The organism is Ureibacillus sp. FSL K6-2830 (assembly GCF_038004145.1).
GTDB lineage: Bacteria > Bacillota > Bacilli > Bacillales_A > Planococcaceae > Ureibacillus > Ureibacillus thermosphaericus.
The window spans coordinates 2,402,844-2,460,514 of the sequence record NZ_JBBOQR010000001.1 but is presented as its reverse complement, the minus strand read 5'-3'; the positions used below and the strand labels follow the sequence as shown (position 1 = coordinate 2,460,514).

Annotated in this window: 67 protein-coding genes, 1 tRNA gene and 1 other annotated feature (2 of these 69 cut by a window edge); of the genes, 18 read left to right on the top strand and 50 right to left on the bottom strand. The window is 35.3% G+C overall.

Features of this window, described 5'->3' with window-relative positions:
* Both NSU17_RS12175 and NSU17_RS12170 read right to left on the bottom strand, forming a co-directional pair.
* Window positions 1–300: the 5' end (the start) of an ATP-grasp domain-containing protein gene (locus tag NSU17_RS12175; protein ID WP_340705123.1), read on the bottom strand. 852 nt of this gene lie to the left of the window's left edge; the window shows 300 of its 1,152 coding nt (coding positions 1–300); it begins with the start codon at window positions 298–300; its stop codon lies beyond the left edge, outside the window.
* A gap of 595 nt (window positions 301–895) precedes the next feature.
* A tRNA-Arg gene (locus NSU17_RS12170) sits at window positions 896–967 on the bottom strand.
* 341 nt (window positions 968–1,308) lie between these two features.
* On the opposite strand from NSU17_RS12170, the gene clpP reads away from it, so the two are divergent.
* The gene (clpP, locus tag NSU17_RS12165) at window positions 1,309–1,899 is read left to right on the top strand and encodes an ATP-dependent Clp endopeptidase proteolytic subunit ClpP (RefSeq protein ID WP_016838692.1); all 591 of its coding nucleotides are present in this window, start codon (window positions 1,309–1,311) and stop codon (window positions 1,897–1,899) included.
* 353 nt (window positions 1,900–2,252) lie between these two features.
* On the opposite strand, the gene NSU17_RS12160 is transcribed toward clpP, so the two are convergent.
* From NSU17_RS12160 to NSU17_RS12030, 27 genes are all read right to left on the bottom strand, one after another.
* A complete protein-coding gene (locus NSU17_RS12160; RefSeq protein WP_026019099.1) occupies window positions 2,253–2,510 on the bottom strand; it encodes an HPr family phosphocarrier protein in 258 nt (85 codons plus the stop codon).
* A gap of 92 nt (window positions 2,511–2,602) precedes the next feature.
* Window positions 2,603–3,550: a DNA-binding protein WhiA gene (whiA, locus tag NSU17_RS12155; protein WP_340705122.1), complete on the bottom strand. Its 948-nt coding sequence runs from the start codon at window positions 3,548–3,550 to the stop codon at window positions 2,603–2,605.
* Between the two features lie 33 nt (window positions 3,551–3,583).
* Entirely contained in the window at window positions 3,584–4,543 is a 960-nt protein-coding gene (locus NSU17_RS12150) for a gluconeogenesis factor YvcK family protein (protein ID WP_340705121.1), read from the bottom strand.
* A gap of 14 nt (window positions 4,544–4,557) precedes the next feature.
* Window positions 4,558–5,430, bottom strand: a complete 873-nt coding sequence (rapZ, locus tag NSU17_RS12145) for an RNase adapter RapZ (RefSeq protein WP_096551879.1) — start codon at window positions 5,428–5,430, stop codon at window positions 4,558–4,560.
* A complete protein-coding gene (locus tag NSU17_RS12140; RefSeq protein WP_016838699.1) occupies window positions 5,423–5,914 on the bottom strand; it encodes an NUDIX hydrolase in 492 nt (163 codons plus the stop codon). The genes rapZ and NSU17_RS12140 overlap by 8 nt, the downstream gene beginning before the upstream one ends.
* Window positions 5,915–6,169: 255 nt before the next feature.
* A complete protein-coding gene (gene trxB / locus NSU17_RS12135) occupies window positions 6,170–7,120 on the bottom strand; it encodes a thioredoxin-disulfide reductase (protein ID WP_340435624.1) in 951 nt (316 codons plus the stop codon).
* Between the two features lie 62 nt (window positions 7,121–7,182).
* The gene (locus NSU17_RS12130; RefSeq protein ID WP_340435626.1) at window positions 7,183–8,715 is read right to left on the bottom strand and encodes a tetratricopeptide repeat protein; all 1,533 of its coding nucleotides are present in this window, start codon (window positions 8,713–8,715) and stop codon (window positions 7,183–7,185) included.
* A 124-nt stretch (window positions 8,716–8,839) separates the two neighbouring features.
* Window positions 8,840–9,484: a bifunctional phosphoribosyl-AMP cyclohydrolase/phosphoribosyl-ATP diphosphatase HisIE gene (gene hisIE / locus NSU17_RS12125; protein ID WP_340435637.1), complete on the bottom strand. Its 645-nt coding sequence runs from the start codon at window positions 9,482–9,484 to the stop codon at window positions 8,840–8,842.
* Window positions 9,484–10,242, bottom strand: coding sequence for an imidazole glycerol phosphate synthase subunit HisF (hisF, locus tag NSU17_RS12120; protein WP_096551886.1), 759 nt, complete (start codon window positions 10,240–10,242; stop codon window positions 9,484–9,486). The genes hisIE and hisF overlap by 1 nt, the downstream gene beginning before the upstream one ends.
* Window positions 10,243–10,875, bottom strand: a complete 633-nt coding sequence (hisH, locus tag NSU17_RS12115) for an imidazole glycerol phosphate synthase subunit HisH (protein WP_340435629.1) — start codon at window positions 10,873–10,875, stop codon at window positions 10,243–10,245. It abuts the gene before it with no gap.
* On the bottom strand, window positions 10,872–11,477 hold the full coding sequence (gene hisB, locus NSU17_RS12110; RefSeq protein ID WP_096551890.1) for an imidazoleglycerol-phosphate dehydratase HisB: 606 nt from the start codon (window positions 11,475–11,477) through the stop codon (window positions 10,872–10,874). Before hisB ends, hisH begins: the two co-directional genes overlap by 4 nt.
* Window positions 11,478–12,758: a histidinol dehydrogenase gene (hisD, locus tag NSU17_RS12105; protein ID WP_340705120.1), complete on the bottom strand. Its 1,281-nt coding sequence runs from the start codon at window positions 12,756–12,758 to the stop codon at window positions 11,478–11,480. It abuts the gene before it with no gap.
* Between the two features lie 17 nt (window positions 12,759–12,775).
* Complete coding sequence (hisG, locus tag NSU17_RS12100; protein WP_340705119.1) at window positions 12,776–13,402, bottom strand: ATP phosphoribosyltransferase; 627 nt, start codon at window positions 13,400–13,402, stop codon at window positions 12,776–12,778.
* Window positions 13,399–14,562: an ATP phosphoribosyltransferase regulatory subunit gene (locus NSU17_RS12095; protein ID WP_340705118.1), complete on the bottom strand. Its 1,164-nt coding sequence runs from the start codon at window positions 14,560–14,562 to the stop codon at window positions 13,399–13,401. The genes hisG and NSU17_RS12095 overlap by 4 nt, the downstream gene beginning before the upstream one ends.
* 220 nt (window positions 14,563–14,782) lie before the next feature.
* Complete coding sequence (locus NSU17_RS12090; protein WP_096551894.1) at window positions 14,783–15,322, bottom strand: acyltransferase; 540 nt, start codon at window positions 15,320–15,322, stop codon at window positions 14,783–14,785.
* A 1-nt stretch (window position 15,323) separates the two neighbouring features.
* Window positions 15,324–15,959, bottom strand: coding sequence for a pyrophosphatase PpaX (gene ppaX, locus NSU17_RS12085; protein ID WP_016838712.1), 636 nt, complete (start codon window positions 15,957–15,959; stop codon window positions 15,324–15,326).
* 2 nt (window positions 15,960–15,961) lie between these two features.
* Window positions 15,962–16,900: a nucleoside recognition domain-containing protein gene (locus NSU17_RS12080; RefSeq protein WP_016838713.1), complete on the bottom strand. Its 939-nt coding sequence runs from the start codon at window positions 16,898–16,900 to the stop codon at window positions 15,962–15,964.
* Window positions 16,901–16,919: 19 nt separating this feature from the next.
* Window positions 16,920–17,738, bottom strand: coding sequence for a prolipoprotein diacylglyceryl transferase (gene lgt / locus NSU17_RS12075; RefSeq protein ID WP_340705117.1), 819 nt, complete (start codon window positions 17,736–17,738; stop codon window positions 16,920–16,922).
* Between the two features lie 37 nt (window positions 17,739–17,775).
* The gene (gene hprK / locus NSU17_RS12070) at window positions 17,776–18,714 is read right to left on the bottom strand and encodes an HPr(Ser) kinase/phosphatase (RefSeq protein ID WP_016838715.1); all 939 of its coding nucleotides are present in this window, start codon (window positions 18,712–18,714) and stop codon (window positions 17,776–17,778) included.
* 134 nt (window positions 18,715–18,848) lie between these two features.
* Window positions 18,849–19,211 carry a cytochrome c551 gene (gene cccB / locus NSU17_RS12065; RefSeq protein ID WP_340705116.1) on the bottom strand — a complete coding sequence of 121 codons (363 nt, stop codon included), beginning with the start codon at window positions 19,209–19,211 and terminating at the stop codon, window positions 18,849–18,851.
* A 311-nt stretch (window positions 19,212–19,522) separates the two neighbouring features.
* Window positions 19,523–20,752, bottom strand: a complete 1,230-nt coding sequence (locus tag NSU17_RS12060) for an EAL and HDOD domain-containing protein (RefSeq protein WP_340705115.1) — start codon at window positions 20,750–20,752, stop codon at window positions 19,523–19,525.
* A gap of 150 nt (window positions 20,753–20,902) precedes the next feature.
* Window positions 20,903–21,370: an S-ribosylhomocysteine lyase gene (locus NSU17_RS12055; RefSeq protein ID WP_016838718.1), complete on the bottom strand. Its 468-nt coding sequence runs from the start codon at window positions 21,368–21,370 to the stop codon at window positions 20,903–20,905.
* A 70-nt stretch (window positions 21,371–21,440) separates the two neighbouring features.
* The gene (locus NSU17_RS12050; RefSeq protein ID WP_340705114.1) at window positions 21,441–22,982 is read right to left on the bottom strand and encodes a long-chain-fatty-acid--CoA ligase; all 1,542 of its coding nucleotides are present in this window, start codon (window positions 22,980–22,982) and stop codon (window positions 21,441–21,443) included.
* 15 nt (window positions 22,983–22,997) lie between these two features.
* On the bottom strand, window positions 22,998–24,929 hold the full coding sequence (locus NSU17_RS12045) for an FtsX-like permease family protein (protein ID WP_168412531.1): 1,932 nt from the start codon (window positions 24,927–24,929) through the stop codon (window positions 22,998–23,000).
* A complete protein-coding gene (locus NSU17_RS12040) occupies window positions 24,901–25,674 on the bottom strand; it encodes an ABC transporter ATP-binding protein (protein WP_096551912.1) in 774 nt (257 codons plus the stop codon). Before NSU17_RS12040 ends, NSU17_RS12045 begins: the two co-directional genes overlap by 29 nt.
* Before the next feature lie 57 nt (window positions 25,675–25,731).
* Window positions 25,732–26,712 carry a sensor histidine kinase gene (locus NSU17_RS12035; protein WP_096551914.1) on the bottom strand — a complete coding sequence of 327 codons (981 nt, stop codon included), beginning with the start codon at window positions 26,710–26,712 and terminating at the stop codon, window positions 25,732–25,734.
* Window positions 26,713–26,714: 2 nt separating this feature from the next.
* Window positions 26,715–27,419 carry a response regulator transcription factor gene (locus NSU17_RS12030; protein ID WP_340705113.1) on the bottom strand — a complete coding sequence of 235 codons (705 nt, stop codon included), beginning with the start codon at window positions 27,417–27,419 and terminating at the stop codon, window positions 26,715–26,717.
* Window positions 27,420–27,655: 236 nt separating this feature from the next.
* Between NSU17_RS12030 and yhfH the strand changes: the two genes are divergently transcribed.
* Window positions 27,656–27,781: a protein YhfH gene (gene yhfH / locus NSU17_RS12025; RefSeq protein WP_168412528.1), complete on the top strand. Its 126-nt coding sequence runs from the start codon at window positions 27,656–27,658 to the stop codon at window positions 27,779–27,781.
* Between the two features lie 298 nt (window positions 27,782–28,079).
* On the opposite strand, the gene NSU17_RS12020 is transcribed toward yhfH, so the two are convergent.
* Window positions 28,080–28,859, bottom strand: coding sequence for a hypothetical protein (locus NSU17_RS12020; protein WP_340705112.1), 780 nt, complete (start codon window positions 28,857–28,859; stop codon window positions 28,080–28,082).
* Window positions 28,860–29,144: 285 nt separating this feature from the next.
* On the opposite strand from NSU17_RS12020, the gene NSU17_RS12015 reads away from it, so the two are divergent.
* Entirely contained in the window at window positions 29,145–29,444 is a 300-nt protein-coding gene (locus tag NSU17_RS12015; protein WP_340705109.1) for a transposase family protein, read from the top strand.
* Between the two features lie 12 nt (window positions 29,445–29,456).
* On the top strand, window positions 29,457–30,419 hold the full coding sequence (locus NSU17_RS12010) for an ISL3 family transposase (protein ID WP_340705111.1): 963 nt from the start codon (window positions 29,457–29,459) through the stop codon (window positions 30,417–30,419).
* A 99-nt stretch (window positions 30,420–30,518) separates the two neighbouring features.
* Here the strand turns inward: NSU17_RS12010 and NSU17_RS12005 are convergent, their stop codons facing one another.
* Window positions 30,519–31,088: a hypothetical protein gene (locus NSU17_RS12005; RefSeq protein WP_340705110.1), complete on the bottom strand. Its 570-nt coding sequence runs from the start codon at window positions 31,086–31,088 to the stop codon at window positions 30,519–30,521.
* A 560-nt stretch (window positions 31,089–31,648) separates the two neighbouring features.
* On the opposite strand from NSU17_RS12005, the gene NSU17_RS12000 reads away from it, so the two are divergent.
* Together NSU17_RS12000 and NSU17_RS11995 are read left to right on the top strand one after the other, a co-directional pair.
* Window positions 31,649–31,948, top strand: coding sequence for a transposase family protein (locus NSU17_RS12000; protein WP_340705109.1), 300 nt, complete (start codon window positions 31,649–31,651; stop codon window positions 31,946–31,948).
* Between the two features lie 12 nt (window positions 31,949–31,960).
* Window positions 31,961–32,923, top strand: a complete 963-nt coding sequence (locus NSU17_RS11995; protein ID WP_340705108.1) for an ISL3 family transposase — start codon at window positions 31,961–31,963, stop codon at window positions 32,921–32,923.
* 212 nt (window positions 32,924–33,135) lie between these two features.
* Here the strand turns inward: NSU17_RS11995 and NSU17_RS11990 are convergent, their stop codons facing one another.
* The 12 genes from NSU17_RS11990 to hemE all read right to left on the bottom strand — a co-directional run bounded on the left by NSU17_RS11990 (window position 33,136) and on the right by hemE (window position 41,455).
* Window positions 33,136–33,654, bottom strand: a complete 519-nt coding sequence (locus NSU17_RS11990; protein WP_096551920.1) for a FixH family protein — start codon at window positions 33,652–33,654, stop codon at window positions 33,136–33,138.
* A 1-nt stretch (window position 33,655) separates the two neighbouring features.
* Entirely contained in the window at window positions 33,656–35,041 is a 1,386-nt protein-coding gene (locus tag NSU17_RS11985) for a sensor histidine kinase (RefSeq protein ID WP_340705107.1), read from the bottom strand.
* Entirely contained in the window at window positions 35,038–35,715 is a 678-nt protein-coding gene (locus NSU17_RS11980; protein ID WP_016838123.1) for a response regulator transcription factor, read from the bottom strand. The genes NSU17_RS11985 and NSU17_RS11980 overlap by 4 nt, the downstream gene beginning before the upstream one ends.
* A 2-nt stretch (window positions 35,716–35,717) precedes the next feature.
* Window positions 35,718–36,671 (bottom strand): YncE family protein, encoded by a 954-nt coding sequence (locus tag NSU17_RS11975; protein WP_340705106.1) that lies wholly within the window; start codon window positions 36,669–36,671, stop codon window positions 35,718–35,720.
* A gap of 16 nt (window positions 36,672–36,687) precedes the next feature.
* On the bottom strand, window positions 36,688–37,038 hold the full coding sequence (locus NSU17_RS11970; RefSeq protein WP_340705105.1) for a hypothetical protein: 351 nt from the start codon (window positions 37,036–37,038) through the stop codon (window positions 36,688–36,690).
* Window positions 37,029–37,187 carry a hypothetical protein gene (locus NSU17_RS11965; RefSeq protein ID WP_340705104.1) on the bottom strand — a complete coding sequence of 53 codons (159 nt, stop codon included), beginning with the start codon at window positions 37,185–37,187 and terminating at the stop codon, window positions 37,029–37,031. The genes NSU17_RS11970 and NSU17_RS11965 overlap by 10 nt, the downstream gene beginning before the upstream one ends.
* Before the next feature lie 8 nt (window positions 37,188–37,195).
* Window positions 37,196–37,372 carry a hypothetical protein gene (locus NSU17_RS11960; RefSeq protein WP_340705103.1) on the bottom strand — a complete coding sequence of 59 codons (177 nt, stop codon included), beginning with the start codon at window positions 37,370–37,372 and terminating at the stop codon, window positions 37,196–37,198.
* Between the two features lie 73 nt (window positions 37,373–37,445).
* Complete coding sequence (locus NSU17_RS11955) at window positions 37,446–37,682, bottom strand: hypothetical protein (RefSeq protein ID WP_340705102.1); 237 nt, start codon at window positions 37,680–37,682, stop codon at window positions 37,446–37,448.
* Complete coding sequence (locus NSU17_RS11950) at window positions 37,683–37,808, bottom strand: hypothetical protein (RefSeq protein ID WP_340705101.1); 126 nt, start codon at window positions 37,806–37,808, stop codon at window positions 37,683–37,685.
* Between the two features lie 194 nt (window positions 37,809–38,002).
* Entirely contained in the window at window positions 38,003–39,427 is a 1,425-nt protein-coding gene (gene hemY, locus NSU17_RS11945) for a protoporphyrinogen oxidase (RefSeq protein WP_331855372.1), read from the bottom strand.
* Window positions 39,428–39,439: 12 nt separating this feature from the next.
* The gene (hemH, locus tag NSU17_RS11940; RefSeq protein WP_096551930.1) at window positions 39,440–40,372 is read right to left on the bottom strand and encodes a ferrochelatase; all 933 of its coding nucleotides are present in this window, start codon (window positions 40,370–40,372) and stop codon (window positions 39,440–39,442) included.
* 27 nt (window positions 40,373–40,399) lie between these two features.
* Entirely contained in the window at window positions 40,400–41,455 is a 1,056-nt protein-coding gene (gene hemE / locus NSU17_RS11935; protein WP_340705100.1) for a uroporphyrinogen decarboxylase, read from the bottom strand.
* A 304-nt stretch (window positions 41,456–41,759) separates the two neighbouring features.
* Here hemE and NSU17_RS11930 point away from each other — a divergent pair, with 304 nt between their 5' ends.
* On the top strand, window positions 41,760–42,275 hold the full coding sequence (locus NSU17_RS11930; protein WP_340705099.1) for an antibiotic biosynthesis monooxygenase family protein: 516 nt from the start codon (window positions 41,760–41,762) through the stop codon (window positions 42,273–42,275).
* Between the two features lie 21 nt (window positions 42,276–42,296).
* Here the strand turns inward: NSU17_RS11930 and NSU17_RS11925 are convergent, their stop codons facing one another.
* Complete coding sequence (locus NSU17_RS11925; protein WP_340705098.1) at window positions 42,297–43,283, bottom strand: ornithine cyclodeaminase family protein; 987 nt, start codon at window positions 43,281–43,283, stop codon at window positions 42,297–42,299.
* Window positions 43,284–43,304: 21 nt separating this feature from the next.
* The gene (locus NSU17_RS11920) at window positions 43,305–44,633 is read right to left on the bottom strand and encodes an MFS transporter (RefSeq protein ID WP_340705097.1); all 1,329 of its coding nucleotides are present in this window, start codon (window positions 44,631–44,633) and stop codon (window positions 43,305–43,307) included.
* A gap of 132 nt (window positions 44,634–44,765) precedes the next feature.
* Here NSU17_RS11920 and NSU17_RS11915 point away from each other — a divergent pair, with 132 nt between their 5' ends.
* Window positions 44,766–45,257, top strand: a complete 492-nt coding sequence (locus tag NSU17_RS11915) for a helix-turn-helix domain-containing protein (protein ID WP_096551939.1) — start codon at window positions 44,766–44,768, stop codon at window positions 45,255–45,257.
* Between the two features lie 216 nt (window positions 45,258–45,473).
* Here the strand turns inward: NSU17_RS11915 and NSU17_RS11910 are convergent, their stop codons facing one another.
* Window positions 45,474–46,673, bottom strand: coding sequence for an ABC transporter permease (locus tag NSU17_RS11910; RefSeq protein ID WP_340705096.1), 1,200 nt, complete (start codon window positions 46,671–46,673; stop codon window positions 45,474–45,476).
* On the bottom strand, window positions 46,666–47,400 hold the full coding sequence (locus NSU17_RS11905) for an ABC transporter ATP-binding protein (protein WP_016838144.1): 735 nt from the start codon (window positions 47,398–47,400) through the stop codon (window positions 46,666–46,668). The genes NSU17_RS11910 and NSU17_RS11905 overlap by 8 nt, the downstream gene beginning before the upstream one ends.
* Window positions 47,401–47,506: 106 nt before the next feature.
* Here NSU17_RS11905 and NSU17_RS11900 point away from each other — a divergent pair, with 106 nt between their 5' ends.
* The 6 genes from NSU17_RS11900 (at window position 47,507) to NSU17_RS11875 (ending at window position 50,894) form a co-directional block, all read left to right on the top strand.
* Window positions 47,507–47,932: an HIT family protein gene (locus tag NSU17_RS11900; protein ID WP_026019060.1), complete on the top strand. Its 426-nt coding sequence runs from the start codon at window positions 47,507–47,509 to the stop codon at window positions 47,930–47,932.
* A gap of 188 nt (window positions 47,933–48,120) precedes the next feature.
* Window positions 48,121–48,660 (top strand): tryptophan transporter, encoded by a 540-nt coding sequence (locus NSU17_RS11895; RefSeq protein WP_016838146.1) that lies wholly within the window; start codon window positions 48,121–48,123, stop codon window positions 48,658–48,660.
* Between the two features lie 141 nt (window positions 48,661–48,801).
* Window positions 48,802–49,167, top strand: coding sequence for a YtxH domain-containing protein (locus NSU17_RS11890; RefSeq protein ID WP_340705095.1), 366 nt, complete (start codon window positions 48,802–48,804; stop codon window positions 49,165–49,167).
* 184 nt (window positions 49,168–49,351) lie between these two features.
* Entirely contained in the window at window positions 49,352–49,933 is a 582-nt protein-coding gene (locus tag NSU17_RS11885; protein ID WP_184656237.1) for an HTH-type transcriptional regulator Hpr, read from the top strand.
* 123 nt (window positions 49,934–50,056) lie between these two features.
* On the top strand, window positions 50,057–50,617 hold the full coding sequence (locus tag NSU17_RS11880; RefSeq protein WP_340705094.1) for a DUF3267 domain-containing protein: 561 nt from the start codon (window positions 50,057–50,059) through the stop codon (window positions 50,615–50,617).
* Window positions 50,618–50,702: 85 nt separating this feature from the next.
* Window positions 50,703–50,894, top strand: a complete 192-nt coding sequence (locus tag NSU17_RS11875) for a hypothetical protein (protein WP_096551951.1) — start codon at window positions 50,703–50,705, stop codon at window positions 50,892–50,894.
* Window positions 50,895–50,974: 80 nt separating this feature from the next.
* Here NSU17_RS11875 and NSU17_RS11870 read toward each other — a convergent pair whose 3' ends face one another.
* On the bottom strand, window positions 50,975–51,079 hold the full coding sequence (locus tag NSU17_RS11870; protein WP_096551953.1) for a YjcZ family sporulation protein: 105 nt from the start codon (window positions 51,077–51,079) through the stop codon (window positions 50,975–50,977).
* Window positions 51,080–51,222: 143 nt separating this feature from the next.
* Here NSU17_RS11870 and NSU17_RS11865 point away from each other — a divergent pair, with 143 nt between their 5' ends.
* The gene (locus NSU17_RS11865; protein WP_096551955.1) at window positions 51,223–52,101 is read left to right on the top strand and encodes a peptidylprolyl isomerase; all 879 of its coding nucleotides are present in this window, start codon (window positions 51,223–51,225) and stop codon (window positions 52,099–52,101) included.
* A gap of 247 nt (window positions 52,102–52,348) precedes the next feature.
* Here NSU17_RS11865 and yhaM read toward each other — a convergent pair whose 3' ends face one another.
* Window positions 52,349–53,296, bottom strand: coding sequence for a 3'-5' exoribonuclease YhaM (yhaM, locus tag NSU17_RS11860; RefSeq protein ID WP_340705093.1), 948 nt, complete (start codon window positions 53,294–53,296; stop codon window positions 52,349–52,351).
* Between the two features lie 171 nt (window positions 53,297–53,467).
* On the opposite strand from yhaM, the gene NSU17_RS11855 reads away from it, so the two are divergent.
* The gene (locus NSU17_RS11855) at window positions 53,468–53,653 is read left to right on the top strand and encodes a YhzD family protein (protein WP_016838154.1); all 186 of its coding nucleotides are present in this window, start codon (window positions 53,468–53,470) and stop codon (window positions 53,651–53,653) included.
* 69 nt (window positions 53,654–53,722) lie between these two features.
* Here the strand turns inward: NSU17_RS11855 and NSU17_RS11850 are convergent, their stop codons facing one another.
* Window positions 53,723–54,505, bottom strand: coding sequence for an enoyl-CoA hydratase (locus NSU17_RS11850; protein WP_340705092.1), 783 nt, complete (start codon window positions 54,503–54,505; stop codon window positions 53,723–53,725).
* A gap of 292 nt (window positions 54,506–54,797) precedes the next feature.
* Window positions 54,798–55,028 (top strand) — a binding site (T-box leader).
* A gap of 150 nt (window positions 55,029–55,178) precedes the next feature.
* On the opposite strand from NSU17_RS11850, the gene serA reads away from it, so the two are divergent.
* Both serA and NSU17_RS11840 read left to right on the top strand, forming a co-directional pair.
* A complete protein-coding gene (gene serA / locus NSU17_RS11845) occupies window positions 55,179–56,798 on the top strand; it encodes a phosphoglycerate dehydrogenase (RefSeq protein WP_340436231.1) in 1,620 nt (539 codons plus the stop codon).
* Between the two features lie 81 nt (window positions 56,799–56,879).
* Window positions 56,880–57,671: the 5' portion of a TraR/DksA C4-type zinc finger protein gene (locus NSU17_RS11840; protein WP_340705091.1), read on the top strand. It continues 6 nt past the right edge of the window; only the first 792 of its 798 coding nucleotides appear in the window; its start codon is at window positions 56,880–56,882; its stop codon lies beyond the right edge, outside the window.

The window sequence follows — 57,671 nt, the reverse complement described above, 5'->3', positions numbered from 1 at the left end:
ATCCAGGTTTACTACCTTATAAAAATAATCAGGGTACATTTTAGAAAGGATTTGACGGAACATTCCTTTATCTTTTAATTGTTTTGACCAACGATTTTGAACACTATTAGGAGCATAAGATTCAAGCAATGCTAAGCAGCTTTCAGAGTTTGTCAATATCTTTTGATGTTCGTTAATAATAGAAAAAAAATCTCCATCTGGCATTTCCGAACTGTTACCTTGTTTAATAACAGGTACATTAAGTTCTTGCAACGATTTGACCAGAATTGGAGAAATAATTTGATCATTTATGAGAATCATTTTGAATCCCCTTTCTTAAAACAGAGTTTCTGTTTCTTTCCATAAAGTTAAAATGTTTCAAACGCAAAAATAAGATAAACTAGACAGATGGCTCTTTTACCTCTCGTTCTGCATACATTAATATGGCATCTAATCAATCCAATTGCTGAACAAAATAAAACGAATTGAGACCTACTTCCTATGATGGAAAAGTTGCGATGAATGGGCCATTTTTCTTATCGTCAAAATAATAAGAAGTTTTAACTTTTTAGGTAAATTTATTATTCATTGTTAAATAAATGAGCTTATTAAGTTTCACAGCATAATTTTTTACTATAATATACTCCGACTCTTATTGCTAAGTAAGTAGCGAATTATATACCAAATTTCATAAATGAAATCAGTAAAAATTACTCAACTGGAACGCATTGAGGACGGAATCATTACTTGAGATCATATAAAGTGATAATCAAGGGGGGAGGTGGATACAAAATAGAAGGAATTAAAGCACCTAAACGTTGATGGGGTTAAGAAATTGGTAATTCTATCGGGTATTTTCAGATATCCAAAAAATAAAAAAAACTGCAAACGCAGTCGTATCATCGGATGTTTGTAGCGCCCTCGGAGGGAATCGAACCCCCAGTGCAAGAACCGGAATCTTGAGTGTTATCCATTACACCACGAGGGCACATATCAAATAAAAGGTCTTCCCAAAATTTGCATATTTTATTACTATTTTTCATATAATAATAAATATGCATTGTGTTGTAAATAATCTGTTTCGTCTATGAATATTAACGACTTTATCATTATACACAGGTCTTCATAACAATTCAACCATTTAGCAAGAAGAAAGTTATTCTATTATAGATGATTTGGGATTTGTGTATATTCAATAAATTGCCCTTACTTTATATTTGACCATTCTTGACTAATATGTGTATGATAAACATACAAGCTGAAACAATTTCCGTTTCGGTACGTAGAAATATAAAGAAAATCAATTATTGGTTTAAGGAGGACGTAATAATGAATTTAGTTCCTACAGTTATTGAGCAAACAAGTCGTGGTGAGCGTGCTTACGATATTTATTCTCGCCTATTAAAAGACCGAATTATATTACTTGGAAGCCCAATTGATGATAATGTAGCAAACTCTATTGTAGCACAATTGTTATTCTTAGCTGCAGAAGATCCAGAAAAAGATATTTCGTTATACATTAACTCACCAGGTGGTTCAATTACTGCTGGTATGGCAATCTACGATACAATGCAATATATTAAACCAGATGTACAAACAATTTGTATCGGTATGGCAGCTTCCATGGGTGCTTTCCTCCTATCTGCAGGTGCAAAAGGAAAACGTTATGCATTGCCTAACGCAGAAGTGATGATTCACCAACCACTTGGCGGTGCTCAAGGGCAAGCTACTGAAATTGAAATTGCAGCTAAGCGCATTCTATTCTTACGTGATAAATTAAATAGACTATTGGCTGATCATACTGGTCAACCAATTGAAAAAATTGCGCAAGATACAGACCGTGATAACTTCATGACAGCTGAACAAGCTAAAGAATACGGTTTAATTGACCACATTATTTCTTCAAGTGAGGAAAAATAATCACGAAAATAAAAATTATCACCCAATAATTATTGGGTGATAATTTTTTATTTTGTCGATTTTCTTTCGCTGGATTCCAAGGCCAAACTCGAGGCCCTCGCCCTTTTTCAACCCTAGGTTTTGTCACTAATAAATTGCGACAAAACATATGCGACAAGTTTACTTGCCGTCTTTACTCAAATCGACATATCAAATATTCATCATAATTTATACTAATATATCGTTTCGTTCAAAAAACCCTATTCTTTGTTATATTCCCCACTTGAAAATTTGTTTGAATAATTAAAAATAAAAAAACTCACAATTCTCGAAATGATTCGAAAAATTGCGAGCGTTTTCAATTTTTTCATAAATCAAACTTCTTTTTGGATGAAGGAAGATAATCCTTCAATTGCCTCATTTTCATCATTACCCTCAGCGATTAATTTTACTGTTGTACCTCTTGCAATGGCTAAGCTCATGATTCCCATTATAGATTTTGCATTTACTTTTTTATCATCTTTTTGCAGAAAAATATCTGCCTTATAACGATTCGCCTCTTGAACAAACAACGCCGCTTGTCGAGCTTGCAAGCCGGTCTTCAGTTTAACCTCCACTGTGGTTTCAACCATTTTCATTTTCACACCCTTTCTAAAACCGTTCATCTCATTTTATATCTATCTTAACGAAATTATTTAAAAAGAACAATGCGAATTCAATTTTATTATTTTATTACATTTTCGCCACGGCGCAGCTTTTCGGCAATTTCATCAATCTTTCTTAAACGATGATTGATTCCTGACTTGCTGACTGTTCCCGTCGACACCATTTCTCCTAATTCTTTTAACGTGACATCTTGATGTTCGATGCGCAGCCTCGCCACTTCTCGCAATTTTTCTGGCAAATTATCGATACCAATTGTTTGATCAATAAATTTTATGTTTTCTACTTGTCTTAATGCTGCACCAATGGTTTTATTTAAGTTTGCTGTTTCGCAATTCACGATTCGATTTACGCTATTACGCATATCTCGTAAAATACGAACATCTTCAAACTTTAACATCGCTTGAAATGCGCCAGTTAAGCCAAGAAAATCTGAAATTTTTTCCGCTTCTTTTAAATAAGTAATGTGCCCTTTTTTACGATCAATGGTTTTCGCATTTAACTGAAATTCATTCATCAAATTGGCTAACGCTTCACTATGCTCTTTATACATTGAATAAATTTCTAAATGATACGATGACGTCTCTGGATTATTAACAGAACCACCAGCTAAAAAAGCCCCTCTTAAGTAGGCTCTTTTTTGCTCATCTGTTTTCAATAACGATTGGGAAATAGAATGATTTAATTGAAACTCTCCTTGTAAAATATCAAGGTCTTTTAATATTTCTTGCGCACCTTCACGAATTCGACAAATGTAAACATTATTTTTCTTTAATCTCATTTTTTTGCGAACCAGCAATTCTACATTATACGGATAAAGCTTTTTAATAATCGTATAAATTCTTCTAGCTATTGCAGCGTTTTCTGTTTGCACATCTAAACTAAGTTGTTTATTTGAAAAAGAGAGCGTCCCATTCATGCGGATCATTGCAGAGACTTCTGCTTTTAAACATTGATTGCTCTCTTCAATTTGAGTCAATTCTTTTTTCGTTTCTGAAGCAAATGACATCGAAGCCCCCCTCTCTTATGTAAATCGTTCATACTAATTTTTTATTTTTAATGAGTAATCGATTAACCATTCCGCAATCGCTTCACCTTCATGTCGCACAACGCCATTTTTAATTGTAGCGATATCTTTTTTAATTATTTCTAATCCGAGCTTTTCTAATTCTTCCACATCAACTTTAACAGGTTCAGCGTTTTGTTCTTTATAATTTGCTTTGATGAGGGATGGCAAATCATTGCTGTTCACTAAAATGGCATCTAAGAACGGTTTCCCGACATGCTCATATATTGCTTTGACATGATCAGCCGCTTTATATTGATTCGTTTCCCCTTGTTGTGTCATTAAATTGCAAATGTAAATTTTTCTAGCCTTCGATTTTACTACAGTTTCACCGATTTCTTTCACTATCAAATTCGGTATGATGCTTGTATAAAGACTCCCAGGACCGATTAGTATCAAATCTGCATTTTTGATTGCACTTATTGCTTCTGGAAGGGGCTTAACATCTTCTGGCACTAAAAAAACGCGCTTTATGCGTTTGTTGGATAAAGGAATTTTCGATTCACCCTTTATGATTTCTCCGTCCCATAATTCTGCATGTAAATTCACTTGTCTATTTGCGGATGGAATAACTTTTCCGTGAACTTTCAACACTTTACTCATCTCGGCAATGGCACTGGAAAAATCGCCAATGATGTCAGTCAATGCGGTAATCATTAAATTCCCTAATGAATGACCCCCAAGATCTTTTGAATTGGAAAAGCGATATTGAAACATCCGTTCCACTAAAGGCTCCGTATCAGATAAAGCGGCAATGACATTCCGAATGTCTCCAGGAGGCGGAATATCATAATCATCCCGAAGTCTTCCGGAAGAACCGCCATCATCCGTTACCGTGACAATGGCAGTAATATGAAATGGATAGAGTTTTAACCCGCGTAATACTGTTGATAAACCGGTCCCTCCTCCAATGACAACGATATTGATTTTTTCCATTAAAACAATCCTCTCTAAGATCGAATATCACGGTGTGTTATTTCAGTTTGATATTTTTCACTTAAATATTTTCCAAAATATTCAGTTAATGTTACAGAGCGATGTTGACCGCCTGTACATCCAAAGGCAATCACCAATTGCGATTTTCCTTCTTTAACATATTGAGGAATAATAAAATCAAATAAGTTTTCTAATTTTTGAATTAATAGTTGTGTTTCCTTTGTGCTATAAACGTAATCATAGACTTCTTTATCCAACCCTGTTTTATTGCGCAATTCCTCAACATAATAAGGGTTTTTTAAGAATCTTACATCGAATACTAAGTCCGCATCAATAGGAATTCCATTTTTATAGCCAAAAGACATCACATTGATTGAAAACTTTGGACTCGTTGATACGGCGAATTCCTCTCCAATTCGCTCACGAAGCTCTCGTGGTTTCATATTGGAGGTATTGTAAATATAATGAGCCCTGCCTTTTAGCTCTGATAGCATTGCTCTTTCTTTTTTTATTCCATCTAGAGGTAATCCTCCATGTGCTAACGGATGTTGGCGTCTCGTTTCTTTATATCGACGAACGAGCGTTTCATCATCTGCGTCTAAAAATAAAACTCGCATCTTTACATTTTTCTCTTTTTCTAAAATATCAAGTGCATCAATGAGAGAGTTGAAAAATTCTCCCCCTCGCATATCCATTACTGCTGCAACTTTTGAAATTCTTTTTTTCGACTGTTTCATCAATCTTAAAAAAGTTGTTAACAATTCTGGAGGTAAATTATCTATACAGTAATACCCTAGATCTTCAAAACTTTGAACAGCTACTGTTTTGCCTGCACCGGACATGCCAGTAATGATGACTAATTCATGTTCATGATCGATTTCACCCATTTTTTTCATCCCCTTCGATTAGCTCCATCGAAGTTTGATATTTCGCCTCGATTAATTCATAATCTTTTGTATATACACACGTACCGTATTGAATCCCTTGTTTTAGCGCTGCAAATAATAAATTTTTTCGATCCCCTTCCGCCATTGGGAGGTGGTAAAGATCTTCAATTGGACGCCACTCTAAAATTCCCTCTCGATTTTCTTTATCTGGAATTCCTTCAACACCAGTCGCTACAAATGTAAATAGCATCCATTCATCAATTACTTCATCATTTTCTTTAATAACAATTGTATTGACACCTTTTAAATGGGCATTTTTAGGAGTAACATTCGTCTCCTCTCGAAATTCCCTTACTGCTGCTTCAACAATGGATTCACCGCTTTCCATTTTCCCGCCTGGTGCGACATACCAACCTCTTCTCGGTTTTTTAAGAAGCAGAACTTGTCCATCTTGTATTGCTAATAAATTTGCAATTCTTTGCATAAACGACACCTCGAATCTTTGTTACTCCTACTACTGTTATTATACCGCGACTCTTTTCGTTCGGTACAAAAAATGCTATGGAAACAATCTATTATTTTAATTTATGATTGGAAGGCGTTCCGTAGAATATTCAAAAAAAAAGTTGTTCCCAAAATGGAAACAACAAAATATATAAATCTAAAAGGGGGGTTAAATTCTAATTTTATTATACCCCTTATCAATGGTAATAAAAGTTACAATATAGTTAATTTCTTATTACCTTTTGTTCACTAATTTTTCTTTTAGTTCTTCAACGTAATGTTGTGCAGACTGGGCTGCAATACTTCCGTCACCCGTTGCTGTAACAATTTGTCGCAACATTTTATCACGTACGTCTCCTGCTGCAAAAATACCTTTTACAGATGTTTCCATTTTTTCGTTTGTCATAATATAACCATCATCGTTTAAAATACCTAAATTTTTAAACGGAGCAGTTAATGGTACCATACCGATATAAACAAAGACACCATCACATGGAACTTCCCTTTCAGAACCATCTACTGTTGAAACAAGCGTTACACTGCCAACTTTTCCGTCTTTCTCGTTAATTTCTTTCACTGTGTGGTTCCAAATGAAGTCAACTTTTTCATTAGCGAAAGCACGGTCTTGTAAAATTTTCTGTGCACGTAATTTATCGCGGCGGTGCACGATTGTAACTTTTTCAGCAAATCGAGTTAAATATACTCCTTCTTCAACTGCTGAGTCTCCACCACCGACAACAATTAAATTCTTTCCTTTAAAGAAAGCTCCGTCACATACTGCACAATAACTTACACCACGGCCTCCTAGTTCGCTTTCACCAGGAACTCCTAATTTTTTATATTCAGCACCCGTTGCGATGATGATGGAACGAGCTTTATACTCTTTTGATCCTGCTTTGATGATTTTATATTCCTCGCCATCAATGATTTCTGTTACATCGCCATAAGCATATTCCGCACCGAATTTTTTCGCATGTTCAAACATTTTTGTTGATAATTCTGGTCCTAAAATGGATTCAAATCCTGGATAGTTTTCCACTTCTTCCGTATTTGCCATTTGTCCGCCAGGAATTCCACGTTCTAACATTAAAGTTGAAAGGTTTGCACGTGAAGTATATACCGCTGCAGTCATCCCTGCTGGACCTGCCCCGATAATGATGCAATCATAAATTTTTTCTTCAGCCATTTTTAATTCCTCCTAATTACTTCTAATGTAGTCTAATAAATTAGGAACTTCAAATAGTTTGCTTATTCCTCGTCAAAAGGTAGAAATTTTAGTAATTGGTCAACATACTTCGTTAATGTAGAAACAGTAATTTCGTGTTTTTCCGCAAATTGTTTTTTCGTCACTCGATTTGACTTAACCGTTGAAAAATACATATATTCCACTGCAGCAGCAAGAGCTTTTACATTTTTAAATTCATAGCCATTCAAAAAGGCTTTTTCAGATAGGACAAACCACATTTGATATAAGTACTGTAATTCAAGTGTTAATGCTTCCGTTTTATTATAAAGTTCTTCCGCCACCCCAATTAAACGAGTGAAATTTCTTTCCATTTTGTTTTTAAGATTAAATTGATGATTAAGTGCATAAGCTAAACAAAGTTTTTCTAATCCGTTGTATTTTGAGAGATCTATTAATTTCGGATGAGAAATAATTTCCTGTTTAAATGCCGATTTACTGAGCAGGAAAAAGCCAAACATTCGATGTGCCGGATAATCGCTATTAATTTTCTTAATAATGTATTCTCGATTTTGATCAAGCGTTGGAATTTCCGTGATTTCTTTATTTTTAATGTGTTTCCACGGCTCCATTCCCTTTTTCGATGGATCAATACGAATTAACATTTCCCAAGCTTTTTCTGCTTCCTTCACATGATTGGAAAAATAAGCCGCTTGACTTAACCAAAAATAAAAACCTGAATCACTTGGTGCCATTCGTTTCGACATGCTGTGAAGCCATTTGTAGGCTAAATCATATTCCCCAATCAATGCTAATGTTGCACCAAGTTTATATCGATTATCAAAATCAAATGGATGCACTTTTTTTAATATGTCCACTAATTGTTTCAGATATGACTCGTCTTTTTCATAATATGCAATGATGGTTAAATTACATAATGCATGCAAATTCCCAACATTTTCTCGAAGAACATGATGTAAAATTGCTTTTGATTGTTCCAAATCTCCTACATAAAAATATGCAAGAGATAAATTGTTATAAGCAGCCCAAAGCTCAGGATATTGATCAACAAGCTCTTCTAACACTTCAATCGCTTCATTAAATTGGCTATTTTCCATTAATCGACGAGCTTTTTCTTGCTGAATGAATTGATCGTATGAATCTTCTTCCAAATCCTCCAATTCATTTTGTTCAAAATAAGCGAAATCGATTATTTCCTTAGCTTCCAATGCATAATAACCATCAGGATCAAGTTCTAAATATTTTTCAGCATATTTTTTTGCATCATTCATTAAACCTAAATAACTGGACACTTCCGCTAAATAATAAATATGTTCCGGTTCATCTGGTTCGATGCAATATGCAGTATGAATTAATTCATAAGCCTTTTCAAAATTTTGGGCGCTTAATTCTAATAGGCCATAATGCATTAATACATGAGCATCATCCGGACTCAATTCTGCAGCTCTTTTCATATATTTATAAGCTCGATCCATTTGGTCCTTTTCCAACGCTTTTATTGCTTTATTGAAATAATATTCACCATCTGGAATAAACGAGACAATGTTGTTTTTACCTTTCTGTTGCTTCTTTTCCAAAATGAACCTCCGAGACAATAAATAAGGAACGTTTTAAAAACGTCCCTTTTCTAATCTATTTTATTATATCACATTTCCAACCTACGTCATGGCAAATGCTTTAAAAGAATAAAGAATGATGAAATTATTTTGTAATTTTTGTGCTCGCTCTCTTTTGTTGATGGCGTTCTACCAACACTTCTAGCACATCGTACACGCTAATTTTTTGTTCCTGTAATAATACAAGTAGATGATAAATCAAATCAGCTGCTTCCCATTTCACTTCTTCCGGATTTCGATTTTTCGCACCAATCACTACTTCTGTTGCTTCTTCACCAACTTTTTTACAGATTTTGTCGATGCCTTCATTGAATAAATAAGTAGTATAAGCTCCTTCTGGCATCTCTTTTTCGCGTTTCTCAATGATTTCTACTAATTCTGGGATAATACCAACGCTTCCAACTTTCCCTTTCTCCACAACTATTTCTGTGAAGCAGGAAGTTGTTCCATTATGACAAGCAGGGCCAGCAGGGATGACTTCAACAACTAGCGCATCTTGGTCGCAATCAGTTGTTATTGAAACAACCTTCTGCGTATTTCCGCTCGTTTCTCCTTTATGCCAAAGTTCATTACGAGAACGTGAAAAAAACCATGTTTCCCCAGTTTCCACCGTTTTATGTAGCGATTCTAAATTCATATAAGCGACTGTTAATATTTCTTTCGTACGTGCATCTTGTACAACAGTAGGGATTAGACCCTTTTCATCAAATTTTAAATTTTCGATTTCCATCATCTGACACAAACTCCTTTTTCGCGCAAATAGGCTTTTACTTCTGCCACGCTTGTTTCTTTATAGTGGAAAATTGATGCTGCAAGGGCTGCGTCAGCATCAGCATCTTGTAATACTTCTCGGAAATGCTCCTTATTGCCTGCACCACCGCTTGCGATAACCGGCACAGTCACCGCATCACGAATTGCTTTCGTTAACGCTAAATCAAATCCTGTTTTTTCGCCATCTCTATTCATACTTGTTAATAAAATTTCTCCTGCTCCAAGTTCCACCGCTTTTTTTGCCCATTCAACAGCAGTCCAATTCGTTTTATTTCGTCCACCATGGGTATAAACCATCCAAGTACCGTCTTCTTCAGAATAACGTGCATCAATAGCGACAACAATGCATTGCGAACCAAAATAATCTGCACCTTCTCTAATTAATTCTGGTCTTTCGATTGCTGATGTGTTGACTGATACCTTATCCGCTCCAGCTCGTAAAATTCGTTTCATATCCTCTAACGTGCGAATTCCGCCTCCCACCGTAAAGGGAATCGCAAGTTCTGTAGCCGTTTTTTTCACAACTTCAACCATCGTTTGTCTGCCTTCGAAAGAGGCTGATATATCTAAAAACACAAGTTCATCTGCACCTTGTTCATCATAATACTTTGCCAGTTCTACCGGATCTCCTGCATCCCGCAGACCTACAAATTGTATACCCTTTACGACTCTTCCATCTTTTACATCTAAACAAGGTATGATCCGTTTTGTTAACATCTAATTCACCCCTTGCAGCCACTTTTTCAGTAAATAAACGCCGAATTCTCCTGACTTTTCAGGATGGAACTGCATACCGCAAACATTGCCACTTTGAACAATGCCGGGAACATTCACACCAAAATAGTCGGCAAATGCCACCACTTGAGAGGAGGTAGTATTTGCATAATAAGAGTGAACAAAATAGACATGTTTGTCCTCTGGCATTTCTTCCCCCTCCAACCATTTTGGAATAGTGTGGAATATCAATGAGTTCCATCCCATATGAGGAACTCGGTATTTTTCTCCCTGCTCAGAAATTCCAGAAAAACGAACGATTTTTCCTTCAAAAAATCCGAAACCTTTTGTCGGAGCAACTTCTTCACTTTCTTCAAATAACAGCTGCATTCCTAAACAAATGCCAAGAAGTGGTTTACTGTTCTTTACTTCATTTCGAATAAACTGATCAAGCCCAGTTTCTTTTAGTTTCTTCATTGCATCAGGAAAAGCGCCGACTCCGGGCAATATGAGAGCATCTGCTTCACTTAACTCCTCTGTTCTGGATGAAAGAATTACTTCTGCATCTAATTTGTTTAACGCTTGTACAACGCTAAATAAATTTCCCATGCCATAATCGATTACACCAATTTTCATGTAAGTAGTCCTTTCGTTGAAGGTACTCCTTTAACTCGTGGATCGATTTGAACAGCGTCATCAATCGCGCGAGCAAGGGCTTTAAAAATCGCTTCTATAATATGATGTGTGTTATGTCCATAAGGAACGATTACATGGACATTCATTCTTGCTTCTAAAGCAAACTTCCATAAAAATTCATGCACTAATTCCGTATCGAATGTTCCTACTTTTTCCTTCAATTCAGGAGCAACACGATATTCTAAGTGAGGACGATTAGAGCAGTCTACAACCACTTGTGCCAATGCATCATCCATTGGTACGAAAGCATTTCCGTATCGGCGAATACCTCGTTTATCACCTAACGCTTCTCGAACTGCTTGTCCTAAAACGATTCCGAGATCTTCTGTTGTATGATGATCATCAATATGAGTATCACCGTTTGCAACAATCTTTCCATCAAACAATCCATGCTTCATAAACAAATCGAGCATGTGATCCATAAAAGGAACACCTGTATCAACTTCTGCTTTTCCTTCTCCATCTAAATAAAATTCTATTTTGATTTGCGTTTCTTTCGTTGTTCGTTCGATTTGAGCAAATCGTTTCTTTGTTTGTGCCATTTAGTTTTCACCTTTCTTCCAACCTCTCGATTCTACAGCTCTTGCGTGAGCTTCTAAACCTTCCATGCGGGCAAGTCTTGCAATTTTTTGCACATTCTCTTTCCATGTTTGTTCTGTATAATAAACAATGTTTGTCTTTTTAATAAAATCATCTACATTTAATCCGCTAGCAAAGCGCGCTGTGCTATTTGTCGGCAATACGTGGTTCGGACCAGCAAAGTAATCCCCGACCGGCTCAGAGCTGTAACGGCCGATAAAGATTGCACCCGCGTGGCGGATACCCTCACTCACTTTTTCCGCATTTTCAGTCACAATTTCTAAGTGTTCAGGTGCAAGCGTATTTACTGCTTCCACTGCCTGATCCATATTTTCTGCAATATAAATATGTCCAAAGTTTTCAATAGAAGCTCTTGCAATTTCTTCTCTCGGAAGTTGTTTTAATTGATTTTCCACCTGTTCGCTCACAGCTTGTGCCAACTTTTCGCTCGTTGTAATTAAAATTGCGCATGCCTGTTTGTCATGTTCCGCTTGGCTTAATAAATCTGCTGCTATTTCATCTGGATAAGCCGAATCATCTGCGATTATACAAATTTCACTTGGTCCAGCAATCATATCAATCGCTACTTCACCAAATACTTCTCTTTTTGCTAATGCAACAAAAATGTTCCCTGGCCCTGTAATTTTATCGACAGGAGCAATTGATTCCGTTCCATAGGCCAACGCTGCAATCGCTTGGGCACCGCCAATTTTATAAATTTCATTCACGCCCAGAATGTTAGCTGAAACAAGAACTGCAGGGGGAAGTTTACCATCCTTTCCACAAGGAGAAGTAATGACGATGCGTTTTACCCCTGCAACTTGAGCAGGAATAACATTCATCAATACAGAGGAAGGATAAGCAGCAGACCCACCTGGCACGTATAATCCTACCGAATCTAGTGGAACAATCCGTTGAGCAAGGTACGATCCGTCAGTTAACGGCAATGTATACCCATTTCTTTTTTGCGCTTCGTGATAATTGCGAATATTGTTTGCCGCTTCTTCTAAGTCCTGCTTTAATAGGGGGTCAAAATGTCGAAGCGCCTCATTGATTTCTTCTTCTGTCACTCGGAAATCAGAAAGAACAATTCCATCCCACATTTCCGTATATTTACGAACAGCTTGATCGCCGTTTTCACGAACATCTGCCAACACTTGACGTACCGTTTTTAGCTGCTCTTCATTTCCGCTCTCAAGTTCTCTTTTTAACGAAATGTTTTTAGATAACTTAGAAATTTTCATGTTGTTTGACCTTCCCTCTATTTCACAATTTTCTTCAATCGGGATACAATTTCTTGAATTCGTGCATTTTTCATTCTGTAGCTTACTGGGTTTGCAATTAAACGAGAAGACACATCGGCAATGTGTTCATATTCCACTAGACCATTTTCCTTTAATGTTCTTCCCGTTGAAACAATATCCACAATGCGATCAGCAAGACCAATCATCGGCGCAAGTTCAATAGACCCGTTCAATTCAATGATTTCCACTTGCTCACCAATGCCCTTATAATAATTCATTGCGATATTTGGATATTTCGTTGCTATGCGAGGTGCAATTTCATCCATTTCTGTATTTGGCAAGCCTGCTGATGCGATATGACATTTACTAATTTTTAAATCCAATAGTTCATGCACATTTCTTTGCTGTTCTAATAATACGTCCTTGCCTGCAATTCCAATATCTGCAACGCCATGTTCCACATAAACGGGAACATCCATTGGTTTTGCTAAAATAAATCGAATGTTCTCTTCTGGAATTTCAATCATCAGCTTCCGTGACATTTCCACTTCTTCCGGCAATTGAAATCCAGCATCTATTAACATTTGAAACGCTTCTTCAAAAATGCGTCCTTTCGGCATAGCAATCGTTAATTCACTATTCATTGTTCTTCCCCCTGGCTCAATTCAACGACCCGACTAAACAATTTTGTAAATGCATCTTTATTAATCAATCCTTCTTTCGCTTGTACCGTTACACGAGCACCTTGTTGTCTTAACGTATTTGCAAGTTCTAACGCCCTATTAAATTCCTCATCTTCAAATAGGATGCAAACAGTCTCTTCAACCATTTCTTCTTTAGGCAATACCTCAAGAAGTCGATCGATGCGAATGCCAAAACCTGTTGCTCCTACATCACTACCGAACAAATTTAATAAACCATCATAACGTCCACCATTTCCAAGTGGGAAACCACTTCCTGATGCGAAAATCTCAAATAACATGCCAGTATAATAATTCATGTGGCTAGATAGTGTAAAATCGAAAGAAACATATTGCGAAAGACTGCATGCTTCAATTAATTTAGCAAGTTGTTTCATATATTCTACACCATCGTTTTTCCTTACATATTTTTCCATATCTTCGATGGCAGCTAAGTTTGTTGCTTCATTAATAAATTCGAGCAATGCATTTGCTTTTGTTACAGGCAAATCAAATTCATGCACCGCTTCTTCAAATCCCACATAGTTACGCTCAACAAGCAATCTTTGTAAAGTTTCCCGTTGATAATCGTGGTCTGTATAATCATTTAAAATATCATGCAGTACACCTGCATGCCCAATGGTTAATTTGAATGATTCAATTCCAAACTCTTTCATCAATTCGATTACTATGATCAGTACTTCCGCATCAGCGTAAACCGATTTATCTCCGATAATTTCAATGCCCATCTGACCAAATTCAGCTGGTCTTCCACCTTCCATTTGTTGCGCACGGAAAACATTTGCCGAATAAGCTAGTCGGAGTGGGATTTTTTCTTTTAATAATTTAGATGTCGCAACCCTTGTAATGGGGGTCGTCATATCGGGACGCAAGACAAGGGTATTTCCTTGGCTATCCACCAATTTAAATAGGGATGCGTCAGAAATAGCTGATGCTTTTCCAACAGTATCGTAATATTCTAAAGTTGGTGTCTCAATAAAATCAAACCCACGTGAACGTAAAAATTGCCGACCTATTTGCCTTGTTCTTTCGATCTTTTCATATATAGGCGGGAATGTATCTTTCATTCCTAGAGGTTTTTCAAACTTTTTGATTGATGACATATTCACACATCCTGTTATTTATACTTTAACATATTAGAGTGTTAGATAATTAGAGAATTAGTATATGAAAGCATTTTATCGAACTTTTAAAGATTCGTCAATTCAAAATTGGTGGTAATAGGAAATTATATATTTTCTAAACTGTTGCTACTATTCAGATAATTTAAGCAATATTGCTTCTTATTTTTATAAAAAAAGATGCCTAGAAAGATTCATCTTTCTAAACATCCTCTTTCCCACTCGCCTGTTTTTTTCTTCTCCGTTCCGCCATTTCTTCAGCTGTGAAAATGATGCGCATGGGATTTCCACCGACCATCGCCCCAGCTGGAACATCTTTATTCACTAATGTAGCAGCCGAAACGATTGCTCCATCGCCAATTTCGACACCAGGTAAGATGGTGGAATTCGCTCCCACCATCACTTCATTTCCTATTTTCACATCGCCTAATCGATATTCATCAATTAAATATTCATGAGCTAAAATCGTTGTATTATATCCAATAATCGTATTATCACCAATTGAAATACGCTCTGGAAACATCGTGTCAGGCATTACCATTAGCGCAAGAGAAGTTCTCTTTCCGATTTTCATTTTCAAAAAGGTGCGATAAATCCAATTTTTTAATCCCATAAACGGAGTAATTCGACCAATTTGAATAAAGATAAAACATTTTACAACCTTCCAAAAAGAAACGGTTTTATATACATGCCATAAAGAGTTGGCGCCTCCTTGAACTTTGTATGTTTCAGTTCTCCGCATATTACAACCCCTTCACGATTGTTAGTAAATCGGAAATATGATGCAGCATATAATCCGGTTGGAATTGTCGTAAATATTCTTCTCCTTTAATTGACCAAGCAACTCCAGCTGTTTTTATACCTGCATTTTTTCCTGCTAAAATATCGTGATAATTATCCCCAATCATCAAAGCTTTCTCTTTTGGCATTTTCAAACGCTCTAATGCTAGTAAAACAGGTTCCGGATCTGGTTTTACTTTCGTAACATCTTCTAAACCTATCCAGAAATCAAAGTAATGTTCTGCTTTCATGAATTGAAGTCCTCGTTCGATCGTATCCCTTTTTTTCGTTGAGACAATTGCTAATTTATGCCCTTGCTTTTTTAATTCTTCTAAAGTTTCATTGACACCATCGAACTCTTTCACATAATGATCATGATAAGCATGATTCCATTGGCGATATTTTGCAATCATTTCATCGACTTCATTTGGCGCAATTTGTTCAAAAGTCTCTTTTAATGACGGACCAATGAAGTTGATGCAATCTTGTGGCGAATATTGCCCAGGAAATTTGTCGTTTAATACATGCATAAATGTTTGGATAATTAATTCATTTGTATTTAATAACGTTCCATCAAAGTCAAATAATAAGGCTTTCATTCTTACTGGACCACTTCCCTATTTAATGCCTTTAGTTCTGTTCTATTCCAAATAAATGCAACAATAATCGTCAGTACAAATGCTGTAATTACTCGTATAATTAATAAAGGTAAAATCGGAATTCCTAAAGGCGCAAAAATAAGCGTATCCTCAATCACCGCGTGACATGCAACTAAAAAGATAAAGCATAATGTAGCATCTTTTTTACTCACACCATCTTCTTGTACTGATTGAATCATCACACCTGCTCCATAGGCTAAACCAATTACTAATCCAGCAACTAATGTCATCGCTGCATTTGGTTTTACTCCAATTACTTTCGTCAATGGAGCCAGTAAATTTGATAATTTATCTAAGAAATGATAGTCACGTAAATATTGCACGACAATCATTAAAGGAATGACAATAATTAATAATTGCAAAATCCCTAAACTCGCTTTTTGGAGTCCAAGTAATAATATTTCTCCCCAACCGTCCGGATTAGGATTTTGTGCAGGAACTAAGCCATACTTTGCAATTTCTCCTCCACCGTTCCAAAGAAATCGAATCACTAAAGCAGATAAAATCGCTAAACCAAATCTAACAGTAAGAATTACCCATAGTTTTACTCCTACCTTTAATGCAACACCTGTTTCAATGAAAATGTTGTGGGAGAAAGATAGCATAACTGCAAGAATAAACACTTCTTTGACAGTCAACTCAACTGAAAGTATTCCAGCAATCCCTGCATATAAATTTAAAAAGTTCCCTAGCACAAGGGGAATAGCGGCTTCACCACTTAATCCTAGAATTCCCATGAATGGTTCAATCAAGTCAATGAGCCAAGGTAATATTGGTGTAAATTGTAAAATTGTCACAATAAACGTAATTGGAAAAATAACTTTACTTAAAGACCAGGCTGTTTTACCGCCTGCAATGAACCCCTTTTTCAACGTTGACATTCTCATTTTTCCTTTCTATCTATTCATCAAGATATCGAACAACAGGACGAACTTTCCATCTGCGATAAAAAATGCTGGCAAATCCGACGATGATTAACGTCACTGAAACGACTTGGGCTGAACGTAAATCTCCAATTAAATACAAGCTATCTGTTCTCATCGCTTCAATAAAGAATCGTCCTATTGAATACCAAATTAAATAAGAGAAGAAAATTTCCCCTCGTTGTAAATTGGCTTTTCTAAATAGCAATAAAATAATTAAGCCCACTAAATTCCATAATGATTCATATAAAAAAGTTGGATGAACATATGTCCCTAAATCATGAATGTACATTTGCTCAATAATCCAATCTGGCAAAAATAAACTTTCTAAAAATTCACGGGAAACGGGGCCGCCATATGCTTCTTGATTCATGAAATTTCCCCAACGACCAATGATTTGGCCAATTAATATACTTGGAGCAGCAATATCCGCAACTTTTAAAAAGCTTACTTTTTTCACACGACAGAAAACATATGCAGTCGTAATTGCCCCAATCAATGCTCCGTGTATAGCAATACCACCGTTCCAAATCTCAATAATTTTCTCTGGATTAGCACCATAATAATCCCATTTCATGATGACATAATATAGGCGGGCACAAAGTATGGAAATCGGCACTGCCCAAAGCAACAAATCTCCAAAGAAATCTTCAGGCAATCCACGTTTTTTTCCTTCCGCTTGTGCGACAAAATAAGCAATGATGATACCAGTAACGATGATAATACCATACCATCGCACAGATAATGGACCTATGCTAAAGGCAACCGGATCGATTGCTAACAAAATATTATCCATATGAACTCCTTTCAAATTTAAAATCATCTTTCAATAATTAATATTCATCAATCTCATCATGCATTGCAATAACTTCGTCTAATCTTCTTGAGAATTCCAATGCAGGATTGATGCCAATCCTTTTTAAACGATAATTCATTGCTGCTACTTCAATAATAACGGAAACATTTCGTCCAGGGCGAACCGGAATCGTTAATTTTGTAATTTCCGTATCAATGATTTTCATTTTTTCTTCATCTAGCCCTAATCGATCGTAAGTTTTATTTGGATCCCAAGTTTCCAACTCCACGATTAATGTAATGCGTTTATATGGTCGAACTGCACTTGCACCAAATAAAGTCATAATATTGATAATGCCGATTCCGCGAATTTCTAATAAATGCTCTAGTAAAGGTGGGGGACTCCCAATCAATATATCTTCGGCTTCTTGTCGAATTTCTACACAATCATCCGCTACGAGTCGATGTCCTTTCTTAATTAATTCTAAAGCTGTCTCACTTTTCCCTACTCCACTTTTTCCAATAATTAAGACACCTATTCCATACACATCGACTAATACACCATGGATGGCTGTAGAAGGTGCTAATTTACTTTCTAAATAATTGGTAAGCCTACTTGAAAACCTTGTTGTTTTCATAGACGTAACTAATACTGGTACATTGTTTTCATTAGAAGCATCAATTAATTCTTGAGGAACATCCATATTTCTCGAAATAATAATTGCTGGTGTTTCCTGCGAACATAGTTTCATCATCCGCTCTTGCCTTAATTCCGGAGGGAGCATTTCAAAGAATGATAATTCCGTTCTTCCAATAAGTTGCACACGATTCGCAGGATAATGGGTAAAATAACCTGCCATTTCTAAGCCTGGTCTAGAAATATCGCTCGTTGTGATATGGCGACCAATCCCTTCATGACCACTTACAAGGGTTAATTTAAATTTCTCCATTACATCTTTTGTTGTTACTTGTGCCATTCTTCTCTCCCACCTTTTTTCACATATGTATTTATTTTAGCATTATAGTATACTTATCCAAAATAAAAAAGGAGACGTGCTCATAACGTCTCCCAAGACTCACTAATGTAAACGCTTTTATTTTTTAAACAAAATTATTTTTGTTGTGCCAACCATGCAGCAGCGGCTTCAGCATCTTCACCTTTCAGTAATCCGCCAGGCATTGCACCTCTACCGTTTAGAATGACATCTAAAATTTCTTCTTCAGACAATCTTGAACCAACATCTGAAAGTGCTGGAGTATTCCCCATACCTTGCAAGTTACCGCCATGGCAAGTTGTACAATTGCTCATTACAAGTTCTTCACCTTTGTTAGCTTCTGTACCGCCATCTGTTGTTTGTTCATCTGTAGTATTGTCGTTAGTTGAACCTCCGTCAGTAGCTTCGTCTCCACCGCCACCACAAGCACCAAGAACAAGGGCGGATCCGAATAATAATGCTAACCATGCTTTTTTCATCTGAACCCCTCCAAAAAAATAATAAAAAATGTGCAATACATGTTCATTATATCAAAATTGTTGAACAAAGAAACATTTGGACAAATATCCAAAGTTTAGATAATACCGCAAAAAGCAATAATATCAACACTTCTAACATTTGTTTCAGGTTTGTGAATTATTTGTGAAAGAGTGTTCACATTCAAATAAAAAAGGAATAAATTATTTTAGTATAATTTTGAAATCCATTTACGAAGGTTCATGTAAGAATATTGTGCGCAAATAAAAAAATCCTATTCAACAATCATTGAATAGGATTTTTTCGCAATCATTTATATGGAGCTTTTCGTATATTCTAAAGCCATTCTGTATATATATCCTAAATCAGCCGTAGAAATGCCTAACTCTTTCGCTAATTGATTTGCTTTTTCCAAATCCATTTTTGTCAATGCAATGCTCAGTTGTAAATAAATAGTCATCTCCGTTTCCCTGCCACAAATCGTTTCGATGACTACTTCCGAAAACGGTAATTGTTGAACAATTAATTGAATGGGTCTTTGTAAAATTGTATCGATTAATGAAAACATCCCTACTAAATAATACTCGGAATAATTTTGTTTATTCTTTTTTCTTGCAAGCAATTCACAAATTTTGGCACGGAAAATGGATGTTCTCATTAATTCAATGTAAACATCTGATGGTTCATCCGCTAGCCCTTCATCAACTGCTAGTAAATAAAGAAATTTACGCAGTTCGATTAACCCTAACATCACGATCGCTTGTTTTACCGATCGCACTTTCGATTTTTTTCTGGAAATATTATTAATTAACTGAAGTAACTTGTAAGTTATAGATATGTTCTGTTCTATTTTTTCAGCAATTTCTTGAACGTTGGAATTTTCTTCTTTTAATAAGCTCATTACTTCAAAATACTGCAACATATTCATGGGTATATCCACTGATTTAATAATTTGAGGCTGTTCAAAAAAATATCCTTGAAATAGTGAATAATTTGCCGCTTTTGCTTCTTCAAATTGAGTACGATTTTCTACTTTTTCTGCCAACAGTTGAATGTGGGGAAAGAAATTTTTCACACGCTCTTCAATAATAGCTCTTCCGGATTTAGGAGTGCTTAAAAAATCGACTTTAATAATATCTACATTTGCAAATAACGTGTTGTAATATTCTATATTTTGTCTTAAAACAAAATCATCTAACGCAATTGTAAAACCTCGATTTCTCAATTCTACAATCCGCATAATCAATTGATCCGTAATCGGCACATCCTCTAATATTTCGATTACAAATGCAGAGGGATCCATTAAATCAATGATATTATTCGTCATTAACAAATTTTCCGTAAAATTTACGAACCCTGGTAATCCATTTGTTAATTCATTCATTCCTATAGTAAATACGGAGTTTTTCAACACTTGAATTGTTGCATTATCTGAATCAACTTGTTCATATTGATTTGATTCATTTCTTCTGTATAAAAGTTCATAAGCAACCACTTCCTCATGTGTATTAAAGATTGGTTGCCTACCTACAAGCACTTCCATACCAATATCTCCACTTTTTCATTATGTACAATTCTAATAATATACAATTTTTACGATGAAATACAACGAAAAATAAAACTAGAACAAAAATACGACATATGAAAATTATACAAAAAAGTATCATCCTTAAAAGATGATACTGCATAAAATTTATTCTCCTTTAAAAACAATCGACCATTCACTACGTTTTTCCAACATTTCTTTCGCCAATTGTTTGGCCCCTTCTAAACTATGATTTGCTGCCCAGCCACATTGCACTTCATTGCAAGCAGGTACTTCTGTCGCTTCCAATACATCGCGAAGCGTTTTTTCTAAAATATTCAAGACTTCTTCATAGTCATCATGGTTAATCATTGTAAGGTAAAATCCTGTTTGACATCCCATCGGACTCAAATCCACCACTTGATTTGTATGATTACGAATATGTTCAGCCATTAAATGCTCAATTGAATGAAGTGCTGCCATTTCCATATGTTCTTTATTTGGCTGTTTAAAACGAATATCATATTTTCGAACCACATCACCATTTTTTCCTGTGATTACACCAGCTAGGCGTACATATGGTGCACTAACTTTTGTATGGTCTAAATTAAAACTTTCCACATTCATTTTTTCCATTTTTCTTCCCTCTTTCTTCCATATTTCGCTATCTTTAAGGTTACACTTCATCTATTGTACTGCTTCCCCATTATTCTGTCACTTTTCGCTCAATCCGTTCTTTTAAATGGCGTTTTAAAATTTTCCCAGTAGAATTTTTCGGCAATGATTGTATAATATGAAAAGCCTCTGGAATTTTATAAGTTGCCAAATGTTTTTCACAATGTTGAAGTAACTCATCATAATAGGCTTCTTCCTTTAAAACAATAAAGGCATGTACTTCTTCTCCATAATCTTCATTAGAAAAACCTACTACAGCTGCTTCCAATACTTTAGGGTGGGTATATAATACTTCTTCCACTTCACGCGGATATACATTATATCCCCCAACAATAATTAAATCTTTTTTGCGATCAACGATATAAATATATCCTTCTTCATCTTGTCTTGCCAAATCGCCAGTATATAACCAACCATCACGAATGGCTTTACCTGTTTCCTCAGGAGACTTATAATATCCTTTCATGACATTCGGTCCTTTACATATCAATTCTCCAACTTCTCCAATCGCTACATCATTCCCCTGGTCATCTACCACTTTATTTATTACGTTCGGAATGGAGGTACCAATTGAACCGGGTTTTGGCTTTTGTGTCGGAGAATTAAAACATGTAACTGGCGCTGCTTCCGATAATCCGTACCCTTCAAAAATTGGGATGTTAAACCTTGCTTCAAACTTTTCGAGTACTTTGATTGGGAGCGGAGCACCTCCGGAAATGGCTAATCGTAAACTAGAGAAACTTGAAGGCTCTCCTTCTTTGTATTGATGAAGAAAACTATACATCGTAGGAACCCCAGCAAACACGGTCGCATGATATTCCTTTGCAAGCTGAAAAATATATTTTGGAGAAAACCTTGGGGCAATTAATATCGTTGCACCAGTGCTTAATGGAACATTCAACACGACTGTCAAAGCAAATACATGATAAAAAGGCAAGGTGGCAATCACTCGATCTTCTTCCGAAAACAAAAAATAATCTCCAACGTCTCGTGCATTAGCGTATAGATTTCCGTGAGTCAACATCACACCTTTAGGATGGCCAGTCGTTCCAGATGTATATAAAATGATCGCGATATCGTCCGCTTCCAACGATACCGGCTTCATAGAATATGAATGCTTTATTAAATCAGAGTAAAAATGGTACTTGCCTTCTTGCCGATCATGAAAAAGATGTGATGAATCTTTATCACAAAGAATTGAACCTTTTATTTGTGAAAATTTATTGGACAATTGATTAATTCGCCCTATCGAATCTTCTCCAGCAATAATCCACTTTACATCTCCATTGTCAACAATGTAAGACATTTCATCCAGCGTATACATCGGATTGATGGGAATTGAAACTGCTCCAATACGCATCAATGCATAATAAGCAATTAAAAAATGGGGACAATTTTGAAAAATTAGTGCTACATGGTCCCCTTTTTGAATGCCCAGTTGATTCATCGAAAAAGCAAGACTGCTTACTTTATCTTCAAATTCACCGTAAGTTGTTGAACGACCTTCAAAAATATAAGCAATTTTTTCTGGGTGGTTTAAAGACTGTTCGCGAACTTTTTTTACTAAATTCATACTAGCATCCCCAACTTAATTTTTTACGTGAGCAATATATCTCCATCGAATTAAATAGAAATAAATCACTTGCAATAAAATGATGAAAGAAAAAGCAAAGATGATTTCTTTTACAATTGATATATTGGCAATATCCTTTAATATATTTTGCAAAGCTAAAAAGGCAAATAAACTATGAACCATCGCCACACCCCAAGGCAAGAAAAACTGAGGAAATAATTGTGTTGTCACAAGGCGTTTTATTTCACTATCTGCAATGCCCATTCGCTTTAACACATCAAACTTTCGCTTTTCTGAATCTAAATTGGTATGAATTTTAAAGTAAATAAAGCTTCCAGCAGCTAGTAAAAATACTGCTGCAACTAATAACCCTACCAGTGTAAATAATGCGTAAGTTGATAAAACAAAAGAATAATTTAAACCAGCATTTTCAAAATAAAAAGGCAATCCATACCGCTCTTTTTCATATTCTTTTTGTACCTCTTTGTAAATGGACAATCCAACATCTTGTGCTTCTAACCATTGGGGAATATCAAATGCAAACAAATGATATCCAGGTTCCACATGTGGATATCCACTATAAGGCTTTTTTAAACGTAAAAAATCTTCATCGCTAATAATAATGGCGTTTGGACTGACAATGGAACTTGGAAAAATCAACTCCGGATATACTTGATTAATCGAAATCGGTACATTATTTTCTTTCAATACCGTATGCACAGTTCTTTTCGATAGTTTTTTAATTGCCTCTTCGGAGTACGGAATAAACATTCCTTCACCAGAATCTAATCGCACCATCGGATAACCATAAGAGAACAATAGACTGTTTATATCCGATTCTCGAAATACTTCCACTTCGTAATTCGTATAAGAGGACGTCTGTTTTTTTACTTCAAATCTTGTTAAATGGTATGAAAGACCTTTCAATTCCAACTCGTTCAAAATAGATCGAATATGAGCCCTTTCATAAGGGTTATCAATATGTCCCTTATATATCAAACCTAATGGATTTAGTTGATCGTATTTTGAAGTGTACGAAGACAGGGCTGCTAGCAACCCTACACATAAAAAAGCAGCAGCTGAGACCATTGTTACAACAAAAAACATTTTTCCATTGTTTTTCATGATCAATGTTTGCTCTGCAATGGATAACATTCTTGATTTTTTCCACGAAAAACTCTTCCGCTCTTTCATGTAATGAACGAAATATGAAGTAGAATCTGTAAAGAAAAAATACGTCCCAATGGTAATGAGAATTGGTATTAAAACAACGAACGGATAAAAATTCACTCGATTTGTTAATAACGCTAATACATATCCAATTGCTAAAAGAATGACTGCTAAAATTGCTCTCTTTTTTGAAAAATGATCGTTAATATTAACAAAATGATACCATTTCAATAAATCAATTATTTTTCTTTCTGGAGAAAAGTTTATGCTAATAATGGAAATGATGACGAATGCGCTAAAATAAACGGCTGCTGTTAAGACAAACGGCTCCCATTTAAAATATAAAGGCAGTTGATCCAACATTAAAATTTCCCGAACAATCATAAAGAAAAATTTTGTGAAAGCATATCCAAAAAGGATGCCACACGCAATCGAAAGAGTTCCAATCAACGTTGTTTCCAAAAAGATAAGTCTGCTGAGCTGACGCTTTTCCATTCCTAAATGAAGCAGAATGGCAAATTCTTTAGCACGCGCTTCTAAAAATGCTTTCATCGAATAAAAAATAAAAAACCATGAAAACACGACTAAAATAATTTCAGCAAATACTAAACCGCCAATCGGCACATTCCCTAAATAACCTTCATCAATTTCGGGATGGAACATAATCATCGAGTAAATAAAAAACACAAATACGGAGAAGAAACTTGCCATAAAGAATGCTGCATATATTCGAAAATTACGGATGACGTTACGGTAAGCGAATTGATGAAAGGTCACCGACTCTTCCCCCTAACAAGCTCAACACATTCAATATTCGTTGGAAAAATGTTTGCCTACGATCATCTCGATAGATTTCGTTAAAATATTCTCCATCTTTGATAAAAAGCACTCGATCACAGAAACTAGCTGCAATCGGGTCATGAGTTACCATGATAATGGTTGCATTTCGTTCTTTATTTATTTTACTTAACAGTTCGAGCACTTCTCTTGAATTGTGGGAATCTAAATTTCCAGTTGGTTCATCTGCCAAAATAATCGCTGGCTCGTGAATGAGAGCTCTTGCAATCGCTACTCTTTGTGCTTGACCACCCGATAACTCATCTGGCCTTTTCGTTAGTACTCCCATTAATCCCAACTTTTCTGCAAGCGTGTTTACTCGCTCTTCCATTAAAGAAACTGGCTGATTGTCAAGGGTAAGAGGCAGTACAATATTTTCTTCCACCGTCAACATTGGAAGCAAGTTAAAGTCTTGAAATATAAAACCAAGTTCTCGTCTTCGAAAATAAGCAAGTTCCGTTTTATTAAATAAATGAGGTTTCGTCCCATTAAAAATTATTTCGCCTGAAGTGGGTTTATCAATTGTGGAAATTAAATTTAATAACGTCGTTTTGCCGCTTCCACTAGGCCCCATGACCGCTAAAAATTCGCCTTTCTCCACTTCAAAACTCAACTGATTTAATGCTCGATTCGTTACCTTCCCTTCATACACTTTTGTTACATCGATGATTTGTAAAATTGCCATATAAGCTCCCTCTTTAAGCAAATTCTGTTTAAGATTCATTATTATTGGGGAAATGTTTTAGAAATTCACCGAAATGATTGTTCCCTTACCGACTTCAGATTCAATCTTTAATTCGTGACCCAACTTCTCACAAATTTCCTTCGCCAAATATAACCCCATACCTGTAGACTCTCCCGTTTTTCGACCATTTTCTCCTGTAAAAAAGGGGTTAGTCACTCTTGATAAATCAGATTTTGGAATTCCAATTCCTTCATCTTGAACATACAACGTAACATTTGAATCGTTTTTTTTCACAAAAATTTTTACCTTTTTATTTTGCTCGAAAGTATATTTTACTGCGTTCGTAATAAACTGGTTAAGCATAAATTTTAACCATTTGGAATCTGTTGTAACTGTTATTTTTTCATCAATATCAATGACCGGAAAGACATGTTTCGTAATAAATAAACGCTTATTGTCATTAATTGTTGCAGTGACAACACCTTTTAAGTTAACTTGTTCAATTTGCATATCCTCTTCAAACTTCTCAAGCCTTGCATTCATTAATACCATTTCCATGCCTCTTTTTAGTCGATCCACTTCCTCTTGGAGACTGGTTTTATCTAGGTTATTTTCCTCTTCCTGTAATAATAATTCTAAAACAGAGATAGGCGTTTTCATTTGGTGAATCCATTGATTTAAAAACTTTTCTTGTCTATTTTGGGTTGCATATAGATTTTGAACTTCATTTTGATACAGTCGATACAGTTCTTGGAAATAGGCTTCTGTTTGTAGATGCTCTGGTGTTTTTGCATTTTTTTGAAGCGCATCATCCATCGAGTTCGGCATATTGGAGATTCGTTCTAGAAAGTTTTTTCGAAACACATAACGAATGGCAAGATAGGAAAATGTAAGTAATAGGCTAATGATGACAGAATAAATTGCTGTATCTAAATTCCGAAAACCATCTAGCCAATATAGCGATAAAATGAATAAAACGACAATTAGCTCAAAGAGGATGAACGAAATATTTTCCTTTACAAATAATTTCAATCCCATGCTTACATTTCCTCCGAACTTAAAACAAATCGATAACCAGCCCCACGAACTGTTTCAATCACAGATTGAACTTCATATTCTGTTAGTTTCTTTCGTACTCGGGTCATATTGACATTCAATGTATTTTCATCGACAAAGGCTTGGTCATCCCAAAGCTCTTCCAATAATTTTTCTCGCGATACGACCTTTGGCGACTCTCTCATTAAAATATTTAAAATGGCACATTCTTTTTTCTGTAGCGGTATCTCCGTATTTTTCACATGCAATTCCATTCGTTCTAAATAAAGAGTCAATTGACCTAATTGAACAGTTCTCTCTTCTTGTCGTGAAGAATATTCACCATAAGTCCGTCTTAAATGACTTTTAATTTTTGCTAACACTATTTCATAATTGAATGGTTTTGTAATAAAATCATCCCCGCCATTCTCTAAAGCAAATATTTGATCCATCTCTCCAGAACGTGCGGAAATAAATATTATTGGACATTTCGTATATTGTCTTAACTGTCTGCACCAATAATAGCCATCATAAGAAGGCAAGTTTATATCAAGCAAAATTAAATGTGGTGAAAATGCCATACATTCTTCCACAATTTCCTCAAAGTTTTTCACAATCTCAACTTCATATTGGTATCTTTTTAACGTTTCAGCCAATAGTGAAGCAATTTTATAATCATCCTCTATTATAAAAATCCTCGAATTTTCCAAAATCATTCCCCCTTTTCTGGAATGTCTAACTCTATTTTATCAAAAAAATTATAACGTTCATTTCATAGCACATTTTGATTTTCGATTTTGGCAATTTTTTCTTACCGATTCACAAAATATTCACAAAACAGTTTTGTAAAATGGGCATTTTCCTTATTGACGAATCCAAACTGTTATAATACAATTACAAATACAAACACCTATTATAAAACAGTTAATCATAAGGAGGTCCCCCTATGTTAGAAAATATTGTTGAATTCTTCAAAAGTTTGCCAGATAAAATCTGTGTAAAATGCGGTGAAAAAATTGAAGAACAAAGTGAATGCTACACTAACACATGTGACAAATGCAGTTCACTATAATGATTGTTTATAAATAGTTGCTTACCTAATTGAATGAACTTACTATTAAATCGCTTAACAACATTGAAAATCGCTTATAAATTCGCTTATTTATTTTCAAACGTGAAGAGGCTTGAACAAATTCGCCTCTATCAATAGATAAAGATTAAATTCGCTGTTTCCTGTTATCATAAATGTTTGTCGGCTTAAGTTTTCAATCAGGAGAACTTAAGCCATTTTTTTCATTTGAAAAGTCTGTCATGATGGATGTTTATTTCAAAAAAAGTAGCAGCACATCCCTTGTAAGGTCTGTACTGCTTTAAATTTCGTTTCCAGCATTGACGATTACTTGTTCTGACAATATTTCCTGACTACCTATAAGCGGTTTTGTGACATATCTAGAAGTAATGGATAGTGGTGCGATCCCTTTACCTACAATATAAGATCGAACATCTAAAACTATGATACCTGCTGTTAACACATAATTTTTCCCATCAATTCTTTTCCTCGAATCAAAATCCGTATAGAATCCATCAAGAAAATTTACAGGCTCTAGTTCAGCCATTTTATAAACAATATCATTTTGATCTTTTGAATCGACATATTTTAACGCCGTATAAATATTTTTCATTATAAAATTGTTATATGTCACGTTAATTGCATGTCTGTTACTACTAGGTTTATTATTCCATTCGAATTCAATGATGATTCTGGCTGCATCTCTCTCTTCATCTCTTGCTAAATCCATGACAATTGTATTAAACATTAAATGATTATGCTGTTTAGTAAAATCATTTTTCTCATAAATAATTTTTCGATGTTCCTCAATTATTCTATTATTATATCCATAGTGTTTAACTGTATTATTTTCAATCATCTTTACTAAAGATAAATGGTTTTGATAGTTTTTATCAAACTCTTTAATTTTCTCAATATCTACTTTCGAATATCCTTCGTTTTCTAATTGAGATTTATTTTTCGTTGAAAGCAATTCCATTTTTTCATAATCATCGTAATCTAATTCTTTCTCTAGATTTAACCAAAACAATAAAATAATGAAACTAATGCCAAACAAAATAATGAAAATTTTTCTCATCATTAATAAACTAATACCTCTTTCAAAAGTGAATTATTTTTTTCACTATATATCAATAACCAAAAATTAGGAATAGACTGAAAATACTATTTTTATCAAAAATCGGAAAATATATATTTAACGAAAAAATTCTCCTTTTACTCATGTTATAAGATTTAATGGCTCTATAATATTTGGTGTTGGTGGATACAACCAGCACCATTTTTTTACACAAAAAAATGAGACATGTGACAAACTCTGGTAAAATGTAATCGAACAAAACCTCATTTCCCAAAGGAGTTGTGTCACATGTCTCACCATCATTCTATACGAAACCTACTCAATATAAAAGACAAAAATATCACATTTGATGAAAATTTTTGTTCTACCGAAACGATCAAAAAAGTAAAAGCGAAAGTCTTTCATGGGACGTTAACGTATCAACCAAAAGCTTGTTATGCTTGTGGACATGTCTTTGATAATCAAATCATTAAACACGGTTTTAAAACGTCTCTCATTAAAATGCCTAGCATTTCAGGTTTTCATACCTACTTAAAATTGCGTAAACAGCGTTATTTCTGTAAACATTGTCATTCCACGTTTACTTGAAAAACGAGCGTCGTGGCTAAAAACTGTTGCATTTCCAACAATACTAAAGTAGCGATTGCTTTAAACGCCAAAGATAAAATATCCGAAAAAGATATTGCCATCAAACACAATGTATCTCATGCCACTGTCAGTCGTGTCATTGACAGCTTTTATAGCTACTATCAGCCGAATAATCACTATCTTCCTAAGCACCTGTGTTTTGACGAGTTTAAATCATTGAAATCCGCAGCTGGAGCGATGTCCTTTATTTTCTGCGACTCTGAAACGGGGGAGATTGTGGATATCGTGGAGGACCGGAGATTACATGTCCTCAAAGAGTATTTCTTACGGTATTCCAAGAAGGCGAGAGATGCGGTAAAAACGATTGTCATCGATATGTACAGCCCTTATATTTCCTTAATCCACGAAGTTTTCCCTAAAGCGGAAATCGTACTCGACAAATTCCATATCCTCCAACTATTTAGCAGAGCTTTAAACAAAACGCGCATCAACGTCATGAATCGGGATAAAAAGAATTACAATAAATTGAAAACATACTGGAAGCTCCTTCTGAAAGATCAAACAAAACTTGATTATAAGAACTATAAATATCATCTTTGCTTTAAAAAGCATATGTGTGAGGTGGAGATTCTCCACTATCTCATTGATTTAGATTCTGAATTAAAGGCGTCCTATGAGTTATATCAATACGTGCAACATTGCATCAAAATCAAAGACTTTGAGCTCTTGAAGAAAACCTTGGCGAATAAACAGAACAGCGTTTCCAGCTATATGAAAACCGCCATCAAGACAATCAACAAATACATAAATTACGTGGAGAATACGTTGAAATATGATTATAGCAACGGCATTTTAGAGGGGATTCATAACAAAATCAAAGTGATGAAACGTATTTCTTTCGGTTATCGATCCTTCTATCACTTTAGAAACCGAATATTCATTACCCAAAACTTAGCGAAAATAAAAACAGCTTAGGGGAACCTCGAATTTCCCCTAAGCCATCCGATTACATATTACCAAATAATGTCACTAAAATTTATTCACCAACACCATTTGACAAAGAACCAAAAATTTTTATTTATATACTACATCAATGTACGTATCTAATACTTTTACTTTTGTAGAATAACGAGTACCAAAGCTAGGTTGAGTAGTTTTAATTCTTTCAATTTTCAAATCTGCAAAGCCACCTAATCTGCTGTATCTAGAAGGATCAGCAGGAATTACAGATGTAACACCAGTTGTTCTAGTATATGATGCTGTTACATCTCCCCATTCTGTTTTAACTGTTGCAGAAAACGTTTCTGTTTCTCCACTATTTACATGGTGCTCAGATGCCTTTCTCCAACTAGGAGTATGTTTAGAATATCCCATAAAGTGGAACCATTTATATTCTGTACCTACTACAGTCTCGCCATACCAATTAATACCGATACCTGATTGTAATTCTTTTGAAGTCGTCAAATAAATTTCCATGTCTTCTAGATTGTCAAAAAGAATAATTGAGCCATCATCATTAGTAACTTGTAAATTTTCATAGTCAACCGCAGGTTCAAACTCAACTTTACTATCAGCAATTGCTGTATCTTTCAAATCTTTTGTTAAAACTGATGCTGATACCTCTTGATTAATACCAAATGACAAAAACAAGAAAGAACTTAGAAGAAATAATAAGACTTTGAACTTCAGTAAACCACTCCTTTTTTATTGATTATCCATATTATAACATATATTTTTTACAATTAAAGTATAATATGGTATAATTAAGTATATTTTTATAAAAGGAGGAATTCCTATTAAAAAAGTTATTAATATACCTGAAGCTATTCTATTAGTAAGTTCATTTTTCATGTTCATGTACATTTCAGAAAATATGGTATTTATACCTGAATTTAAATACTTTTTCGAAAGAGGTTCGTTATGGTATATATTACCATCTATTCTACTTATCCTAGCAATACACTCTTTTATTACTAGAAATAAAAATGAATAGAATATTAAAATTAATATAAAGACATTTAAATAAAAAAACTCGTTATTGGAGAGTAATTAGTTTTCCAAATAACGAGTTTTCTCGGCTCTATAATATTTGGTGTTGGTGGATACAACCAGCACCATTTTTTTACACAAAAAAATGAGACATGTGACAAACTCTGGTAAAATGTAATCGAACAAAACCTCATTTCCCAAAGGAGTTGTGTCACATGTCTCACCATCATTCTATACGAAACCTACTCAATATAAAAGACAAAAATATCACATTTGATGAAAATTTTTGTTCTACCGAAACGATCAAAAAAGTAAAAGCGAAAGTCTTTCATGGGACGTTAACGTATCAACCAAAAGCTTGTTATGCTTGTGGACATGTCTTTGATAATCAAATCATTAAACACGGTTTTAAAACGTCTCTCATTAAAATGCCTAGCATTTCAGGTTTTCATACCTACTTAAAATTGCGTAAACAGCGTTATTTCTGTAAACATTGTCATTCCACGTTTACTTGAAAAACGAGCGTCGTGGCTAAAAACTGTTGCATTTCCAACAATACCAAAGTATCGATTGCTTTAAACGCCAAAGATAAAATATCCGAAAAAGATATTGCCATCAAACACAATGTATCTCATGCCACTGTCAGTCGTGTCATTGACAGCTTTTATAGCTACTATCAACCAAATATTCACTACCTTCCAAAGCATTTGTGTTTTGATGAGTTTAAATCAGTGAAATCCGCAGCTGGAGCGATGTCCTTTATTTTCTGCGACTCTGAAACGGGGGAGATTGTGGATATCGTGGAGGACCGGAGATTACATGTCCTCAAAGAGTATTTCTTACGGTATTCCAAGAAGGCGAGAGATGCGGTAAAAACGATTGTCATCGATATGTACAGCCCTTATATTTCCTTAATTCACGAAGTTTTCCCTAAAGCGGAAATCGTACTCGACAAATTCCATATCCTCCAACTATTTAGCAGAGCTTTAAACAAAACGCGCATCAACGTCATGAATCGGGATAAAAAGAATTACAATAAATTGAAAACATACTGGAAGCTCCTTCTGAAAGATCAAACAAAACTTGATTATAAGAACTATAAATATCATCGTTGCTTTAAAAAGCATATGTGTGAGGTGGAGATTCTCCACTATCTCATTGATTTAGATTCTGAATTAAAAGCGTCCTATGAGTTATATCAATACGTGCAACATTGCATCAAAACCAAAGACTTTGAGCTCCTAAAGAAAACATTAGAGAATAAACAAAATATCGTTTCCAGCTATATGAAAACCGCCATCAAGACAATCAACAAATACATCAATTACGTCGAGAATACGCTAAAGTACGATTATAATAACGGCATTTTAGAGGGGATTCATAACAAAATCAAAGTGATGAAACGCATTTCTTTCGGTTATCGATCCTTCTATCACTTTAGAAACCGAATATTCATTACCCAAAACTTAGCGAAAATAAAAACAGCTTAGGGGAACCTCGAATTTCCCCTAAGCCATCCGATTACATATTACCAAATAATGTCACTAAAATTTATTCACCAACACCATTTGACAAAGAACCGATTTAATCATAAAAGTATCTGTTAATTCTAAAAAATATCATAGCCTGTGAAATTTTTACGAAAGGTAAAATTTCACAGGCTTTCATTTCTGAAGTGTATATTATTTTTCATTATTTGAAACTAGTGATTACTTCCATGAGAATCTCCATGTCCATGCTGACTATGATCGTGTTGCATTTGTTCAGTATCCTCTTTTGAAGTATCTTCTTCTGGGATTACTTTATCCATATCCGGCTCTCCTGCCACGATTTGTTGTTTCGGCATGACATGTAAGCCGCGAGCTGTCGTATGTGCATACATATAATAAACGCCATCATGATCAAAAGTATATTCTGCTTTATAAACACCATCACCGACATGTTCCCCTGTAATCATTGTTCCATGATCGCGCAATCCTGATTCCCAAACTTCAAATTTTACTTCATCTGCATCCTCCACATTTTCATTGTTTTGTGTTACATGAGCAGCTAGTTCCACCGGTTCTCCGACTTTCACTTCTGTAGGCGTTAAAATTTCTACTTTTACTTCCAAATCGGATACATCAATTGGTTCTTCATTTGTATCAACTTCCGGTTCATTTGATGAACACCCCATCATCAACATTGGTACAGCTAATAATGTAATCAACATTTTTTTCATATTAATCTTCCTCCATTATTGGTAATGATATTTTCACAAGCGTTCCTTTTCCGAGAACACTATCTATATGCAATTTTCCATCATGTAACTTCACCAATTGCTCTACTATTGATAATCCTAATCCTGCCCCACCGTCAAATCGACTTCGCGCCTTATTGACCCGGTAGAATCTTTCGGTCACATGAGGGAGATCTTCTGCTGGAATGCCGATTCCTTCATCTTGAAACTCGATGATTGCATGATGATTAGATTGATAACAATTGATGGCGACTTTGCCATTTTCATTTGAGTAGCGTATTGCATTTTCAATCACGTTAATGAAAATTCGTTTTAATTTTTCTTCATCCCCTTGGACAATTATATTGTCGTCTAGGTTTGTTGCAATGATAATGTTCTTTTCATGAGCTTGTCCTTCCAATAGCTTAATTGACTCCCGAATGGTCTCGGATAAAACAATCGGAAGCAGTTCCATTTCTTCACTATCTTTTCTAACGAGCTGAAGCAATTCGTTTGTCATGCGTTCCATGCGATTCGCTTCACGATGAATTAGCTCCATTGCCTCATCTCGTTCTTTTCCTACTAATAGTTGTTGCTGAATAGCCTCACTATAACCTTTAATATAACTAATTGGTGTACGTAATTCATGAGAAACGGTTGCTAAGAAGGATTTTTGTTTTTCATCTTCTCGTTGAATCGCTTCTGCCATATGGTTAAATGCATCTGACAGCATTCCGACTTCATCTTTTGAAGTCACCTTTACCCTTGCACTGTAATCCCCTTCTGACATTTGTTCTACTGCTCGTTGCAATTCATTGAGCGGACGCATGATTCGCTGTAAACTTTTATAAACAAAAATGGCAATGACGAGAGTAAAAAGCAATCCTCCCACCATCAATATAGCCACTTCATTTTTAGCTAATTCAGTAATTTTTGCCAAAGGATAATAAATATAAATAATTCCTTCCAATCTTTTTTGATCCGTGAGTGGCAATATCACCGAAACTACTTCTCGCTTGAATCGCTCTTCGTATCCGATTTTTGTAACAGTCTCTCCATTTAATAAAATCCGCCGTTCGTTCGGACCAATCAACGTATTATAATCGATTTCAAAAGGGACGCAAGCACTTAGTTCACGAGGGTTCCGGACTGCAAATACATGATAGTTCGAATGCATATTAAACTCTTCAACCATCTCCACATATTCATCGGTTACTTTACCACCTGTATACATGGATTGGATGTTTTCACCAATCTCCATCATCTCGCTTTTTGTATCTTCCACATAAAATTGTTCATAGAGAAAATCTGCAAATAGATACATAAATACGATGGTCACCATTAAGTAAGCAATGATTAATACCCAAATTTTTGTTGATAACTTTCTCATACTAGTTCGAAGCGATAGCCAATCCCCCACACTGTTTGGATGTAGTCGCTTGCCTCCTTTGAAATTTTCCCTAATTTTAATCTTAATGTTTTGATATGGGTATCGACCGTCCTCGTCCCACCATCATAATCAATCTCCCAAATCTTCTCTAATAATTGTTCGCGGGAAAAAACTGTACTTGGATTTTTCATAAATAATTGAAGCAAATCGAATTCTTTTAATGTTAATGTTACTTTTTGATTGTTGACATACACTTTTCGAGAGACTTCATCTAACTTAATAACGCCTCTTTCAAGAATCGGTTGTCTATTTAAGCCCGTCCTTCTTAAAACTGCCTGTATTCTGGCAACTAATTCGCTAGCAGTGAAAGGTTTCACGATGTAATCATCCCCACCGATTGTCAAACCTTTCACTTTGTCTTCATTGCCATCTCTTGCTGTTAAAAAGATTATTGGTACGGAAGAAATATTACGGATTTTTTGGCAGACAAGAAATCCGTCTTCATTGGGCATCATGACATCCAGAAGGACGATATCCGCTTCATTTGATTCGATTATTGGATAAGCATCTTTTCCACTTTCAACGGCGATTGTATGAAAAAAGGATTTAGAAAGCATCACTTCTATTAAATTTCTCATATCTTGTTCATCATCTATGATTAGTACTGTCGGCATCTTCAAACCTCCCTCACTAGCAGCTGGAACGGTCCATGTTCGGTGGAAACCGATTTCTGTATCTCCCCATTTTGTATAAAATAAATTTGATTGTCGTCAAAGCCAGCAACGATGATTTGATCTTTAAAAGAAGCTACAGCAAATGGGTTTGCACCTACTTCTTTTCTCCATAACACATTACCCTTCACATCACAAGCAAACAATTCATTTGAGCCATGATTCGTGATGTATATAATATCTTCATTTCTAGTAAATCCAACAGGCATATGGGAAACTTGAATTTCTTGAATGAACTGCCCCGTTTTTAAATCATGTACTTTTACAACTTGATTTGGACGACTTCCAGCGCCGTGTCCACCTATCCAAAGGGTGTTTGTTTCTTCCACAATCATTAAACCACTAGATGATTTATCTATACTCCATTCATCAACCAGTGTCATTGATTTTATATCTACAACTGAAAGTACAGGTGCCTTGTAGTTGATAATATATAATTTCCCTTGATGACTATCCATTGACATTGGATAATCTGTTAAGCGAAGTTCTCCTTGTTTTTTTCCATGTTCATCAAAGGAAGTGACTGTATTATGTTTACTATTGGTAATGAACAGTAAATGTTCTTCTTTATCGTAATAGGCATTTGTTGTTCCTATCCCCGTTTCAATCGACTGAATTAATTTTCCTGTGGATAGCTCATAAATATCGATTTCATTTAGTTGATGCCCGTATAGTACAAGTCGATCGTAAGGAATTAGCGTTGCACCAGTGTATGATTTATCGAATTTCCATGTTGCAATTCGTTCACCTTTCGAATCAAAAAAATCAAGGGAAGGATCTATTATATTTAGAGAAGCAACAAAGGATTGATGTTGATTTATCGATTGAAAACGCTCATCTTCACATCCTTGTAATATCCAAAAACAGAAAATGATTATGAAGGTTATCCATCTTTTCAAACAATCACCCCAAGTTCTATAGTAATGAAAAATTGTGAAGTTTGAATGAAATAAATTTGACAATCAATTCAATTTTTTCATTTATTATAGCTAAAATTTGTATCGATACTATTTCGGCTTGTGCATATAACACCCGTGCTCGTGCATTTACCTCCTCGGCTTGTGCATATAACACCCGCGCTCGTGCATTTACCTCCTCGGCTTGTGCATATAACACCCGTGCTCGTGCATTTATCCAACGCACTTGTGCATATAACACCCGTGCTCGTGCATTTATCCAACGCACTTGTGCATATAACACCCGCGCTCGTGCACTTACCTCCTCGGCTTGTGCATATAACACCCGCACTCGTGCACTTAACTCCACGCTTGTGCATATAACACCCGCACTCGTGCACTTACCTCCTCGGCTTGTGCATATAACACCCGCGCTCGTGCATTTATCCAACGCACTTGTGCATATAACACCCGTGCTCGTGCACTTAACTCCTCGGCTTGTGCATATAACACTCTCACTCGTGCACTTAACTCCACGCTCGTGCATATAACACCCGTGCTCGTGCATTTATCCAACGCACTTGTGCATATAACACCCGTGCTCGTGCATTTATCCAACGCACTTGTGCATATAACACCCGCGCTCGTGCACTTAACTCCTCGGCTTGTGCATATAACACCCGCACTCGTGCACTTAACTCCACGCTTGTGCATATAACACCCGCACTCGTGCACTTACCTCCTCGGCTTGTGCATATAACACCCGCACTCGTACACTTAACTCCACGCTCGTGCATATAACACCCGTGCTCGTGCATTTACCTCCTCGGCTTCTGCACATAACACTCTCACTCGTGCACTTAACTCCTCGGCTTGTGCATATAACACCCGCGCTCGTGCACTTAACTCCTCGGCTTGTGCATATAACACTCTCACTCGTGCATTTAACTCCTCGGCTTGTGCATATAACACTCTTACTCGTGCATTTACCTCCTCGGCTTGTGCATATAACACTCACGCTCGTGCATTTACCTCCTCGGCTTGTGCATATAACACCCGCGCTCGTGCATTTAACTCCTCGGCTTGTGCATATAACACCCGCGCTCGTGCATTTAACTCCTCGGCTTGTGCATATAACACTCACGCTCGTGCATTTACCTCATTCACCCGTGCATTTCATATACATCCTTACCTTTATTCTCCTAATTAAAAATACGAAAAGTGCTGTTCCGAAAGTCAATGAACACTGACATTCCGGAGTAGCACTTTAACTAGTGAATGATGAGATACCATAAAACTGTTCAACAATTTTTTAACTCGCTACCACCACATTATTACGCTAAAATACTAGACTCTTCATGAAATAATTCCGACATGATTTCACGTGCAGCCTGTTTTCCTTGCGATACACAATCTGGAACACTGATTCCTTCATAAGAACTTCCGGCTAATTTAACATGAGGGAATTCTTTCTTCAGGATTTCTCTCATTTTCTGCAAACGTTTCTCATGGCCAACCGTATATTGTGGCATTGATTGCTTCCAGCGAGAAACTACCGTAAATTGAGGTTGTTGCTTAATGCCAAGAGATTTCTCTAAATCATGAAGAACCGTTTTTTCTATATCTGCATCCGACAATTCAACGATTGCTTCATCCCCTACACGACCAATATACGTTCGGAGTAAATCATATCCAGCTGGAGCTACATTGTCCCATTTATGATTACACCATGTACAAGTCGTAATTGAAATATCACTATTTCTAGAGAAATAAAAATTAATTGCATCTTCATAAAGCTGATTTTCTAATTTTTGAAAAGCCATCGTTACCGTTGCAATCGTTGCATAGTTCATATCGGGTATTTCATGAAAAAATCCGTAATGCTCAAACATTTTTTTCGCTTCATTTAAAGGCGTTGTCACAATCACTGCATGGCATTTTAATGGAGCAATATTATTAAAGTAGATTTGTAGTGTCCCATCTTGCAATTTATCAATCGATTCAACTTTGACTCCTTTTAAAATCGATTTAGGCGGTAAATGTTCCTCTATTTTTTCCACTAAAGTTTCCAAGCCATTTTTGAAAGTTTGAAACCCTTTCACCTGACTATGAAGTAATGAAAATTGCGTTTTTTTCATTCCATAAATTAAGCTACGATATTGTTTTTCCATTTCATAAATTTCAGGAAACATTGATTGGATACTCAACCGATCAATGTCTCCTGCGAAAGTACCTGCTAGCAGCGGCTCCACTAAATTTTCAACTACTTCTTTCCCAAAACGGCGCCGGAAAAAGTCCCCAATCGGTTCATCCTTATCTTCTTTAGTTTTAGGCAATAATAAATCTCCTGCAGCACGAAATTTTCCACTTAATGAAACAATCCCAGAAGTTAATAATGAGGGGACAATAGGTGCTCCACCAAACAAAATGCTTTTCGGAATTGGATATAGGTGTTTACCTACAGCCACATAAGTTTGACCTTCTCTATTGCATACAACTTCATCTTGAATGCCTAAATGTTTGGTTATTTCAATCATGCTCTCATCATGATCAATAAAAGATTCCGGACCCCGTTCAATAATGAATCCATCTTTCCTTAACGTTTGGATTTTACCACCTAATCTTAATGAAGATTCGATTAACACCACATCTAATGGTAAGTGATTTTCCCGTGCACACTTATTTAAATAGAACGCTGCTGTTAATCCCGTTATACCGCCGCCAATTACAGCAATTTTCTTTCTAATCGTCACCCTCATCATCACTTTCTATTATTTCTCTAACTTTTTAAAAATGGCATCTACCATCGCATCGATAAATAAAGGATGGGTACTTGGCATTGGTGGGCGATAGTAATGCGCCCCTAGCTCATCACATACATCTTTACATTCAATATCGTTGTCATATAATACTTCCAAATGCTCTGTTACGAAGCCGACTGGTGCATATACGAACGAACGGTATCCTTTTTTCTCATAAAGTTCTCGAGTCAAATCTTGAACATCTGGACCAAGCCACGGTTCAGGTGTTTGTCCTGCAGATTGCCATCCAATTTCAATATTTTGAATCCCCGTTTTTTCTTGAATCAAACGAGCCGTTTCAATGAGCTGTTCCTCATATGGGTCGCCCAAATTTTTAATTTTTTCTGGCAGTGAATGGTTGGAAACAATTACACAAGCTTTTTCTCTTTCTTCCTCCGTCATTTTATCAAATTCTGCTAGGATCGCTTGTGACCAATATTCAATAAATTTCGGTTCATCATACCATGCTTCTACTGAAGTGATGTTTAGTGTACCGCCTAATTTTTCAGCAGCTTCTTTCGCTCGACCATTATATGATTTAATAGAAAACGTTGAAAAATGAGGCGCCAATACAATCGAAACGGCTTCTCGAATTCCATCTTTCACCATTTCTTCGACTGCATCTTCAATAAATGGTTCAATATGTTTTAATCCGATATAAAGTTTATATTCCACTTCGTCTTGTACTTCATTTAATCGATTGACAAGTGCTTCTGCTTGTTTCTTAGTCATTTCTGCAAGAGGAGAAATTCCGCCAATTGCCTTATAACGATCTTTTAAATCCTCTAAATGTTCATCAGAAGGCTTTCGTCCATGACGAATATGCGTGTAATATCTTTCAATATCTTCTTCTTTATATGGCGTTCCATAAGCCATTACTAGTAGACCGTGTACTGGTTTCAATGTTTTCACCTCAAAAAAATTTTTTCATCATTCATTATTTAGTTTTGCAATCCGTTCACGACTATAATCATGAATCAATGCTGTTAATCGTTTTAATACTTCCGGATTTACTTCTGGGAATATACCATGTCCTAAATTAAATATATGTCCTGGCACTTCAATTCCTTGATCAATAATGTCTTTCGTTCTGCGTTCAATTACGGACCAGTCCGCTAATAAAATGGAAGGGTCTAAGTTTCCTTGAACAGCTTTCTCTACTCCTAGTTCACGAGCTTTTCGAATTGGCATGCGCCAGTCAAGTCCAATTACATCAATCGGTAAATCATTCCAATCGTTGATTAAATGACTTGCGCCCACACCAAATAAAATTAATGGTACATTTTGATTTCGTAATTCTGCAAAAATGCGAGTCATAACTGGTTTAATGAATACTCGGTAATCTTCAACGTTCAATGCGCCAACCCAAGAGTCAAACACTTGAATTGCACTAGCTCCAGCTTCCACTTGAGCTGTGATATCAGCAATAATCATATCTGCTAATTTATCCATCAATTTAAACCAAGCTTTTGGATCGGATACCATGAACGATTTTGTCTTGCTGTAATTTCGAGATGGACCGCCTTCAATCATGTAGCTAGCTAAAGTAAAGGGAGCACCTGTAAATCCAATTAACGGCACATTCAATTGCTCTTCCGTTAACATTTTAATCGTCTCAAGCACGTATGGAGTATGTTCTTTCGGATAAAATTCCCCTAACTTTTCAACATCTTCCGCACTTCTAATAGGGTTTGAAATCACTGGTCCAACACCGGATTGAATTTTTACATCGACCCCGATACCAGGCAAAGGCGTCACGATATCTTTATAAAGTATTGCGGCATCAACGTTATATTGTTCCACAGGTAATCTTGTTACATATGCACAAAGTTCTGGTTGTTGAGTAATTTCCTCCAGTGAATATTTTTCTTTTAATTTTCGATACTCTGGTTGAGAGCGCCCTGCTTGACGCATATACCAAACAGGAGTATATTCCGTTCGTTCTCCTCTCGCTGCTCTAATCAGTGTGTCGTTTATTTGCCTCATTTTTTCTTTACCTTCCCCTCAAAAATAATCAATTTGACGAAAAGTGCAATGAAATCGATTTCAATCTTTCACTTTTCTACAAATTTCATCGCTATATAATGCTACAATTCATAATAATAACTTTATACTTACAAATAATCTACTAAGTCATTGATACCCTTCAATATATACTGTTCCTTTATCATTGTATAGCTTTCTCTGACAAATGTCATAAATTTGTTCTTTAAATAGCACATTTTTCTCAATTAAATTATGACAAATTTTAGACAATATATTGCATTTATTATTTAAGGAGGAATAAAATATGAATATTTACATGACGACAGGAACTCCACAATTTTTGGAAAAATTGCATCAAAAGTATGAAAACGAAAATATGTATATCTTGTATGGCATAAACGAAACGCTTTTACTACATGAAACTGAAAGAAAAACCGTCTTTCAAACACCGAGGAAATATGAAGTGGTAGATGGATTAAATGAACTACAACAAGCAGGTTTCTTTACTTTTTACCATATCCCAGTTTCTGATGAAGGACGACCTGTCTTTGAAAAAAACATTTTACAGCGATTGGGCGGAATGAAAGTTCAAACTGGATTAATGGCTTATCGAATACTACGCCCAAAAAAATCTGAGACATATATAATTCTCTTCCAATGGACAAATAAACGTGCTTATGACATATGGAAAAAATACGATCCATTCGCTTATGAACTCGAACATTTTTCCGTAGGAGTAAAAAAAGACAATATTTTTAATGCTGCAACATACATTACAACTTATTCTGGCGCAAAACAAAAAAATAATGAAGAAAGCTGACTCAAGTATTGAGTCAGCTTTTTACATTAAATCGATAATTGTTCCTATACGATGTTCTAATGCTTTATAGTAGACGCCTTTTGCAACTGCAAGGTCGTAGTAGGATGCACCAACCGATTTGAAAAAAGTGATTTCATCCTCACTTTCCCTCGGAGCAATTTTCCCACTCACTAATAATTCCAGTTCGCCATGCACATCTTCAAAGGACCATTCACCACTATTATTCGCATCAATTAATTCACCTGCTTCTTCCATAATCCCTTCAAGATCATCCACTACTATTTTGGAAGCTCGTAAAATGGTTGTACGATCGATTTCACACATATGAGGTAAGTAAGATCCGACTCCGTTAATGTGGACACCAGATTTCAAATATTTCCCATTAAACACTGGTGTCGTTGAATTTGTCGCACAACAAATAATTTCTGACTTCGAAACTGCCTCATTCACATCATCTACTAGTTCAATGGATGCAGTTACACCATGCCCTACTAATTGTTGTTTAAATTGAAACGCTTTTTCCTTTGAACGATTAAACAATAAAATTTTCTCAATCTTCCTTACTGCCATTACGCCTAGCGCTTGCTCAAAAGCCATGCGACCTGTACCTACGATTGTCAACACCTTCGCATCTTGTTTCGCAAGTTTCTTTGTTGCTAATCCTGTCATCGCCCCGGTGCGAAGCCTCGTCAAATAAGAAGCATTCATAACTGCCAAATGCTCTCCGTTTTCCGTGCTAGTTAAAACAATAATCCCTTGCGTTGTCGGTAGCCCCTTTGCTGAATTGTTCGGGAAAATTGTTACTACTTTAACACTGGCAACGTGATGTTCCAAATCTGCACTCGGCATATATAAAGAAGAAGCATTTTTTTCCGGAAATTCAAGCACTGTTCTGATTGGTGCCAACACTTTATTTTCTTGCTTTGCTATTAGCATTTCTTCCACATCTTTTAATGCATCTTCCATTTTATAGATGCTTTTAATCTGTTTTTCATTTAATAGAATCAATGACCACACGCTCCATTTTTACTAAACACTTTGCAATTCTTTCTTTTTCACTTCTTTACCTTTAAATTCATCCAATTCTTGATTATTCTTATCTTTCACTGTTAATACAGCAATAAAAGAGATGACCGCTGTCAAGATGATATATAACGCAACAGGAACGTAAGAATTATTAAATTCAACTAGCAGCCATGTTGCAATCAACGGCGCTGTTCCTCCAGCCAAGGCAGCCCCAATTTGATATCCTAATGAAACCCCAGTATAACGAACTTTTGCATCGAATATTTCAGAAAACATTGTTCCCAGCACAGAAGTAATCGGAGCCCAAATAATTCCCAATCCAAGCACTGTAGCAATTAGGAGTGTCGCAAATGTTCTTTGTTCGAGCAACCAAAAATAAGGAAACGCATATAAAATCATTCCGATTGTTCCCGTAATATAAACTTTTTTTCTACCAATTTTATCAGATAAGCTACCCATATACGGCATTAAAATTGTTGTAATAATTGTAGCAATCATGATGGATATTAACACTTGTGAACTTTTAAATCCTAAGTTGTTCGTACCATAGGAAACAATAAATGTAGAGAAAATGTAAAATGGTGCAGTTTCTACAACTTTTCCACTTACAGCAATAATAACCTCTTTCCACTGCGTTTTAAAAATTTCTATGAAAGGCAACTTCGGAATTTCTCCGGATTCTTGTACTTTTTTAAAGGAAGGCGTTTCATCTAATCCTTTACGAATCCAAAGACCAAAGATTACTAATAAAGCACTTAAAATAAATGGAATACGCCATCCCCAAGCAACGAAACTTTCAGGCGAAACAATAGAAGTAATAAAAGATAACGCTCCCGAACCTAAAAACATCCCAATTGTGACACCCATTTGTGGGAAGGCACCGTAAAAGCCCCGTCTTTCTTTTGGAGCATATTCAACAGCAAGTAATACGGCTCCTCCCCATTCTCCTCCAATCCCAAGTCCTTGAACTAATCGTAAAACAATTAATATGATTGGAGCCGCTATGCCAATTGCTTGATATGTAGGTAATAATCCCATTAATACTGTCGCTATCCCCATAATTGATAATGTTAAGACGAGTGTACGTTTTCTTCCGATTTTATCTCCAATATATCCAAAGATGATTCCTCCAAATGGACGGATGAAGAATGCAAGCGCAAGAGATGCATAAGACGCAAGCAACCCTACCGTCGGATCGTCGGTTACAAAGAACACTTGATTGAATACAAGTCCCGCTACCGTTCCATAAAGGAAGTAGTCGAACCATTCAATTGAACTTCCTACTAAACTTGCAATCCAAACTTTCGTCATAACATTTTTGCTTGTACTCATGTTAGTCCCTCCTATTGAATATATAAAAATTGAAGTGTCACTTAAATTTATGCAAGAAATCATACATTCATTCGAATTTTCTATGAAAAATTTAGGTATTAGTTCTATTATTTTTTAGGGGGATGTTTATTTATGATGATTGGGGAAAAGCTTCGAAAAATCCGAAAAATGAAGAAGATGACTTTAAAAGATTTGTCTGAAAAGACGGGGGTTTCAATTAGTTTTTTATCTCAAGTAGAAAGAAATAAATGCAGTGTTACTTTAGAATCGTTAAGAAAAATTAGCGATGCGTTAAATGTCAATCCAAGCTTGTTCTTCTCTGATACAAATTATCAAGCAAAATCTTTTCCGTTTTTTTACAAAGACTTGTCCAACAATGTTCAAGGGGCTTCATTTCACCCGATCTTAGCGACACTAAAGCCAAAGGAAAACAAAGGAAATGAATTTTCCCATTACGGCCATGAGTTTATTTATGTGTTATCTGGAGTTTTAACGGTTTCTCTCGAAGGAAACGTTTTTGAATTAAGAAATGGGGAATCCATTATGTTCGAATCTAGCCGTAATCATTATTGGTGGAATGATGGAGAAGAGGATGTGCAGTTTCTTCTAGTATCTACTTTGTAAGAATGTAAATTATTTGTTCATTTCATTTTGTAGGATATTCATGAATACAAATTGGAAAAAACTCTCTCTTTTTTGTTTCAACAATAAAAACAGTAAACGATTATCATGTTGTAATTTGTACTTTCTGGATTCTCCATAATAGAACTCAAGAATAAAAGCGCATTGGAAAACACTTATGAAATCCAATACGCTTATATAGCAGATGTATAATCCAACTTAAACATGCACAACCGGATCTTTTGACAAGTTAAACGTCAACTCGTTCATCACAATGATAATAATTGCTGGAACAAAGAAATATGGCTGTCCAATGGCACAAAGCATTACTAGCATCCCTTGAACAATCATAAAGATACGCAATAGCTTTTGAACAGCTTTCTTTCGTTGATTCTCTTTTATTGGAAAAAGCATATCCATACGAAAATCAGAAGAAGACAATAACGCATATTTTAACTGAATGGTCGTAGCAAAACTTAATGCCCCTGCAACAATCCATAATACAACCGGAATATCGATCGTCAACGCGACAATCACTAAAATGGCTGTTAACCGCACCCATAAATAAAAATGGTCATTCGTTCTTACAAAAGTACGGAAAACTAAATAACTTTGAGTACTTTCCTTATTAAATAGAACAAATTTATAAATGATATCCAACCATGCTCTGCGTTTTATTGCACCGCGAATATGAGGAACATCTGTAAAGTAGTTCGCAAATCGGTAAAAGGCCATCATGCGATTTTGTTCCAATTTTACAAAATGTTCGTAAGGAATTGGTTGAACGAATACTTTCTTTTTTAACGACTGATTGTACACTATAAGCAACAATATATATAGGAAAGCCCACCAAAAATGAATCGATAGAATGGCTTGCACCGCTAAAATTGATACCGCCATTCTTGCTATGCGATCAAAAGCGATGAAATTCCCTCGATTGACATAGCGATAATGGAATTCAGTTTGAACATTAATATATTTCAGTATGATGATAAACAGCAACCCAAGCCAAATACGCAATGATTCTAATTCCGTAACTGCATTCAATAAAGGAATCGCGATAAGATAGCAAATTGCAGATAGGAAAACTTGTGACCAAAAAGTCCAATTCAATGCTTTTCGGAAATAGATGGGCATCTGTTTTTCTAATGGCAATAAATATACTTGGTCTGGCTCTTTTAAAAGAGTGACTGGACGAGAAAATGCAACGATAATTCCTACCACTACAGCAACAAGCCATTCAGCTGGAAAATTGGGTGATACAACTTGCAACCACTGGCTATATTGAAACCCAAGCGCTCCAATGGCAAACACAATCACAATAGCCAAATGTCCAGTGAACACAAAACGCATATATTTTTGAACTTCAATCATATAGTGTTCGAAACGTTTGGACCATACTTCTGACAAATTACTCATTATGTTGCTCCTTCGTCATGGCAATATATAAATCATCTAACGTTGCATTGGGCATATTAAACGCTTTTCGTAAATCTTCCATCGTTCCCTGTGCACGAACTCGTCCTTCATGAAGGAAAATGATGCGGTCACAATGTTTCTCAGCCGTCGATAAAACGTGCGTAGACATTAAAACAGAAGCCCCTTCGTTTTTCCTTTCAGTCATTTGGTTAAGCAATGATTGAATCCCTAACGGATCGAGCCCAACAAATGGTTCATCAATTATATATAATGAAGGTTTTACTAAAAAGGCGCACATAATCATCACCTTTTGCTTCATTCCCTTTGAAAAATGAGATGGGAACCAATTGAGGCGCTTCTCCATCCGAAATTCTTCTAATAATTTTCCGGAACGTTCCTTTAAAGTATGCTGATCAATGCCGTATGCCATCGCTGTTAACTCCAAATGTTCTTTTAACGTAAGTTCATCATATAATACGGGCGTTTCGGGAATATAGGAAAAAGATGAACGATATGTTTCAATATCTTCATTTAACGTAACACCATTTAAACGGATTTCTCCTTTTTGTGGAAGAAGCGTCCCAATTATATGTTTAATAGTCGTACTTTTTCCAGCGCCATTTAAACCAATTAAGCCAACCAATTCCCCTTGTCCAATTGAAAAGTTCAAATCTTTAATGACGGGTTTTCTTGTATATCCACCTGTTACATCCTTTACTTCCAACATAGTTAACACTCCTATTCTTCCTACAGTTTATCAAAATTAGAAAATGTATTCATCTCATGAAATATGTTAAAATGTAGATAAATTTTGTATGAAAGGATTGGGTGAAATGAGCGACTGCATTTTCTGCAAAATTATTGAAGGTTCCATTCCATCAAATAAAGTATATGAAGATGAACATGTTTTAGCTTTCATGGACGTAGCGCCATTAACAAAAGGACATACTTTATTAATTCCAAAACAACACGTCAAAGACTTATTTGAAATGCCTGAAGATGTAGCACGAAATTTATATGCAGCTGCACCAAAAATTGCAAATGCCATTAAAAAAGCGTTTAATCCACAAGGAATGAATACATTGAACAACAACGGTGCCTTTGCTGGACAAACAGTATTCCATTATCACTTGCACTTCATTCCACGCTATGACGAAAACGATGGATATATAGTACGTTGGGAAACGAAAAAAGATGAGTTTACTCCTGACACATTAAAAGCAATTGCGGATGAAATTAAAGCAAATTTGAATAAGTAATGCTTTCTCAGACTGGCTCAAAACAATTCCACGAGTCAGTCTTTGTCATTTAAAAAAGTTGTTACTATCCTATTAAAATTGCTTGAAAATTATTTCTTTTAAGATTACAATCATACTATATATTTTCGCTAACGGCTTGAGGGCACGTTAGGAAAGTAGAGCATAGTTTAGTAGAGGAGAGATTTATTATGAAAACGAAAAATTTAGTGTTAATGGCCCTTTTAGTGGGGATCGGTACAGCTCTTTATTTAGTGATGCCACCAGTTCCAATCGGTGGTGGAATTAAGCCAGATTTAATGTTAACGATGATGTTTGTCGGGATTATTTTATTCCCTACTGTTCGAGATACTTTTATCCTTTCAGTAGTAACTGGTGTTCTTTCCGGTTTATTCTCATCAATTCCAGGATCACTCATTCCAAATATCATCGATAAATTTGCCACAGGTTTTATCTTTTTTGTTGTAGTACTTTTAGTAAATAAATTTGCAAAAAATGTTGTAGCTTACGGTATATTGATTGGATTAGGAACGTTGTTATCAGGAACTGTATTTTTATCAATGTTGCTATTATTAGTAGGCGAAATGCCAGCAGCTTTTGGCATTATGTTTGTAACGGGAGTAATTCCTGCAACGATTGCAAATATCATTGCATTTGCAATTATTTATCCTATTTTAAAAGGTTTGTTAATGCGTTCCAAATTCGAAACTTCTGTTACACAAGTATCATAATATTGGATATTTCGCTGTCTAAGTTTTACTTAGATAGCTTTTTTATTTTCTTTCATTTTGGTTTAATATGGATAAGTACAAGAATTAATATTTTAGACAATTTCTTTACATACTAATTACAAAAAAAGGGAGAGATTTTCAATGCGTGCAAAACCATTTTTCATCGGACTAACTGCTGGAGTCATCGCAGGAATTACGACTGCAATTTTCACAACTCCACAAACAGGCAATCAATTACGAATGAATATCGCGACTACTTCCAAAAATTTAAAAACAACTATGAGTCAATTAAATAATCAAATCAATGACATAAAAAATGGGATCTCCACTTTAACAAATGAAGTGAAAATTACTATTCCACAAATATTATTAGAAGTAAAAAATTCCATTTCACAATTTACCCAAGAAGTTCAACCGAGTTCGCAAAATTTAAAAGAAGAATTGAAACAATTGCAGAAAAGTCTAAGCGAAATCGAGAATAATATTTCACAAATCAAAAAAGGTTAAACTATACTCAGTATAATAATAACCATGACTTTATAACTAAACAACAATGTGTTTTTAGCACTTTTTTTCAAATATTATTAAAAAATAACATTTATTAATCACTTTTCATTTATTTATTTTTTCTAACTTTAAACTTTTTTCTTTTATTGCTATAATATTTTAAAATCCTATAATAAGAAGGTGAATCAAATTGTCTGTAGAATCTTATACGTTGAAAGAGGCTATGATTTATAGCCAACGAATCGCTCAACTTTCAAAGGCTTTGTGGAAAGCAGTCGAAAAAGACTGGCAACAATGGATTAAACCGTTTAATTTAAACATTAACGAACATCACATTTTATGGATTGCTTTCCATTTGCAAGGTGCATCAATTTCAGATGTTGCAAGGTTTGGGGTAATGCACGTATCAACTGCGTTCAACTTCTCAAAGAAATTAGAAGAGCGCGGGCTTCTTAAATTTTCAAAGCGCGATGATGACAAGCGCAATACGTATGTTGAACTCACTCCTGAGGGAGCAGAGCTAGTGATTCGTATGTATGATCATTACTTGGATACGGAACACTCTATTTTGGAAGGATCTCTAGCATTGAAAGAATTGTATGGTAGATTTCCAGAATTTTTAGACGTTATGGCAATTATTCGAAATATTTACGGGGAAGATTTTATCGAAATATTTGAGAGATCTTTCAAAAATTTTAAAGAATCTATAGAAGAAAAAGATACGCATGAAGTAGTTATTAAAAATGAAATATTAATGAATAAATAGCAATTGGGGATTATGGGGAGTGTATGAGGTACACTCTTTTTTCTTTTATCTGCAAAATTATTAGCATAATAATTCAGTTTGTTTTACAATTTTCTTAATTTCAGATTGAGGAGTATTGCAAATATGCATTGTTGGAAAACGATTAACATAAAAAGAGAATATGGTACATCTCGCCTAGTATTATATGCAATCATTATTTTTATTCTTGTTTTTTCTTTTTCATTTATTATCATCGGTGCAAACCGTCCATTAATATATGATGCTCATCATTTCCCATTATTTTTATTAGTTTGTTTACTTTTATACCCGCTGCATAAGCTAATTCATTATTACTCACTGTTTTCTTATCGCAAATCGGTTAAATTAAAATGGAGATTTGAGTTTAAACTGATTCCTATAGTTCAAATTCGAATTAAGAAAATGTTACCGAAAAAAAGATATATGTTTATTCTTTTAACTCCATTTATTATTGTAAATACTTTACTTATACTTGTAGCAATATTCCTTCCCTATTATTCACATTACGCTTGTTTACTACTCGGATATCATTGTGGTATTTGCTTAGTAGACATATTATATTTTATACATTTGGTGAAAGCACCAAAAAATGCTGTAATAGAGGAAACGCCTAAAGGTTATGAAATTCTAGTTCCTCCTAGTTTTTCAAACATTCCCAACAATTAAAACGATAAAATATTCAATTACTCACTTGTGGGATGGTACCACTTTTTGTTATTCTTAAATGAAGTGATAGAGGGGAGGAATAGACTTGCTACTGTTAATTGTAGTGCTATTCTCGGTATTTTATTTATTCCAAATTAACAAAATGACATATGCACTATGTATGCAAAAAGAAATACCTGAAGAAAAACAACCAAAAATTTTTAGCACAATTAATATATTAATAACGATTTTACTAATATCCTTTTATATTGAGGTGTATGTTGCTATCAATTTTTAATAAGAGGAGATGTAGGTTACAATTATTGTTCAATATAGATAAAAGAGCTAAAGGAATTCCTTTAGCTCCATTCACTGTAATCAATACATGTAAGCTGCACCAACAATGATTAATAAGATAAACAACACAACCAATAGCGCGAACCAGGAGCTACCTCCGTATCCACCACCATAACTTTGACCCATAACGACACCTCCTTTCTAATGCCTATATTATGCAGTAGGTAATGGGCTACTTAGGCAAACATATTAGTGCAACCATTTAGATTTTTATTCGTTTATGTTATAGTTACAATTGGATTTTAAAGACAGGGAGAGAAAGTATATTTATGAAGAAAACATTTTTAGCTATTGCATTAGCAACATCCGTATTTACATTATCTGCTTGCAACTCTGGTAATGAAGTAGTGGTTTCCACAAAATATGGCGACATCACAAAAGATGAATTCTATGATGAAATTAAACAATTAGCTGGTAGCATGTTATTAGAGCAAGTAGTGATTGAGCATGTTCTAGAAAATAATTATGAAGTAAAAGACGAAGAAGTAGAAGAGCGCTTCAATCAATACAAAGAGCAATTCGGAGATTCTTTCAAAGACGTTTTACAATCACAAGGATTAACGGAAGAGCAATTTAAATCAAATATCCGCTTTACTTTATTACAAGAAAAAGCTGAAAAGGATATCGAAGTAACAGATGAAGAAATTGAAAAGTATTATAACCAAGGAAAATATGAATTGCATGCTCGCCATATTTTAGTGGATGACGAAGCTACTGCTAAAGAAGTCCTTGAAAAGCTTAATAAAGGTGAAGACTTTGTTGAATTAGCAAAAGAATATTCTAAAGACTCTGCCAACGCTGAACAAGGCGGTGATTTAGGCTGGTTTACTGTTGGAACAATGGTAACAGAATTTAACGATGCTGCTTATGCATTAGAAGTAAATGAAATTAGCGAACCAGTTAAAACAGATTTCGGCTACCACATCATTCAACTTTTGGACAAACGTGAAGTTGAAGATTATGGTACTTTAGAAGAGAAAAAAGATGAAATTCGCCAAGAATTGATTGATATGAAAGGCGGATTTGCTACGAAATTAACAGAGTTAGTGAAAGAAGCGAAAATTGAAATTAAAGATAAAGACTTAAAAGATGCATTTTCACAAATTTTATTAACTGAAGAAGAAACTGATTCTAAAGATAAAGAATAAAAAAGATTATGAACTAAATACTTTGAAGGATTGTCTTTCTAAGTTAAAAATGGTGCTGGATTCATACCAGCACCATTTATTTTTACAAAAAGCGGCCGAATTCAGTAGCTTTCCACCATAATTAATATTTCAAAGAACATCATCCTGAATCAAGAAATACTCTCTTACGATAACATGTCAAACATTCCTTAAAAAAAGAAAACGAAGAAAACCATTGCTTTCTTCGTCCCCTCTTTTTCCCTGTTCATTATTTAGATTCTTCAAATTTCGGTTTATAAAATGAACGATTATCCAGCGCAAATATACGTTCCGTAAATTCTCCTGGCTTTGTTTTGTTTAATGCCCTCGTTAACATATTCATTTTCGCATCAATATTATCAATATAATGCAAAATTTCTGCCTCTTGAATCATCGGTTTTTTCGGGCTTCCCCACTCTTCCTTCCCATGATGAGAAAGAACGATATGTTGTAATACCATCACTTCTTCTCCTTCAATTCCTAATTCCTTTGCCGCTTGCCCGATTTCATCAACCATGATTGTAATATGACCTAGTAAATTTCCTTCTACCGTATATGTTGTTGATACGGGGCCGGACAATTCCTTCACTTTCCCTATATCATGCAATATAATTCCAGCATAAACTAAATCTTTATTTAATGTTGGATATAATTCACAAATTGCCTTCCCTAATCTCAACATATGCACGATATGATCTAATAATCCAGAAACATAATCATGGTGGTTTTTAGAGGCTGCGGGGAAAACAGTCAATTCCGATTGATATTTTTTCATTAGAAAACGGGTGATTCTAGAAATTTTGGGATTTTTAATTTCAAAGAAAAATTGGGTTAACTCTTCAAATAATTTTTCCTTTGGTGTTGCAGCAGAAGGAATTAAATCATTTATCTGTATCCCGTCTTCCGGTTTTGCTAGTCGAATTTGTTTTATGCGAAGTTGGTTTTTACCGCGATATTCATGGATTTCTCCACCGATTTTTACAATCACTTGCGGTTGGTACATTTTTTCATGCTCTTCATTCGTATCCCAAAGCTTTGCTTCGATATCGCCACTTTTATCTTGGAGAATGAGCGTCATGAAAGGCTTACCCACCGTTGTTACTCCCTTGGTTGCCTGTTTAATAAGCAAAAATTGATTCACTGCATCTCCTGGCTGGAGTTGAGTAATACCTGGCATATCCGACACTCCCTTTTCTTTCCCTTCATCGTTCAAATTTATCGTTCATTTTTCATTGTACCATTTGTTTAAACTTGATTCGATGTTAGAATTCATAAATTATAATTCTATAAACTTGCTTTATTTTTGTTGTATAATAAAATTGAATTTTCAAAAAAGGATGGGATGAAAATGGCAAATTTTTATTTCACGGCTTATGAAAAATCAGGGGAACTATTATTTAATGAAGTTTGGGAATTTGAAAATGAACAAGAAGCCATAATAGAAGGCCAAAAACGCATTGAAGAAAAAGGGGTTCAAGATAAAACGCATCGACTCGTAAACTCTTCAGGAAAAATCATTTTATTCCATGTATAAAAAAATTGAAGGTTGGCTTTTCACTATAAATAGCCAACCTCCAGTTAATTTTTTTTTGCTAAACAAGTTTTATTGCCCTATAAATTGAGGGGTACGCTTTTCAACAAAGGCTTTAATACCTTCCAAATGGTCTTTCGTATTCCTCATCTTTATTTGTGCTTCCAGCTCTTTTGCCAGCACTTTATTTAATTCAGAAATGCGCTCAGTATGATAAATTTGTTTTGTCTCAAGCATCGCTAAAATAGGAGAAGATAAAATTTTCTCTGTATATTGTTGCACGTATTTTTGCGCTTCTCCATCCTTTACAACGGCATCCACTAATCCAAGGTTTAATGCTTCTTCTCCATTCATTACTTTGCCTTCCCAAATAATTTGCTTTGCCTTTGCTACTCCAACTCGTTCCTTCATAAAGAAATGCCCACCACCATCTGGGATGAGGCCAATTCCTATGAAATTCATAGCTAACTTGCTATTTTCTTCAGCAATGACATAATCTGATGCAATGGCAAGGCTGAATCCAAGACCTGCTGCAGCACCATGTACTTGAGCTATCGTAATCATTGGCAATTGATAGAAAGCAAGCATCATTCGGGAAATCGAATCCATGATATCATGAAACTCTTGCAATTGCTCTGATTGAAGCATCATTTTAATGTCTCCTCCAGCAGAGAATGCTCGCCCTTCCCCTTTAATAACTAATATTTGAATATCCTTTTCGCCTTGTAACTGTTCAAAGCAATCCGCCAGTTCTTTTAACATTACTTCATTCATTGCATTCATCGCTTGTGGACGCTTCAATGTGAGCACAGCAAGACGATCATTACGACTTAATTCAATTGTTTCGTATGCCATTTCTTCCACCCCTTAATTTTGATGTACAATTATTACTTCTACTTAGATGGAAAAAATTCCTTTCAAACATAGACAATCAAATTTTAGCAACAATAAATGTATATTCATCAATTAAAAAATCTTTATACATAAAATAACAATAAAAACACGAATATTAACAACAAACTACAAATATAACGTTCGTTAATTAACAAAAAATTTAAGCGTTTTCATTAAAATTTTTTAATCATTTTAGGAAATTAGTTGACATTAATGAACAATCAGTTTATTATGGAAACACATTAATAAGAGTCAAAATATTATGACGGAGACATGCTCTTACGTTCAGATTCTCAGAGAGCTGATGGTTGGTGCAAATCAGTGTTTCTGGCGTTTGTAGTTCCACTCCTGAATAGAATGGCTGAACAAATAAGTAAGCCAATTCCGGTTAATGCACGTTACGCATCACTTGAGGTTGCTTGAATTAGGCAACGAAAAAGGGTGGCACCGCGTGAAGTTGATATGACAGCTTTTCGCCCCTAATTTATAGGGGGTGGAAGGCTTTTTTTAATACCTAAAAAAATGGAAGGGGTCTTTTTATCGAGAAAGTCTAACAATTGTTGCAATTGTTCGATAGTTGGCTATTGTCTTTAATTCTTTATTAAAAAATATTAATGAAAAAGGAGTTTTTTAAATGGTTACAAAAGCAACTACAGCTACAGATGTAATTAAAGTGTTTATTGCGGATCCATTAAGTGAAGACGGTATTTTCCCATTGCGCGAAGAAAAAGATATGAATTTAGAAATCATTGTGGATACTGGGAATTCACAAGAAGAACTCATTGAAAAAATTAAAGATGTTGATGCATTAATCGTGCGCAGTGCTACGAAAGTGACTCGTGAAGTAATTGAAGCTGCAAAAAATTTAAAATTAATTGGTCGTGCTGGTGTAGGAGTAGATAACATCGATCTACAAGCTGCAACTGAACACGGTATTATTGTAGTCAACGCACCAGATGGAAATACAAACTCTGCTGCTGAACATACCATTGCGATGATGACTTCTCTTGCTCGCCATATTCCACAAGCTTATTTATCTTTAAAAAATGGAAAATGGGATCGCAAAACTTACGTTGGGGTTGAATTGAAAAACAAAACGTTAGGTGTTATCGGTTTGGGGCGTATCGGTACAGAAGTGGCTTTCCGTGCAAAAGGACAACGTATGAATATTATGGCATATGATCCATTCTTAACTGAAGAAAGAGCGAAAGAACTTGGTGTAACAAAAGCAACTGTTGATGAAATTTGCCAACAAGCTGATTTTATCACTGTGCATACGCCACTATTACCTGAAACGAAAAATTTGATTAATAAAGAAAAATTCGCTCTTATGAAACCTGGCGTACGCATTATTAACTGTGCACGTGGTGGAATCATCAACGAAGATGATTTATATGATGCAATCGTGGAAGGAAAAGTCGCAGGCGCTGCTCTTGACGTATTCGTTGAAGAACCAGCTACAGATCATAAATTGCTAACTTTACCACAAGTGATTGCTACACCTCACTTAGGTGCATCTACAGTTGAAGCACAAGAATCTGTAGCAGTAGATGTTTCTAACGACATTATTAAATACTTTAAAACTGGTACTGTTACAAACCCTGTGAACATGCCATCAATTCCAAAAGAGCTGCTAGCTGAAGTTGAACCATTCTTTGAATTAGCAGAAAAACTAGGTGCTTTCTTATCACAAGTAACAACAGAACCATTAAAAGAAATTAATTTGTTCTACGCTGGTGAAATCGCAAATTACGATGTACGTCCATTGACTGCAAATACATTAAAAGGTTACTTAAAGAAAACTCACGGCGAAAATGTAAATGACGTAAATGCACGTTATTTAACAGAAAGAGTTGGCGTAAAAATTAACGAAAATAAAACAACAACAGCAAAAGGATTTACTAACCTTATTACTGTTGAAGTAATTACGGAAAATGAAACACATAGTGTTGCAGGTACACTTCTAAACGGTCTTGGAGCTCGTATCGTAAAAGTAGAAAACTTTGTTGTAGATGTTATTCCAGAAGGTCACTTATTATACATTAAAAATATCGATAAACCAGGAGCAATCGGCCGCGTTGCAACGAAACTTGCTGAGAAAGACGTCAACATTGCAACAATGCAAGTGGGACGTAAACAAGTTGGCGGTGCTGCTGTCATGATTCTTTCAATCGATAATGAAGTAACTCCTGAAGATTTAGTTTACGTAGAACAATTAGAAAATATCGATGAAGTAAAAGCAATTACTCTTTAAGCTGCCCGGCACGACTACTTGGTGAGATAGAACAGAATTGTGCTTTGTGTCCCTAAATATACAGGCAATGGAATTTTACCATTGCCTGTATATTATTTTGCCCAAAAAACTTCCGATAGAAAACTTTCCAACTTTGTTTTCTCCTTTAAATTTCATTTTTCTGTTCATACTATGGATGAACGAAAGGACGTGATGACCATTTTAACGGAAAAACAAATTGCTAAGCTAAAAAAACAGCTGATTGAACAAAAACATGCGTTGTTAAAAAATCAATCTGTAGATGACGAGTTTGTTGACCGTGGCAGCTTACGAGACGCTATTGATGAATTATCAACAGTCGACAATCATCCTGCAGACATAGCAACAGAACTTTTCGAAAGAGAAAAGGATTTATCTTTAAAAGTTCACCAAGAAGATGAATTAGCTAAAATTAACGCTGCTTTAGAGAAAATTGAAAACGGTACATATGGAGTTTGTGAAGTATGTAAAAAAGAAATTCCATATGATCGATTAGCAGCTATTCCATATACCTCCTTCTGTATTGAACATGCAGATGCAAAAAACATCCCTACCGATCGACCAGTGGAAGAAGATTTACTCATTCCTCCTGTGGATAATTCCTTTGCTGAAAGAGAAGTAGAAGGGGGAATTCAAGATTTTGAAGATACATTCCAAGTGGTTGCAAAATACGGTACATCTGAAACGCCATCAGATTTTGAAGGGGATTTTGAAGATTTCAATGAGCTATATGACGACCCTGAAGAATACGCAAATAACGATGAACCTCAGTCCTTCCATGTATCGACAAAGGATGAAATACCTTTTCCAATGTCAAAACGAGAAATTGAAGAAGCAAGTAAATATGATTATTTA

Excerpts from the sequence above, each read along its gene's own strand:
- NSU17_RS12095 (WP_340705118.1), bottom strand. The coding sequence starts at position 14,562 with ATGTCATCAATCAAAAAGTTTGAAAAACCTCTAGGAATGAAAGATACA.
- hemY (WP_331855372.1), bottom strand. The coding sequence starts at position 39,427 with ATGAGGGTGACGATTAGAAAGAAAATTGCTGTAATTGGCGGCGGTATA.
- NSU17_RS12080 (WP_016838713.1), bottom strand. The coding sequence starts at position 16,900 with ATGTCAACGTTGAAAAAGGGGTTCATTGCAGGCGGTAAAACAGCCTGG.
- NSU17_RS11920 (WP_340705097.1), bottom strand. The coding sequence starts at position 44,633 with ATGAGTACAAGCAAAAATGTTATGACGAAAGTTTGGATTGCAAGTTTA.
- NSU17_RS11915 (WP_096551939.1), top strand. The coding sequence starts at position 44,766 with ATGATGATTGGGGAAAAGCTTCGAAAAATCCGAAAAATGAAGAAGATG.
- NSU17_RS12160 (WP_026019099.1), bottom strand. The coding sequence starts at position 2,510 with ATGGTTGAAACCACAGTGGAGGTTAAACTGAAGACCGGCTTGCAAGCT.
- hemE (WP_340705100.1), bottom strand. The coding sequence starts at position 41,455 with ATGAGGCAAATAAACGACACACTGATTAGAGCAGCGAGAGGAGAACGA.
- NSU17_RS11850 (WP_340705092.1), bottom strand. The coding sequence starts at position 54,505 with ATGGCATACGAAACAATTGAATTAAGTCGTAATGATCGTCTTGCTGTG.
- lgt (WP_340705117.1), bottom strand. The coding sequence starts at position 17,738 with ATGGATAATATTTTGTTAGCAATCGATCCGGTTGCCTTTAGCATAGGT.
- whiA (WP_340705122.1), bottom strand. The coding sequence starts at position 3,550 with ATGTCATTTGCTTCAGAAACGAAAAAAGAATTGACTCAAATTGAAGAG.
- NSU17_RS11880 (WP_340705094.1), top strand. The coding sequence starts at position 50,057 with ATGCATTGTTGGAAAACGATTAACATAAAAAGAGAATATGGTACATCT.
- NSU17_RS12000 (WP_340705109.1), top strand. The coding sequence starts at position 31,649 with ATGTCTCACCATCATTCTATACGAAACCTACTCAATATAAAAGACAAA.
- NSU17_RS12140 (WP_016838699.1), bottom strand. The coding sequence starts at position 5,914 with ATGCAAAGAATTGCAAATTTATTAGCAATACAAGATGGACAAGTTCTG.
- NSU17_RS11895 (WP_016838146.1), top strand. The coding sequence starts at position 48,121 with ATGAAAACGAAAAATTTAGTGTTAATGGCCCTTTTAGTGGGGATCGGT.
- hisF (WP_096551886.1), bottom strand. The coding sequence starts at position 10,242 with ATGTTAACAAAACGGATCATACCTTGTTTAGATGTAAAAGATGGAAGA.
- trxB (WP_340435624.1), bottom strand. The coding sequence starts at position 7,120 with ATGGCTGAAGAAAAAATTTATGATTGCATCATTATCGGGGCAGGTCCA.
- yhfH (WP_168412528.1), top strand. The coding sequence starts at position 27,656 with ATGTTAGAAAATATTGTTGAATTCTTCAAAAGTTTGCCAGATAAAATC.
- NSU17_RS12035 (WP_096551914.1), bottom strand. The coding sequence starts at position 26,712 with ATGGGATTGAAATTATTTGTAAAGGAAAATATTTCGTTCATCCTCTTT.
- ppaX (WP_016838712.1), bottom strand. The coding sequence starts at position 15,959 with ATGAAAGCCTTATTATTTGACTTTGATGGAACGTTATTAAATACAAAT.
- NSU17_RS11900 (WP_026019060.1), top strand. The coding sequence starts at position 47,507 with ATGAGCGACTGCATTTTCTGCAAAATTATTGAAGGTTCCATTCCATCA.
- NSU17_RS11865 (WP_096551955.1), top strand. The coding sequence starts at position 51,223 with ATGAAGAAAACATTTTTAGCTATTGCATTAGCAACATCCGTATTTACA.
- NSU17_RS12060 (WP_340705115.1), bottom strand. The coding sequence starts at position 20,752 with ATGGAAGTGCTTGTAGGTAGGCAACCAATCTTTAATACACATGAGGAA.
- NSU17_RS11870 (WP_096551953.1), bottom strand. The coding sequence starts at position 51,079 with ATGGGTCAAAGTTATGGTGGTGGATACGGAGGTAGCTCCTGGTTCGCG.
- NSU17_RS11910 (WP_340705096.1), bottom strand. The coding sequence starts at position 46,673 with ATGAGTAATTTGTCAGAAGTATGGTCCAAACGTTTCGAACACTATATG.
- NSU17_RS11905 (WP_016838144.1), bottom strand. The coding sequence starts at position 47,400 with ATGTTGGAAGTAAAGGATGTAACAGGTGGATATACAAGAAAACCCGTC.
- NSU17_RS11985 (WP_340705107.1), bottom strand. The coding sequence starts at position 35,041 with ATGAGAAAGTTATCAACAAAAATTTGGGTATTAATCATTGCTTACTTA.
- rapZ (WP_096551879.1), bottom strand. The coding sequence starts at position 5,430 with ATGGGTGAAATCGATCATGAACATGAATTAGTCATCATTACTGGCATG.
- NSU17_RS12055 (WP_016838718.1), bottom strand. The coding sequence starts at position 21,370 with ATGGAAAAAATGAATGTGGAAAGTTTTAATTTAGACCATACAAAAGTT.
- hprK (WP_016838715.1), bottom strand. The coding sequence starts at position 18,714 with ATGGCACAAGTAACAACAAAAGATGTAATGGAGAAATTTAAATTAACC.
- clpP (WP_016838692.1), top strand. The coding sequence starts at position 1,309 with ATGAATTTAGTTCCTACAGTTATTGAGCAAACAAGTCGTGGTGAGCGT.
- hisD (WP_340705120.1), bottom strand. The coding sequence starts at position 12,758 with ATGAAAATTTCTAAGTTATCTAAAAACATTTCGTTAAAAAGAGAACTT.
- NSU17_RS11930 (WP_340705099.1), top strand. The coding sequence starts at position 41,760 with ATGAATATTTACATGACGACAGGAACTCCACAATTTTTGGAAAAATTG.
- hisB (WP_096551890.1), bottom strand. The coding sequence starts at position 11,477 with ATGGCACAAACAAAGAAACGATTTGCTCAAATCGAACGAACAACGAAA.
- NSU17_RS12040 (WP_096551912.1), bottom strand. The coding sequence starts at position 25,674 with ATGGCAATTTTACAAATCATCGATGTAACAAAAGTGTATGAAGGGAAG.
- NSU17_RS12020 (WP_340705112.1), bottom strand. The coding sequence starts at position 28,859 with ATGATGAGAAAAATTTTCATTATTTTGTTTGGCATTAGTTTCATTATT.
- hisIE (WP_340435637.1), bottom strand. The coding sequence starts at position 9,484 with ATGGAAATCGAAAATTTAAAATTTGATGAAAAGGGTCTAATCCCTACT.
- cccB (WP_340705116.1), bottom strand. The coding sequence starts at position 19,211 with ATGAAAAAAGCATGGTTAGCATTATTATTCGGATCCGCCCTTGTTCTT.
- hisG (WP_340705119.1), bottom strand. The coding sequence starts at position 13,402 with ATGAATAGTGAATTAACGATTGCTATGCCGAAAGGACGCATTTTTGAA.
- NSU17_RS11890 (WP_340705095.1), top strand. The coding sequence starts at position 48,802 with ATGCGTGCAAAACCATTTTTCATCGGACTAACTGCTGGAGTCATCGCA.
- NSU17_RS11990 (WP_096551920.1), bottom strand. The coding sequence starts at position 33,654 with ATGAAAAAAATGTTGATTACATTATTAGCTGTACCAATGTTGATGATG.
- yhaM (WP_340705093.1), bottom strand. The coding sequence starts at position 53,296 with ATGCCAGGTATTACTCAACTCCAGCCAGGAGATGCAGTGAATCAATTT.
- NSU17_RS12050 (WP_340705114.1), bottom strand. The coding sequence starts at position 22,982 with ATGAATTTAGTAAAAAAAGTTCGCGAACAGTCTTTAAACCACCCAGAA.
- serA (WP_340436231.1), top strand. The coding sequence starts at position 55,179 with ATGGTTACAAAAGCAACTACAGCTACAGATGTAATTAAAGTGTTTATT.
- NSU17_RS12015 (WP_340705109.1), top strand. The coding sequence starts at position 29,145 with ATGTCTCACCATCATTCTATACGAAACCTACTCAATATAAAAGACAAA.
- NSU17_RS12090 (WP_096551894.1), bottom strand. The coding sequence starts at position 15,322 with ATGCGGAGAACTGAAACATACAAAGTTCAAGGAGGCGCCAACTCTTTA.
- hisH (WP_340435629.1), bottom strand. The coding sequence starts at position 10,875 with ATGAAAATTGGTGTAATCGATTATGGCATGGGAAATTTATTTAGCGTT.
- NSU17_RS11980 (WP_016838123.1), bottom strand. The coding sequence starts at position 35,715 with ATGCCGACAGTACTAATCATAGATGATGAACAAGATATGAGAAATTTA.
- NSU17_RS11855 (WP_016838154.1), top strand. The coding sequence starts at position 53,468 with ATGGCAAATTTTTATTTCACGGCTTATGAAAAATCAGGGGAACTATTA.
- NSU17_RS12150 (WP_340705121.1), bottom strand. The coding sequence starts at position 4,543 with ATGGAAAAAATCAATATCGTTGTCATTGGAGGAGGGACCGGTTTATCA.